This is a genomic window from Pseudomonas sp. P9_35 (assembly GCF_034008205.1).
Taxonomy (GTDB): Bacteria; Pseudomonadota; Gammaproteobacteria; order Pseudomonadales; family Pseudomonadaceae; genus Aquipseudomonas; species Aquipseudomonas kilonensis.
In genome coordinates, this window is the sequence record NZ_CP125373.1 from 1,093,227 (window position 1) to 1,150,897 (window position 57,671).

The following is a 57,671-nucleotide window of genomic DNA, read 5'->3' on the forward strand; positions in this document are numbered from 1 at the left end:
ATGGCAGCGACACGCCCGGCTACCACGCCGACGTCGCCATTCGCGCCGGTCGCATCGAACGCGTCGGCGACTTGCGCGATGCCCGCGCGGTTGAAGACATCGATGCCGCCGGCCGCGTGCTCGCGCCTGGCTTCGTCGATGTGCACACCCATGACGACACGGTGGTCATCCGCCAACCGCAGATGCTGCCCAAGCTCAGCCAGGGGGTGACCACCGTCATCGTCGGCAACTGCGGCATCAGCGCTTCGCCGGTGAGCCTGCGGGGCGATCCACCGGATCCGATGAACCTGCTCGGCACGGCCCAGGCGTTCGCCTACCCGCGCTTTACGGATTATCGCGCAGCCGTAGAGGCCGCCACACCGGCGGTCAACGTAGCGGCGCTGGTCGGGCACACGGCGTTGCGCAGCAATCACATGGACGATTTGTTGCGCACCGCCTCAGCGGGAGAAATCGCCGCCATGCGTCGGCAATTGCGCGAGAGCCTGGAGGCCGGTGCCCTGGGGTTGTCCACCGGCCTGGCCTACGCCAACGCGTTTTCGGCGTCCACCGACGAAGTCATGCAACTGAGCGAAGAATTGGCCGCGTTCGGTGCGGTCTACACCACCCACCTGCGCAGCGAATTCGAACCGGTACTCGAAGCCATGGACGAGGCCTTCCAGATTGGTCGACACGCTCAAAGCCCGGTGATCATTTCCCACCTCAAATGCGCGGGCGCCGGTAATTGGGGACGAAGCCCGCAGGTGCTCGCGGCGTTGGAAAGCGCGGCGCAGACCCACCCGGTCGGCTGTGATTGCTACCCCTATGCGGCCAGCTCCTCGACCCTGGATCTCAAGCAGGTGACCGATGCCCATCGCATCACCATCACCTGGTCGACACCGCATCCGCATATGGGCGGTCGCGACTTGGTCGACATCGCTGGCGAATGGGAGCTGTCGCTGCTGGAGGCGGCGCGGCGCCTGCAACCGGCCGGCGCGGTGTACTACGGCATGGATGAAGGCGACGTACGACGGATTCTCGCCCATCCGTTGTCCATGGTCGGCTCCGACGGTTTGCCCGAAGACCCGTTTCCCCATCCGCGCTTGTGGGGCGCTTTCCCACGGGTGCTGGGACATTTCAGTCGTGACGTCGGGCTTTTTCCGTTGCACACCGCCGTGCACAAAATGACCGGCCTTTCAGCGGCGCGTTTCGGCCTCAAGCATCGGGGCGAAATTCGTGAAGGCCATTGGGCGGACCTGGTGTTGTTCAATCCCCAAACCATTCGCGACGTGGCCGATTTCAACGAACCTCAACGAGCTGCCGAAGGGATTGATGGCGTGTGGGTCAATGGTGTCTTGAGCTATCGCGAAGGGCAGGCAAACGGGCGTCGGGAAGGTCGATTCCTGGCGCGCGAGGGCGATCTGCGCAGGGGATTTAGTCTATCGAATGGCGTGTAAGTGGCTGATATTGTGTTAATTGGCGTCACAACAACGGCACTGCGACACTAAAGAACCACGGTTCAAGGCCGAAGCAATGGGGTCAACCCATCTACACTGGGTCTTTTCAGCCAGGGAGCAACCCATGAGCTTCGGTAAAACCACCCCAATCCTGCGGATCTTCGATGAAGCCAAGGCGTTGGCGTTCTATGTCGACTTCCTGGGCTTTACCGTCGATTGGCAACATCGCTTCGGTGACGACTTCCCGCTGTACCTGCAAGTCTCCCGCGGCGACTGCGTGCTGCACCTGTCCGAGCACCACGGCGACTGCACACCGGGCTCGGCGTTGCGGATCGAGACCGATGAGCTGGAAGCCTTCCAGCAGCAATTGCTCGCCAAGCAATACCGCTACGCCCGTCCACAGATCCAGGCCATGCCCTGGGGTAGCCAGGACATGGCGGTGGTCGATCCGTTTGGCAATCGGTTGGTCTTTACCCGCGCTGAGCTTTACTGACGATACTCATTGATCGACGCTACGTGGACATTATATAAACGTGGCGTCCTCAGTTGGCGGCCTGTTGGGATACTAACGTTTGGTGGAATGATTGCGCTGCAGTTGAAACAGGCGATAAATGGCTCCGGTTGCGTCACGTTCTGTAATTTTTCGGTGAACAGCGTCGTATCCGCAAGCACTCTTTCACGCTTTCCCGGATAGAGCGCAACAATGGTGTTAAACGCTCCAACTTCTCCATGAGCCCCTGGTCCTCCGGTTAGTATTGGAATGATTCCATTGGAAGCCTCGATATGTCTCTCGATAAATTCTCGGGTTGGCTGTTGAAGTTCGTACAGCTCGTCAATTGTTCTGCTTAGCGTTGGGTCGAGCCTCAGCGCATCGGTATCTACTTTAAACTGATAGTGTGGGTCTTTTTTCCTGTCTCGGTAATTCTCGGCCAAGTTTTCCATGTAATCAGCCGTATTACTGATTTTGTAGCTTCCGAAATTCAGGTAGAAATCCTCGCTGGTAGCGGAGCCATCATAATACGGGTCTACCCCGCGATATCCCGTTGCGCCGGATTTTGGCTTGGGAAGATTGTAATGCTCCATGATGGCCATATCGTTGCCGCCCGCGTGATCTTTAATAACGCCATAGGAGTGAACAACAATAACGTTGTTGCGTTTTGTCTTGCTAAAGCCGGGGCTGGCATCGGGGTCTTCTTCAGGGCCTTGTTTGCCCTTCTTCGCTGGAGATGGTGGCGTCAGCATTTTTTTCGAGCGTTCCTCCCCATCCTGTTTCGTCCATTCGACAGGGTCGATTTCCTTCCCCTGAGCATCAGTGAGTACCAACCCCTGGTGATCGACATACCTCATCGGGTTGTTCCCGACCATGCAATACAAGTTCAACCCATCAACCGCCCCCGCCGGGTCGGAACTGATCCAGCGTTGCAACCACGGTGCGTAATACCGATGCCCGTAGTAATACAACCCGCTGGCATCGCGTTCTTTGTCGGAGTAGCGAATGGTCCGGTAGTCGGCTTCCACGGCCGAACGGGATGCCACCCACGCGGTTCCTCCGTAGGGCAGGTAACTTTCCTGGCTGATCAGGTCGGCCTGATCGTCGAGCTCCAGTGAGCTGGAGCCCAAATGGTCATTGAGGCTGTAGCGCAGTTGATCGGCCGCGATCTTGGACGGTCGACCTTTGGTCCAATGCAGATAACGCACGCTGCAGCGTCCGGCTTGCAGGGTGATGACCTCCAGGTGCTCGTTATGACGGGTGCGGATTTCGAGGCCTGGCAAGTAGCGGACTTCCTCAGTGTGGTTCATTGCCGTGGCATGGGTTGTCTTGACCTTGCGCACGCGTTGGCCGCTGCTGTCGTAGGTGTAACGTTCGATGTCGTCAGAACCGTTTTCGCGCTGGACCAGCACCACACTGTCGAGCTGGTTGCGGCTATTCCATTCCAGTGCCTGGCCCGGGCATAGGGCCTGAAGGTTGCCGTTGGCATCGCAGCTCATCGTTATTCTGGTCGTGGTGTCGTCGCCCTGGCTCCAAGACACGAGGCGATTGCTGGCGGTGGCGACATTCAAGGTGCGGGTGTAGTTATTCCCTTCGCGTACATGACGCAGTTCGGTCAGGTTGCCGCCGTCGTCGTACGTGTATTGCTCGGCAAAATTGAACAGTTGCGTGGGGTCGAATGAAGTCGTACCGGCGGTGGGAAGACCGGGGGGCGCCGCCAGCCCGGCGGCCTCACGCCCCGTGGCGCTGGTCAACTGGTAGAGGCTGTCGTAGGTGAAGGTGCTGACAGGTTTAACCCGTTGATTGCTGTTGAATCGCTCAGGTTGGACGTTGTCGCTAATTTGAGTCACGTTCCCCATGGCGTCGTAGGTGTAGTGGAGGTCTTGCAAGGTTTTGCCAGGCACCGATGCGCTGAGCGAGGTCAGCCGCCCGCTGGCCGGATCGAACACCGCGCGGCTCGTCACGCCATTGCCGGCGGTTTGCGACTCGACCTGGCCGAATGCGTTGTAGACGAGGTCTTTGACGATGGTTTTTTTGGCCCCGGTGCCTTTGATTTTCAGGCTCGCGGATTTGAGTTGGCCCGCGACATCGAAGGCGTGGTGCTGTTCGTGTCGGGCGGCGTCGGTCTGCTGGATAATTTGCCCTAGAGCGTCGTAGGACCAACTCGTTTTGTAGCCTTCTCCCTCTTCAAGCAGACCATTGCGATCTTTCACGTCGGTTGGCCAGTCAGGTTGTGCCGCCTCGATCAGAAAGTGCCTTGTCTGGCTGCGCGGTTTACCGCATAACGCATATTCGTCAACGATCAGCGTGCCCGCGCTGTCATCGTGGCGGATGAGCGCGCCGCAACGATTGAGCCTCGTCGATTCCTGCGAACTGTCGCCGTAGCCCAGGCACTCTACTTTGCGCAGTGCTTGGCCTGCGGCTTGTTCCTCGACGGTGGTCAGTCTCAGTTGGTTGTCGTAGGTCGATTGCCAGTGACTTCCTCGTTGATCCCAACTGTGCAGGATCTGTCCGGCGTCGCCGGGCAGGTTCAGGCGCCATCCGGCGTCGACGCTTTTTACTCGCAATGGTTTGCCGGACAGGCTGTAGACGCTCGCAAGATTGGCGTCAGTTGCGTTGGCAAACCGAGGGTCGCGCTGGGCGATCAACCGTCCGGCAACGTTGTACTCTTGCCGGTTTGCGCGCGTCTGGGCTTTTTCGCCTTCCTTGCCTCGGCAGTAAGCCACCTGGCGCACCGGCAGGCCTCGGCCGTCGATAACGTTGAGGGTGGGAGTCTTGCGATGAAGGCGTGCGCTCATGCCTCACCTCCCGCTGTCGAGGCATGTTCGGCCATGACTTCTTCCAGCGTGTCGTTTTCGTCCTCCTCCACGGTATACCAAGGATGACGGGTCTGCCGACGCATCCAGGAAAGACCATTCTGTTTGGCGAGACGACTGTGGCTCGAGCGACCCAGCGCATCGTAAAACTGCTGGTCGCAATGGCCGAACTGCCGAAAGGACTTGTCGTTGATGTAGCGGTGTTGATCGGCAAAATAGGGGCGGTAGATCCGGATCGCCAATCCCTTGCTGTTGTATTCCACCCGTTCGCTGACACGCCAGCGCGTTGCGGTGATCTGTTCCTGCGGCTTGTCGCCCTCGAGTGTCAGTTCACCCTTGGCATCCACGATGTAAGCCATGCCTGATTCGACCTGCTGCTTACTTTGCAACTGGCGACCAAAGCCATCGAAGCACGTCATGGCGATGCGGATTTGTTTCTGCTCGTCATCGGGGTAACGATCGGCGACCAGTGTGGCGATGTGAATCGGCTCACGTTTAGACGTACGAATTTCGCGCTTCAGTTTTCTATCGTCGACAGGAACTACCTCGAGTTTCGACAGCCGGGCGCGAGCCGAAGCGCGAATATGCCCGGTTGGCAGTACGTCACCGTTGCTCACACAGCGCTCTAGCCAGTCGGTGTCCTGCAAGGCTGCCGCCGATACGTTTCCCATCCAACTGAATGGCGCGTAATAGGTCGCGGTGGCGGCGTCCTGCAAAGCATCCTTGCTCTGTGCGATCGCTTCTGCCGGACTTTTAGGCGATGGGTTGAACGCTGCGATCGGTTTGAAACCGACAGGGTTGTTGTTCTCGTCGCCGTAAAAGGTGCTGGCCAGTACCTGGCCGAAGGCATCGGCAAGACCTTCCTGCACGTTACCGTTGGGGTCTTTGACCCATTGGGGCAGGAAGCTACGGTAATTGTATTGCGCCTTGGTCATAGCGCCATCGGGCAGTTCGAACCCGGTAACGAAGCACGTGTATGGGTCGTAGCTGATCTTGGTCACGCCGTGGCTGTCGCTCGGCTGCACGGTCTTGGTTTTGTAGAAACCTTCCAAACCGGCGTAGGTCGCGAAGCCACTCTTGACTGACCAGAGCTTGCCGGCTGGCGTGCCTGTGGCCAGGAACTCAGCCATGGAGTGATAGCCAAGCTCCGTGAGCATTTTGTCGTCGGGTTGAGATGTGGACGGCAATAGATGGAAGGCTTGCAGGGCGGTTTCGTCCAGCTCGGCGGTTTCCAGATGGTCGACCAGGGCTTCGAAGCTGGCGTTGCCGTCCGGCAGCGTTTCGTTGGCAGAAGCTTTTTTGTAGCGTGTTATAGAAAGGTCGGTGAGAACGGCTTGGCTCGCCCAACTGGGTTTCCCGACGCGTTCGGTGAGCTTTTCATAATTAATATCCTCCGGTGCCAGCCCTCCGTCTTCAGGCACCTTGGGTCGTTTCAACGCGTTGGTCCGTTGGCGATAAGGTAAACCCAGGCGCCATTCTTGAGGCGTTTGCAGGTTGATGAATTCGGCGCGAGTTTGCGTCAGGTAGTAGAACTGTTGCGCCGGGTCATGAGCATCCCGCCACCATTGTTGTGGGTCTGGATCGCTGAACGGTGCGGTATCTTCTGGCGTTTTGCGTCGGGCGTAATGGATGATCACGCTGTGGATCACGGCACCGTACCGATCGTGCTGCAAGTTGATCGTGTGCTGGCACCGGGGGTCGTCGTCCAGGCCGTCGTATTGGTAGCTGATGGATTCCAGCGGCAGCGGCAACAGGGCGGCATAGCGCCGCGGGCCCTGGGGCGCCTGTTGTAGACGGATCCGATAACGGTGTTCCTGAACCGAATACAGCGTCTTGTCGTTGCCCCCTGCGTATGTCTCGCTGCGCAGTAGATGACCGCTCAGGACGCGGCACATTTCAAGCCTGGTCGCTTCGTCTGTCGCCCCAATCAGTTCGTCCTCGCTATTGTCATCTTTGTATCGGCACAGTAAGGCTTTACCCAACGCCTTGGCTTGCGAATCGGTGCCGTGATAGTCGCTTCGGTCCATGTCCACTGCCTGGCCGGTATGAAACCAGGTTTTTTTCAAACAAGGCTCTGTGAAGCCTGGCGAATCGGCATCGTTGGGGTAGGTTTCATTGTCGGTTTGTATCAGCAAACCGAAGCCACGGAATTCCCGTTCGACGCCGTCGTAATAACCTTGACGATAGGAAAAACACTGGGTCAGGCGATTACCGGTGATCTCATCCCGCTGGACCTGGCGCGACACCAAGTGCAGGGGCAACGGTACATGGCAGGCAAGGGACTCCTTGGCTATGACCCTTGAGGCTTTCTCGTCCAGCCATTCCTGGGCCGAGCTGCGATAAGCAATGCGGCTGGCGGCGCCCATGTTGTTGTTGGTGCCGGTGAGCAGATACGGCTTTTCCTCGACAAAGTCGTAGCGCCAATGTTGCGCCGGGGTTAGATGCGGCACGCTCAACACCAGGCTGGAGCAACCCAGCCCTAGCAGGTCGACGATGCTCACCTGGCATAAGTTGTCGTAGCGCAGGCCAGTTGGCCAGAGCAGCGTAATCGCGGGAGCGAAGCCATTGCCGCAGCGGTTCATGAAGATCAGCGCTCGATCCGCTTGCAGATAGATCAGGTCGGTGGCACCGGAACCATCCAGGTCTGCGAGACGGATGCGCGAGGCATCGAAGGTGGGGTAGGCGAGGCCCGGAAAATCCATCACGATGCCTTTGCCGAATCGCCCGTGGCCAAGGTTTGGCCAGCACTTCACTTCGTCGTGGCGAATGCGCACCAGATGCTGCTGGCCGCTACCGAGCAGATCGCTGAAAGCCACCAGTTCGCAAGGCGACCTGTTGAATACCGGCAGGGCATCGTCATTGTCGTGGCGAGGAACTTCTCGGGCGGCAGCGAACCCCCGCTCGCGCTGGTTGGCATACAAGCGAACGCTGCGGGGACCGATCAGGGCAAGGTCGGTGAGGCCTTCGCCCATCAAGTCGGCCAGATGCCCTTTTGAGTTGAAGAACTCTGTCGGAAACGCCTGGAATGTCGCGAAGTTCGACCATTTCCTATCTGCGCCCAGGGAAAAAAAGCCGCTAAGCCCCGGTTGGGCGATGATCCAGTCCAGTCGACCGTCACCTGTGAGATCACTGAGCGTTTGGTGCAGTGTCTTCGCGGTGTCGGCGACGGGAATCTCAGGCAGCGCTTTCCACTGGTCGTAAGCCACTTCATCCGTCTTGGCTTTAGCTCGCATGGGCTCACGGTAACACCAGCCTGCATCGCTTCGATGGAGCAGGCCGGGCAAACCTTCGCCGTACAAATCCACCCATTGGAAACCTTGTTCGTCGCTGAACCCTGCCATGTTCTCAACGTGTTTCCAGGCGGGCTTATCGAACAGGCCTTTGAATCCGCTGTAGTGGAACTCCATGGGAGGACGGCTTTGGGGAGCTGTTCCGTCGCCGAACGCTTGGTCATGCGCTGCGCTCAAGAAGCTATAGCCCAGGAGCGTCTGGCGGTAATCAAGCAGCAGACGTCGCACGAGAACAGGATCGGCGCCCAGCGCTTCGGGAAAGTGATGGAACATCAACACCTGGCGACATAGGCGATCGGTACGCAGTTCGAAACCGTAGGCAAAGGTGGAAAACCCATCGCTACGTTTTTGCGGTTGCAGTCCTTCATGGCGTGGTTTTTTCTCGTATTCGGTGCTTCGCTCACCGTAGTCGAACACCAACTCGAAGTGCCATTGGCCCTGTGTGGGCGGATCTGTTTTCCAAGCGTAAAGGCGGGTGTCGGCCTTCACATTGCCGTAACGCACATGGCTCAAATAGCGTTGGGCTCCGCCATTTCCCGCGTACACATATTGAATGTGCTCACCATGTGCATTCAGGCTTTCCTCCTGCAGCCACTCACCTACCCGGCTTGCGTCCTGGGGATCGGTTCGTCGCGACTCGGGATTTTTCCCGTAGACATGCAGGCTGCCATCGGCCCCGTGCACGAGCCAGAAACCCGGTGTATCTCCATCCGACGACCAATGTTCAATCCGGTCGAAGCTGCTTTCGATTCTTGGCAGGTGACGCGTCACCGTGTAGGTCGTGCCCAGGTCCAGGCCGTTGTAGCGATTGACTCGGGTTGGACGGGGGCCGTGCTCGGGCAACCAGACCACACCGCTGGGGCCGACGATTTCATCGTCGTCGTTATAGGCAGGCACGCCCTTGCTGGTGCGTCGCGCCACGCAAGACAGCGACAGCCCCCAGCCGATACCGAACACGCCGTTGCCGGCTGAACTGCTATAGCTCAGGGACAAGGCCGGAGCAAAGCCGCGTCCGGGGGAAATCGGCAATGCAACTTCATAGGAAGCTGTGCCGTGGGCACCGACGTTTCCCCACCCCTTACCAATGCTCTGGATGGCACCGCCGCCTTTGGGCAGGGCCGGCGCGGTAACCGGCAATGCGGGTTGCTCGTTCATTGCGCACCCCCGGCCCTGGCGGTATAGCTCACGTGTACGATGATGTCGGTCAGCGACTCGAGCATGTCCCTTTGTGCCTCGGGGTTCGGGAATGTCAGTTGCCATTTGGAAACCGCACCGGTGTATTCAAATGGCAGGTAGCGCTCATCGTTGAAGGTCAGGGTGAACAGACCGTTGTCGTCGACGCCGGTGGACAGGGCGATCTGTTGGTTGGCGCGCAGGTTCTCCATGACCCGCCCCTTGGCGTCGGCGGACATGTACACCTTGCTAGAGGTCTGGGTCAGCGTGGCCCGGATGTTTTCGTAAGGACCAACAATGGCCGGCAAGGACACGCTGATGGTTTTGATCCGCCGCAAGTAGTGCTTCTGACCCGTGTAATCATTCTCGAACAGGTCGTGGGGCAGCTCGAAGTCGCATTGACCTTTCTTCAGTGCGGCATGCATGTCCAGCCATGGCTCGTTGATCGTCGAGGTTGCGGTCTGGTCCTTCAATTGACGCAATGAAATCGTCTTGCGGATCTCCAGTTCTCGCTCGCTACGGCGTAGATATCCGGCCCGCATGTTCAACAGGCTGAGTTTCAATTGCTCGCCTGCTCCAAGTCCTCGATAGGTGGTATTCCAAGCGCCGGGCTGAATGAATCGTTTGTCGAAATCGGCGATTTCGTATTGCCAGCAAGCTTCGGCGGCCAGGCACAGGCTGAGTGTCGTGTCGTAGGCCTGGTGATAGAGCACTGCAAACTGACTATTTAGCCATTGGTACAGCTGTGCTTTGGTAAAGCGCTTGCTGAGAAAGTCGTAATGGGTCTTGGTTTGGCTCAGGGTTGATTCGGCCAGGCGCAGTTGCAGGCGAGTGGCGATTTCCTGCTCGGTGGATTGCGCCAGTTGTGCGTCAATCTGGGTCAGCTCGAGCTGTGATTGATCATAGGCGTGTTGCCAATCTTCCCGACGGCGATCGAATATGGCCTGACGGTCGAGGTCGGCCGCTATCGTGCGGGTTATGATCGCGCTGCTATGGGCGGCCGCAGAGGCCGCGAGCGCCGGCCCCTCCCAACGGCTGCCGCCAAAGCTGAAGCCCGCGACGTTTGGAACCAGCATCAGCCCAGCAGCTGCGACTTGGAAGGCCATTGCAGCGGCCTCCATCGTGCCGCTGGATACGTTGAACCAACTGACGCTTATTTCCTTGTTGCTTAGGCCATCGTCCAACAGTTTTTTGTAATGGGTTGAGCGGTTTTGAGCAATTGCTTGGCTTGCGAGCAGCGCCTGGCGGTTCTGACGATCGATATTCAAGGCCTGGCGTTGCAGGTCGACCGAGATTTTCGCCAGGTTCCAGGCTTGCTGCTGCTGTAGCTCTTGTAACTGTGCCTGCTCCTTGCGCTCGACCAGCGACAGCAGCGTGGCGCCAAATTGGCTGAGGCTTTCCACTGCGCTCGAGGCCTGGCTGTGCATGACCGAGAACCGATAGTGCGGGATAGATGTGGTTGGCAATCCTCGAACCGTATTGTTCGAAGTATTCAATACAGCGGGGCTGAGCAATACGCGAGGGTCCAGCGGCACGGCAAATACCGGCAGATGCAGCGGCTTGCCGGCGATGTCGAGGTTGTGCCGCAAGTTGTACAGGCGGCTTTCAGCAATGTCCCAGCGCTGGAGCAACTGCGGGTTGAACGGCAGGCGCAAGTGCGGGCTGTCGATGGCTGGCCAGGACGCGTGCAGACTGCCCCCGCGAATGGGCAATGAGGGCAGGGAGCGGGCGAGTGATCGTTCAAATGTGCGTAAGTCGTCACTGGTCGTTTCGCCCAACGTTTTCAGGTTGATGTTTACCCAATGATCGACTGATTGAACGGTCGGGCGTGGCCCCAACAGATCCAGTACCCGCACGTACCACAGCTTTGCCTCGCTGAGGCCGTCGGGGGTCAGCTCGCGGTAGGCGGCGTCACCTCGATTGATCAGGATGTCGAGGTACAGGAAGTACAGCGCCTTGCGAAAGTGCGCCGGATGACTGAGCGCGATCTGATGAGGGTCGTGGGGCGCCTGGTCGGCGTACGAAGGCGTGCTGCTATCGAGTAAGGGAAGGGCCCTCCAGCAGTTTTCTTTGCCGCGACCTGGATCGAAGAGGCGGCGCAACCAGCGTTCGGCCTCTTCATAACGCTGTTCGGCGTTCAAGCGATGGGCGACCAACCAAGGTAAGTAGAGGAACAGCTCGGTGAAGTAACGGCCGTAGGGACCATGGAAATCCATATTGTTGTTGGGGGCGTCGGGTATGACGGGCTCAGACAAGTGTTGTGTCGTCCAGTCGAACAGCTCATCCAGACCGTTTTCTGTACGGCGGATCAGTTCTGCGGCGAAGGCGGTGTTCAACCTGATCGGCTGGCGGAGTTGGTCCCCGGCATCGCTGGTCTTGATGGCGCTATGGGTGAAATCGATAAATTGGGTGGTGCCCAGTCCGGCCGTCGATGAGGGGGTAATGCCTGGGGCCTGGAGGCGCGTAGGGATGACGTTCAGCTTGATGCCTTTAAGGGCGCAATAGAGCTTCGTTTCCGGTTCATTGGGGTAGACAAAGGCGACCCCACAAAAAAATGTATCGCCGTCACGGCTGAGATCCTTGCTGTGCCAAGTGAACTCGAAGAGCTCCGTCAGCGTAGACGCGGGGGTGGACTGCGCTACCACCGTCAGGTTTTCAAATGACGGCGCTTGAGTTGCCAGGGTGGTTGGCTGACGGAAAATTACATATTGAAGGTTAAACCGTTCATCAAGATTGACGACTGCCTGACCAAGGTCGAGAGCCGTGGCGTTGCTGGCTTGCATCGTTACTTTCCGTACATTTCCGGAAATTGAGCTGTTATTTTCCCGTCTACTTTCCTTGATCAGATGACGCACTGCCTCTGTAGAAATAACTTTTCCCTGAAGATTTGTATCTGCATGCAGCGTGACACCGCGCGAATGTTCAGAGTCTTTGAGTACATCAACCATGCGGTCGATCGATAGTTGGTAAGGGGCAGGAGATAACGAGGTGTGGTTGGTGATCGTAAGTTGTGAACCCGCATCCAGTGCCACGTAGGATGCGTCTGGCAGGCTGCGGGCAGGAAGTACCAAGTCAAGTTGAAGTCTCGGGGATCGATCGGGCCTGGTTGTAAGTCTCAACCTGATTTTTCCAGGGGGTGTGTATAAACCCAGCCCGTCGAAATAGACGCTTGCAGTCATGCTTAGCGTCAGCGTGGGGCCGGTTCGGTCATTGTTCGGTCTGATGTTTATCCGATCCTGCAGGCTTTCGAAATCGGACATGAGAATGCTCATGCCCGTCGGGAGAGGAGCGTCAGCAATTTCGATTTTTGAAAGTATTTTTGTTTGAATGCGTTGGTTGACAGCGCCTATGAGCCCTTTCTCGGTGATGGTTGGGCTATGAGTGGCGAGATGACTGTCGATACAAATCGTTCTAATGAGCGCGAAGTCGTTACCGATCCCTTGGGACGAGTCGGTTTTGGGTTTTCGTGCACACAGGGCGATAAACAATGAACCGTGGGCACCGTCGTTGTGTTGCTCAGCTACAGTACCTACCGATGCTTTAATGGCATCAAGATCCCTGCCACGAAGCATTTCGTCGTTGCAATAACCCTGCAGGGCAATTCGCGGCGTGCTCCATTTCCCATCCTGCTTTTTGAAGCAGAAGCTCAAGCGTAAAAGCGGATGACGCGTACTCGGTTGCTCGGCGGCGTTGCTCGATGGGGCACTGGAGGCTGACGGATCCTGATGGATGCATTCTGCCCAGACAACGAACAGACGATTGTTGAACCAGACAGGACGAATCGAGTGTTCGACGGCGCCTTCTGGAATGGGCACATCGGCTTTTTCCCAGTCGGACCAGGCGTACGGATCAGGTTGGTCCAGTTTGGCGGCGATGGCAGGGGGCCGTGGTGGCGGACCGTCAAGCGGACGTTGCCCCATGTCCAACGAGCGCCAGAAGTAGGTGTTTTCGGTACGTGACTTGGCAATGAAATAGTAGGTGCTGTGGGCGAAGTCTTCTCCATCGATGTAGCCGTTGAGAATATTCAGGTTGGCCATTTCTTCGAATCGAGTCAGGTAGGCCATGACCGCCGATTGAACAGCGTCGGCCTGGATCCGGTTCTGGTTGAGGTCGTTTTCCAACTGCTGGAAATTGTCGCTCTTGTTGTTCCTCAGGACGGGGTCCAGATAACTTGCGGGAAAATAAAGCAGCTTTTGATTAGCCGCCCAGATAGCGTATTGATGCATCTCGTTGCGCCACGTTTGCAGGTGCTCCGGCGTGATGCTTGCCCGATCGTAGCCGGGCTCCATATTCATCAGGATACGGTTGATGTATTGCTGAAGACTGGCGATGGCGCACGCCACAGGCGTGGTGGGCACATCCTGGCTGACCAGCACGTCCAGCAGCCAATATTCGTAGAGGTCCTGGGCCGTCTTGAGCCGAGCCGTCCCGGTCAGGTCATTGTCGGGCACGACCTTGTCCAGGTAGAACGCCAACTGCGCATCGCGCAGGCTTTCATCCAGCTGCTTTTTCATGGCAACAGTCATATTCAATCCTTGAATAAAAAAATGTTCGCCTCAATGGCACGCAGCGATCAGTCCTTCACCGACGATTTTCCAGGCCTGCGTCAGGCTGTCGTTATTGAGTGTGGCGGCCATGAGCAGTTGGCTTGCCGACAGGCCCGTGCTCAAGCAACACGCCTGGCAACGCATGACCCAATCCACGGCTTGCATCGTGGTGGCGCGTTTGGGCGTCAGCAGCGCTGTCAGGCAGCCCACTTGCTCGGGGCTCCAGCCCAGCAGGTGGGCCAGCAGGCCGTTGACTGTCCCTGCTGAATGTTGCGGTAGGTCTTGGTTGGCGAGCTGCAAGTAATGCAACAGGTTTTCTTCTGACTGCGCCTGATGGCGCGCGCAATGATTGAACCGTTCGAGCAAATACAGCGTTTGAGGTGTAAGCGTTCCTGAACTGTTCGAGGCTAACCACGTGGGATGGTCCATCAACACCTGTAGCGTGCTGCTGCTCAGATGCAATTTCTGGCAGGCTTGCGCGGTGCGAAGCACGTGTGCCAGCAATGGCGGAGTTTTGTCGACAGTGGCGATGATGGCCTCGACCATGTCTTTGGCATTCGTGCCGGCCATTTTCATCACGCTGGGAAGGTATTCGGCGGACACGTCAGCCGAATCGTGCAGCAGTGTTCCTACCAGGCGTTGATAGTCGCTGGTGGACCGGGCGTGCTCTCGCAGTACGGCCAACCGCTCTTCCAGTTTCTGATTCAACGGCAAATCGGGTCCGATAGATTCGAACAGGCGACACCACTGCAGCACATCGAGATGGTTTTGCTTGAGCCAGTCCACCGCCCAATCCATTGCCATCAATACGTCGAGAATGTCGGGGTGCGCGGTGTCCAGTGCTCCCGTCACCAATGCCCGGCAGAACGTATCCCCACCCAGTAGCCGAGCCAGCTCCGTGCACTCAAGAGGCGACAGGCCAAACATCCGGGCGATACGGGCCTGGCGGTAGAGCGAAGAGATCGTCGGCAAATCGTTTTTCAGCGGCAGGTACTTTTTAGTCTGTTTCACAAGCAGCAACAGCGCGTCCTCTGTGAGGGCAAGCCCCAGGCCAGCACCGAGGTAACTGAGTGTCTTGAAGTCTGCGGTATCAAGGCCTGTCGCCTGCTTCCCCCACGCAGGGCTTTGAAGAAGACCGCTGCGATTGAATACCTGGTCGTACAACGAAACACGCTCTGCGCTAGCACAGGTCGGCATGTCGCTCATGAGCGAGGCAAACTCTTCTGGTGTGATGCCACGGCGCCGCTTCATGTACTGATAGACCCCAAGCGCGCGCAAGGTATTGGCGCTGAGCGTCATCAGGGTGTTGCCTTCCGAATGCATGCTATTGATGAGCAACGTATCCAGTTCGGCAAAGGGAATGCCGGTCCATTGCTGCAATCGGACCATTCGCTGCATGCGGTCGAAGCGCTCGTAGGACTTGTGACTGAACCCTTGCCGGGCCGTTTGGGTTTCAAGCACCAGGGCGGGGGAAGAAGTGTCGGGACCATTGATGTAAGCAGGACTCTGGCGGTTACGAGTCGAGGGCGGGATATGGGTCGAGGAGCGAGGCCTGTATCTGCCATGCCCCAGTAGTTGCTCAACCTGTTCCGTCGACAGCCCGGTGCGCTCCTTGAAAAATGTGAAATCACCCAGGCGCCCGACATCTTGAGTGCCGTAGGCTTTTTTCAAGGCCTCGAAATCGGAACCCGAAGCGAGCGGTGCGAGCAAGAGTGCCTGCTGAGCCGGACTGAGCCCTGAAAGCAGTTTTTGCGCTTCGACAGGCGATTGCGAAACGTGTCCATACGTTGAGCCGTCCTGGCAAAACGGCAGTTTCAGGCTGATCCGGTAATTGACTTCACCCAGGGCGGGTTTACCTGCGCCCAAGCCAAGCAGGCATTGATGGTGGTGAAGATCATAGGGCAGTGAAAAGGGATAGTGTGCGTCGGCCAAGGCCTGATGGACGGTTGTGCCGTCATCGAGACTGGCCTCGATATGGCTGCACAACGTGTCGTTGACGATGTTGAGCATCGGGCGCGCAACCAAGGCACTGTGTGGGTCGAGCATCAGCGTGTCGAGGTCCGGTCGACGTTTCTCCAGGAGGATCTTGCGGGGGTGGGTGGAGCTGTTTTCCAACTGCCTGGCAAACAGGTACAGCGCACGCAGGTAGGCCACGGGCGAGTCGATCGCGGCGATGTCACCGTCCTTGCAAAACTGATCCCGGTTTTCCTGGAACAATGCTTGATAGCTGATCGGCCCGGATGTCGAGTCTGAGTCCAGGCTGCGTCGCACACGGGGCTTGGTGTCGCTGGAGCTGAGTTGATGCTCCAGGTACAAGCGGCTGATCTGCCGGGCGTGGCTCGACGCATTGTCGTAGGCCTGCCCGGCATCTGCATCGCAGTGCCTGGCGAGCGCCTGGGCGAACTGCGTCTTGCCCAGGTGCAGGATGTCGAATACCGATGTCAGCCCCATTCGTTGCAGGGCGGTCTTGAAATCGGTTTTGGCAATGCCCTCGTCCATTGGCGGGGCAACGAGCTTGTGCAACAGAGAGCCGTTGTCTGCATCCATGTAGGTGCCTCTCCTGTTCGAACGGAATGTTCTTGTCAGGAGAAAACCGTACAGCAGTACGCAAAAAAAGACGGTAGGACGTGGGCGGGAGATGTGTACGAAAGAGCGATTCGTGGGGCTGCGCTGATGCAAACCCTGTGGGAGCGAGCTTGCTCGCGATGGCGTCGGATCAGTCAGCATTGAAGTTGACTGAACCACCGTCTTCGCGAGCAAGCTCGCTCCCACAGTGCGTAGGGCGTTAGACGCGGAAGTGGCTGACCATCATCTGCAACTGATTCCCCAACCGCGCCAGTTCGACGCTGGAGGCGGCGGTTTCTTCGCTGGCGGCGGCGGTCTGTTCGGACACGTCGCGCACGTTGATGATGCTGCGGCTGATCTCCTCGGCCACGGCGCTTTGCTGCTCGGCGGCAGCGGCGATCTGCTGGTTCATCGACTGGATGTTCGACACCGTGCGGGTGATGTTCCCCAGTGACGCGCCGGCCTTGCGGGTCAGGGCCACACTGCTGTCGGTGAGGCTGCGGCTGTTGTTCATCACGGCCGCTACTTGTTGCGTGCCGTTCTGCAGGCCGGCCACCAGGCCTTCGATTTCTTCGGTGGATTTCTGCGTGCGCTGGGCCAGGCCACGGACCTCGTCGGCCACCACGGCGAAACCACGCCCGGCTTCACCGGCGCGTGCCGCTTCGATCGCCGCGTTGAGCGCCAGCAGGTTGGTCTGCTCGGCCACGGCCTTGATCACGTCCATGACGCTGCCGATCTTGTCGCTTTCCTGTTGCAGCACGGTCATGGCGTCGGTGGAGCGCGCCACTTCGCTGGCCAGGCGCTCGATCTGGGCGATGGCTTCGCTGACTACCTTGTCACCGGCGCGGGCTTCGCCGTCGGCGGCGGCCGCGGCCTGGGAGGCCTCTTCGGCGTTGCGGGCCACTTCCTGCACCGTGGCGGTCATTTCGTGCATGGCGGTCGCGACCTGATCGGTCTCGACTTTCTGGCTGTTGACCCCGGCGCTGGTCTGCTCGGTCACGGCGGACAGTTCTTCGGCGGCGCTGGCGATCTGGGTCACGCCATCGCGGATGCCGCTGATCAGGTCGCGCAGGGTCACGCCCATGCGCGCGATGCCTTGTTGCAGCACGCCGAGTTCATCGCGGCGAGTGACGTTGACCGTGTGCGACAGGTCGCCACCGGCAATGCGCTCGACCACGGCCAGGGTATCGCGCAGCGGGCCGGTGATCTGGCGCGTGATGATGACGGCGGCAATGACGCCGACCAGCAACGCCAGCAGGGTGCTGATCAGTTGCAGGGTGCGAGCCTCGGCACTTTCGGCGTCGCGGCGGTCGAGTTGGATCTGGTACAGCTGTTCGCTCAGCGTCACGATTGACGCGCCCTGGTCGGTCATTTCCTTGCGTGCCTGTACCGCGTCGGCGGTGGCCAGCTTGAAGGCCTGCACGGCGCTGCGGTATTGGGCCAGGGCGTTTTCCAGTTGGCGCAGTTCATCCTGGCGGGTGCTGGAGAAATGCTCGTTCAGCGGCTTGAGCGAGGCGATGGCGGCGTCCAGCTGGGTGACGGCCTTGCGTTCGGTGTCGGCGTTGCTGTTGGTGGTGTAGCCGCGCACTTCATAGCGGGCCAGCATGAAGTCCTGCTTGGCCTGGGTGATGGCCTGGAACTGGGCGAAACGCTCGTCGCCGGCGCCCATTTTCCGCACGTCCGAATCCAGGGTCTCGATCAGCTTGTAGGCGATCTCGGCGTTAGCGCCCATGGCATCGCGGGCGGTGTTGCCCGTGCGGTAGGCGCTGCGCATTTTGTTCAGGGACACCTGGTAGGCGCTGATGACTGCGCTCTGCTCCTTGAGCAACTTGACGTTTTCCGGGCTCTTGAAGCTGCTGAGCAGGGCGTTCTGTTGTGTCACGAAACTATCGAGCGTGGTCTGCACGTTTTGGGCGGCGGTCTCGTCACCGTTGGTCAGCATGTATTGCAGGCGCGTGACCCGAAGCTTGGTCAGGCTGGCGTTGAGCTGGGTGATGTCGCTCATCCAGTTGCTGCGGTCGATCAGCCCGCCCAGGCTGGTCCAACTGGTCAGGGCCAGCAGGCAGGTCAGTACCAGCACCAGGCCGAAGCCCAGGCCCAATTTCATGTTGACGCTAATGTTGCCAAACCAGCTGTTCATCAAATTCCTCCAGGAACGTTGTGCTGCTTGATCGTCGGTACGCTGGAAGATTGTTGTTGTTAAGAGCCAGCAAGAGCATGTAACAGGGCTGTATCGGCCGGGGGGGCAAGATCTGTAAGTTTTTTTCCGGTATCTGTGGGAGCAAGCTTTGCTCCCATCCCAAGCTTTTTTTCACATCTGTTTCACCGCCTGCCTACGTCGGCCTCTCTACTGTCGCGCCATTGAATGACTGGGTGATGCCGTCGGGGCGGCTTGATGTGGAACTGAAACTGAGCCTTTTCGGCCTGAGGCGCTCGATCAATACGCGGCGCTTTGCCCGCTACCAAAACGCTGTGGTCGTGCTGGCCTCGGCGCTGCTGGTCATTCCGTTGACCCTCTGGCTGCTCAGCCCGGCGACGATACCGGACCTGGCCCACGGCAACGTCGCCGGCGCCCGGGCCTTGGCCGATGGCTGGGCCAAGGGTGAGATGATCGTGCTGGTGCGTCATGTCGAGCGCTGCGACCACGCCAAGGCTGCGTGCCTGAATGATCGCGAAGGCATCACTGACCGGGCCCGTGCCGTTGCGGTGGGCCTGGGGGCGCGGTTCGAGCAACTGGGCCTGGATAACACCGACCTCTACAACAGCCCCCTGGTCCGTGCGGCCCAGACGGCGGGCTACATGTTCAACAAGGTGAGTGCTGGCGACGACTGGCTGATCAATTGCCGCCACGACCTTCTGCGCAATGCCCTGGCCCACAAAGTCGCCGGGCGCAACCTGATCCTGGTCACCCACAGCGAATGCATGCAGGCATTGGAAACCGAGCTCCACCGGCCCACCTCGACGTTTGGCTACGGTGCTTCGCTGTTCGTCTCCGCCGCCCAGCCACAAGCACCGCAGTTGCTCGGTTTTATCGAAGCCTCTGACTGGCGCTCGGTGGCTTTCAGTAACCTTTCCCACGATTAGGACCGCCCATGCTGACGTCTGCTCGCGCCCGTTTCTACGGGCTCAATCTTGGAATTCCCCTGGTCTGCGCCGTGGTGGTGTTCTTGCTGTTCGACTTGACCCGCATCGACATCGCTTTCAGCAATTTATTCTACGACCCGTTGCACCAGGTCTTTCCGTTGGAGCACGTGCGGCTGTTCGAGAAAATCACCCATAAGTGGGCCAGGATCATTCCGAACTGGACCGGCGAGGCGGCGATCATCGGGGCGCTGCTGTCGTTTGTCTGGCCGATCTTCAAGCCACATAAGCGCCCGAGATTGCTTCGCCTGTTGGAGAAAGCCCGCTTGGCCACGCCGTTGCGTTTTGCCCACAAGCATCGGCGCGACTTTCTCTACGTGGTCTTCGCCTTTTCCCTCAGCACCGGGGTGATCCATTACCTCAAGGGTCACACCAGCGTGTACTGTCCGGTGGAAACCACCCAATACGCCGGCAAGATCGAGCACAAGGAATGGTTCCAGAATTTCGACCTGCTGAAAGTCGCCGGTGACGGTCGCTGCTGGCCCGGCGGTCATGCGTCCGGCGGCTTTACGATGCTGGCGCTGTATTTCGTTGCCCGCCGTTACCGCTGGCGTCATTCGAAAGCCTTGATGCACGGGGCGTTGGTGCTGGGCTTTGTCTACGGCACGACGCGGGTCCTGCAGGGCTGGCATTACATGTCCCACACGTTCTGGGCGGGGATTTTTGTCTGGTTGAGTTGTTGGCTGATGGCGTTGCTGTTTTATGGACGCGAGGCCTTGGAGCAGCCTGTGTTGAAACCACAGCGAGCGGCGCAGGCGGCTGTCGTGCCGGCGTCGGGTAACGCACATTCGTCAGCCTGAAAGCCAGGCAAAAAAAAGCCCGCTGGGAGAGCGGGCTAAAACCTTAGTTTCTTGAATGAGCGAGGCGACTGTACCCAATCACGCGGGGGCGTGGGGTGAAGAAAAGTTCATGAGGCCGCCTCCTTGCACGACCTCATTCCCGCGGGTTCTTCTCACCTGAGATCAAACCGATCCAGATTCATCACCTTGACCCACGCCGCGATGAAGTCCTTGACGAACTGCTCTTGCGCATCCGGGCTGGCATAGACTTCGGCCAAGGCCCGTAGCTGGGCGTTGGAGCCGAAGACCAGGTCGACACGGGTGCCGGTCCATTTGACCTGGCCGGTCTTGCGGTCGCGAGCCTCGAAGGTTTCCTGGGTGTCGGAAAGGGCTTTCCACTCCACGCCCATGTCGAGCAGGTTGACGAAAAAGTCGTTGGTCAACGTCCCGGGTCGTTGGGTAAAGACACCGTGCGCCGTGTGGCCGACGTTGGTGTCCAGCACCCGCAGACCGCCGATCAATGCCGTCATTTGCGGGGCGCTGAGGGTCAGCAGTTGGGCCTTGTCGATCAGCAACGCCTCGGCAGACACGCGGTACCGGCCCTTGAGGTAGTTACGAAAGCCATCGGCGATAGGTTCGAGAAAACCGAACGACTCGACGTCCGTCTGCTCCTGACTCGCGTCCATGCGTCCCGGCGCGAACGGTACCGTCACGCTGAGCCCGGCATTTTTCGCGGCTTGTTCAATACCGGCGCTGCCGGCCAGCACGATCAGGTCTGCCAGGGAGATTTTCTTGCCGCCGGACTGGGCTGCGTTGAACTCATTCCGGACCCCTTCGAGGGTCGCCAGCACCTTGGCCAGTTGTTCGGGCTGGTTGGCCGGCCAATCTTTCTGCGGGGCCAGGCGCAGGCGGCCACCGTTGGCGCCGCCGCGTTTGTCGGAGCCACGGAAGGTGGAAGCCGCGGCCCATGCCGTAGACACAAGCTGTGAAACCGACAGGCCCGAGGCCAGTAGCTTGCCTTTGAGGGCGGCGATGTCGCTGTCGTTGACCAGCGGATGGTCGACCGCCGGGATGGGGTCTTGCCACAGCAGTTCTTCGTTGGGCAGTTCCGGGCCGAGGTAGCGTGAGAGCGGGCCCATGTCGCGGTGGATCAGCTTGAACCAGGCGCGGGCAAAGGCGTCGGACAACTGGTCGGGGTTGGCCAGGAAGCGCCGGGAGATTTTTTCGTAGATCGGGTCGAAGCGCAGCGCCAGGTCGGTGGTCAGCATCGTGGGGTTACGCCGTTTGGACGGGTCGTGGGCATCGGGGATGATGCCCGCGCCTGCACCGTTTTTCGGCGTCCATTGGTGCGCGCCGGCCGGGCTCTTGGTCAGTTCCCACTCGAAGCCGAACAGGTTCTCCAGGTAGTTATTGCTCCAGCGGGTGGGGGTGGTGGTCCAGGTGACTTCCAGGCCACTGGTGATGGTGTCGGGCCCCTTGCCGGTGCCGAAGGTGCTCTTCCAGCCCAGGCCTTGCAGCTCCAGGCCAGCGGCCTCGGGCTCGGCGCCGACATTGTCCGCAGGGCCTGCGCCGTGGGTCTTGCCGAAGGCGTGGCCGCCGGCAATCAATGCCACGGTTTCTTCGTCGTTCATCGCCATGCGGGCGAAGGTTTCGCGGATGTCCACCCCGGCGGCGACCGGGTCCGGCTGGCCCTCGGGACCTTCCGGGTTGACGTAGATCAGCCCCATTTGCACGGCGGCCAGCGGGTTCTCCAGGTTGCGCCCCTCGTCAGTGCGGCTTTCTTCGTTGCCAGGCTCGGCCACCAATTGGCCTTCGCCGGGGTCTTGCATGGCGGCTTTGTCGGGCTTGGCGTAGCGAACATCGCCCCCCAGCCATTTGTTTTCGGAACCCCAGTAGACGTCTTCATCCGGCTCCCAGACATCGGCGCGGCCTCCGGAAAAACCGAAGGTCTTGAAGCCCATGGACTCCAGCGCGACGTTGCCGGTGAGGACGATCAGGTCAGCCCAGGAGATATTGCGACCATACTTCTGCTTGATCGGCCACAGCAGCCGACGTGCCTTATCGAGGCTGACGTTGTCTGGCCAACTGTTGAGCGGTGCAAACCGCTGCTGGCCGGAACCCGCCCCACCGCGCCCGTCACCGGTGCGGTAGGTGCCTGCACTGTGCCAGGCCATGCGGACAAAGAGCGGTCCATAGTGGCCGAAGTCTGCCGGCCACCAGTCTTGCGAGTCGGTCATCAGTGCATTCAGGTCCTGTTTCAAGGCCTGGAAGTCCAGGCGCTTGAACGCTTGGGCATAGTTGAAATCCTCGCCCATGGGATCGGACAGCGAGGAGTGCTGGTGCAGGATCTTCAGATTCAGCTGGTTCGGCCACCAGTCGCGGTTCGTCGTACCACCGCCAGCGGCGTGATTGAACGGGCATTTCGATTCGTTTGCCATGAGAAGCTACCTTTGGTCGTATTCATCCAGCTATCCAGCCCGGCCGGGCTCTGGATAGCGACAGGCGAAATAAATGACACAGGGCGCAGGGCTCACAGTTCGCTCAACTGATCGTGTGCGGCCACACGGCAACACACGAGAGGTCTAGTTACCAATGGTGGCCCACGGCAAGCCCAGTACGTTTCTGAACGCTTCGTATCTCTTTGTCAGGTTTCACGGGCCGGATTACACCAGCCTGAATTCAGGCTAGTCCTCCTTTGCCAGATAGCTAATAGGCGCAGTGTTAACGGTCGATAGGGATAATCTTTTATCGAAGCCAAGCGGCGAGGCAGATGATATGAATGGCGCCTGCCGTGACGGACCCAATAATGAACAAATGCCCGCGCAGCACGGCCTTCCACGAAGCGGGTCATGCCCTGGCCTTTTGGTGGAACGGCCAACCGATTAAACGCATCACCGTGCGTACCAAGGCTGAAGCCTGCACGGGACCTCTGTTCGACCTGCGCGGCAACCCGCAATACGCAGAAGGGTTGGTGGAAGCTGACTACCTGGTCGCGCGCCCGGCCTTCGACGCCCCGGGGATCGCTGAATTCCTGCCCTCGATGGTCGATGCCATTGAGCGTGACCTGCTCCATTGCTTCGCGGGGCCGGTGGCCGAAGCGGTCTACCGGCATCGCCGGTCCGATCGGTTGATCAGGGGCAGCGGCCGCGGTGACCTGGACCGGGGGCACGAATTGATCAGCCTGCTGCCACCGCGCAAACTGCTCGACGCCCAATCCCGGGCGATCGCGCGTTGCAGTTGCCTGGTGCACCGTTATTGGCCGGCTGTGTGTGCGGTGGCGGACCTTCTTCAGGCGCGAGGCATGGTCGAAGGCAACGTCGTGACGACGCTGCTGGGCGAGATCACTGGGCAGTCGCCCACCTTGCTTGGCAACGGGGTTAAAGGCCTTGATTCGCGAGCGGGAAGCGGCAAAGGCGCGCTCACTTAGGAAAACGATGAACCTGTGGCGAGGGAGCAAGCTCCCTCGCCACGGATTTACGACTGCCTGAGTGAACTGCGTTACTGGCCGGCTCGGGCGTTACAGAAGTGTTTTTTCGCTGTGATTGTCGACGCCGTCTGTGAGACGCGTCTCTTTTTTACGTAGAAAATCTCCTCTCCCTTGAACCGAAAGCGATATGCAGGGTCTGGTGTGCGCGCAGTGCTATGCACGCCTGCTGTCATTTCTGTATCGAGGGATCGAACATGTCCGTATTTGCCTTAGGGACGAGGCTAGTTGTTGCGTCGCTGTGTTTTCTGGCGATGAACATTGCTGTCGCTGCGCCAACCCCCGGCGACACGGACCTGATCCGTGAACGTCAGGATCGCCTGCTCCAAGAGCAGCGCCGACGCCTTGAAGAGCTCAAGGACCTGCCCGGCAAGGAAGCTAAGCCGGCCCAGCCGACGGCACCTGTCGATACCCGTTGCTTCCCGATCAAGACCATCGAGCTCAAGGGCGCCGATGCTTTGTCCGATGCGGAGCGCGAACGCCTGCTCAAGCCTTACATCGGCCAATGCCTGGGCGTGCCGCAGCTCAACGAGCTGCTCAAAGTCATTACTGACCATTATCTCGACAAAGGCCTGGTCACCAGTCGCGCCTACTTGCCGCAACAGGACCTGTCCAGCGGTCACCTGCAAGTGCTGGTGGTCGAGGGGCGGCTGGAAGGTTTGAAGGGTGCCGAGAACAGTAAGCTGTCGGATCGCGAGTTGGCGATGGCGTTTCCCGGCAAGACCGGCGAACTGCTCAACCTGCGCGAAATGGAGCAGATGGTCGATCAGCTGAACCGTTTGCCGTCCAACCGTGCACAAATGGAACTGACGCCGGGGCAGAACATCGGTGGCAGCGAAGTGCGGGTCAATAACACCCCGCAAAAACCTTGGCGCGCCGGCCTGTCACGCCATAACGACGGCCAAAAAAGCACGGGCGAGCAGCAATGGGGCGCCTCCCTGGACTGGGACAGCCCCCTGGGCCTGGCTGACCAACTGGCCTTGCGCGGCGGCCACGATGCCGTCAGCGATCACCAGAAAACCTCGCGCAACGGCATGCTCTATTACAACCTGCCGTTTGGCTGGTGGAACCTGAGCTACACCTACAGCCAAAGCGAGTACCGCGCCGTGGGCCAGGCCAACGGCTTCAATTTCAAGCAGAGCGGCGACAGCCAGAACCATCAGGTGCGCCTGGAACGTGTGGTCCATCGCGACGCGGTGAGCAAGACCTCACTCAGCACTGGCCTTGCGTACCTGCGCACCAACAACTTCATCGAAGACAGCAAGCTCGCCGAGAGCAGCAATCGCATCAGCGAGGCGCAGTTCGGCATCAACCATGGCCGACGGGTCGGCAATGCCTTCGTCAACCTCGATCTGGGCCTGCAACAAGGTATCGGCGCCCTCGATGCCCAGGGCGATCATGAGCCGGGCCCTGGAGTGCCGGATGCGCGCTATCGCAAATACACCGCCACCCTCAGCTACCTGCAACCCTTTGAACTGGGTGGCGAATCCTTCAGCTTCAGCAGCCTGATGACCGGCCAGCGCAGCGAAGACGTGCTGTTCAGCCCGCAGCGCATGAGCCTGGGCGGCCTGTCGTCGATTCGTGGCTACAAGGACCAGACATTGTCCGGCGACAGCGGCGGCTACTGGCGCAACGACTTGCGTTGGAGCCGTCCGGTGACCGTGGAATGGCTGCGCCCGGTGTTCGCCGAGTACGGCACCAGCCTCGGTTACGACCAGGGCGTGATTAGCGGTAATCGCTACAACGGCGATCAGCACGGGCGCATGTCGAGCAACTCGCTGGAGTTGTTCGCCCGCGGTGAGCACCTGAGCGCCAGCGTCACTTTCGCCCATTCCCTGGAACGTCCGGATGCCCTGACCGAGCGCGAAGCGCCGATCTACTTCCGCGTGGATGTATCTATCTAATTTTTGCTGCAACGAGACCTGATCATGGACGACCGCCAATACGCCTTCCTGGCCCGCCAGCCTTCTGCTGCCCTGCAAACCCGCGACGCCTTCTGGGGTATGCCCAAGCGCGGCCTGGCGTTCCTGCTGGCCAACGTCATGTTCTGGCAGCCGATGTGGGCCCAGGCGGGCGGTATCGTGGTCAGCGCCCCGGGCACCAGCCTCGGCCAGGCCGGCAATGGCGTGCCGGTGGTCAACATCGCCAAGCCCAACGGCAGCGGCCTGTCCCACAACCAGTTCAAGGACTACAACGTCGGCAGCAACGGCGTGATCCTCAACAACGCCACCAATCCCGCCCAGTCCACGCAACTGGGTGGGATCATCCTCGGCAACCCGAACCTCCAGGGTACGGCCGCGAAGGTCATCCTCAACGAAGTCAACGGCGGCAACCCCAGCCAGTTGCGCGGCTACACCGAAGTGGCGGGGCAGTCGGCCCATGTCATCGTCGCCAACCCCTATGGCATCACCTGCAATGGCTGCGGGTTTATCAATACCCCAAAGGCGACCCTGACCACGGGCAAGCCGATCATCGAAAACGGCCAGGTGGGTCGCTATCAGGTGGACCAGGGCAGCGTCGCCATTGAAGGCGCGGGCCTCAACGTGAACAACGTCGACCGCTTCGAAATCATCACCCGCAGCGCCAAGATCAATGCCGAGATCCAGGCGAAGAACCTGACCATCGTGGCTGGGCGCAATGACGTCAATGCCAATACCCTCAACGCCACTGCCCGGGCCGATGACGGCAGTGCGAAACCGGAGCTGGCTATCGACTCGTCGGCGTTGGGTGGGATGTACGCCGGTGCGATCAAGCTGGTGGGGACTGAGGCCGGGGTTGGGGTGAAGCTGGATGGCAAGATGGTTGCCAGTGGTGGCGACATCCAACTCGACGCCAACGGGCATTTGAGTTTGGCGCAAACCACGGCGGCAGGCGCCGTCGAGATCAAGGCTCAAAGTCTGGACGCCCAAGGGACGATCTATGCCGGCAGCCATGTTCAGGCGACGACCAAGGGCGCTCTCAGCAACCAGCGCGCCATCGCGGCGCGCGAGAAGGTCACGCTGACCACCGACGGCCAGCTCAACAACCTCGGCATCATCGAAGCGGGCGTCAACGTCGATAACACCCGCAACCAGATTGGCGATGTCGTGCTGACCGCGGCGAATATCGACAACCGCGGGCAGAGCGTCATCGCCAGTCGCGACTTGAAAGCCACGACCACGCAGACCCTCGACAATCGCGGCGGCACTTTTTCCGCCGGCAAGACCCTGACGCTCGACAGCAAGGACATCGATAACCGCGCCGGCACGCTGGTCAGCCAAGGCAAAATTCAAGCATCGGCCACTGGGGCGTTGGATAACCGTGATAAAGGGATCATCGCCAGCAACGGCGAGCAGACCCTGGTCGCCGGGACGCTGAAGAACAGCGCAGGCGTCATCAGCAGTAACAGCCTCCTGAAGCTCGAAGCGAAAACCCTGGATAATAGCGGTGGCAAGATTGCCTCCGACGCGGCACTGACCCTTAGGGGCGGCAATGTTGAAAATAGCGCAGGACAAATCACCAGCCAGGGTGATCTCGTTGCCACGCTGAAAAGCTTCAACCAGCAGGATGGCAAGTTGGTCAGCCAGGGGAAACTGACCCTGACCGCAGACCGTATCAACAACAGCGACGATGGTTATATCGCCTCGGTCAAGGCGATGAGCCTGACCGCTTACCAGCAACTGCTCAATAACGGCGAGGCAATCATCAGCACTGAGCAGGGGCTGACGATCAGCGGCGGCGGTCTCGATAACACCAAAGGCAGCCTGCTCAGCCAAGGTGACCTGAAGGTCGATATCACTGGGGATTTCCTCAACCAGGATGGCAGCGCCATCACCCAGGCCGGGAACGTGGATATCGAGGCGAGCAGTCTCGATAACCGTGGCGGTGTCCTTGCCAGTGTCGGCGGTTGGCTGAAAGCCACGCTGGACACGGTGTTGGATAACGGCGAGTCGCTCACCTCGGCCGACGCAGTTGGGTTGATCCAGGCACAGTCCGTCGATCTCGATGCGAAACAAGCGGTGCTCAACAATGGCGGGCAGGTTTCGGCTTTGTCCGGTGACGTTGATATCACCACCGCCACGCTTGAAAACCGCAACGGTGCAGTGCTAGCCAAACAGGCCTTGACTGTCCGTGCTCAGAATCTGGACAACAGCGATGGACGCGCAGCGGCAAACGCCATTGATTTCGGTCTGACCGGGGCTCTGAACAACCAGCGCGGTCTGGTGGAAGGCTCCAATGGCCTGCTGATCCGTGCTGCGTCAGTTGATAACCAGGGCGGCAAGTTGCGCTCGGTGGGCAAGCTGGGGACCGCGACGCTAACGGTTGATCAACTGCTGGACAACCAGGGCGGCGTCATTGAAGCGGCCACCCAGGACCTGTCCTTGCAGATGGCAGGCTTCAAAAATGCTGGCGGCAATGTTCGTCATGTGGGCACCGGCACGTTAGGCGTGGACCTCGCCAGGTTCAGCAACATCGGCGGCAGCCTGATGACCTCAGGCACCCTGACCGTCGACGCGGCGCGTTGGGACAACAGCTCGGATATCCAAGCCAATGTCCTGAACCTGAAGGTGGGCCAGCTCAATCAGACCAGTAGCGGCAAGTTGGTCGCGGTACAAAGCCTGTTGGCTACGGGCGGCACCTGGAACAACGCGGGCATCATCAGCAGCGACGTTGATTTGGATCTGAAGCTGACCGGCGCTTATGTCGGTACCGAAAACAGCCGCCTCAGCAGTGTCGATCAATTCGATCTGAGCACCGCCAGCCTCGATCTCTCCAGCGGCTCGCGCCTGGCTGGCGGTGGCATGACCACCATCACCAGTCTCGGTGCGCTGAATAATGCCGGCCGGATCACCGGCGGGGGCAAGTTCTCCCTGGCCGCCACGAGCCTGGTCAATACGGGCACGCTGGGTGGCGCCGAAACCGTCGAACTGCTTGCCAACGAGGCACGTAACGATCGCGGCCTGATCTTCAGCGGCGCGGACATGGCCCTGCGTTTCAATCGCTTCACCAACTATCGTGCGGACGTCTACAGCCTGGGGGCACTGAATGTCGCGGCCCGAGATGGCGTCGCTCGCAGCGTGTTGCTGGAGAACATCTCCGGCACCCTTGAGTCGGCAAAGGACATGTCGCTGCGCAGCGACACCCTGATCAATCGCAAGGACGTCTTCTCCACCACCGATGAGCTGGTGTCGGGCTCCATCAGCGTCAAATGCTATGACTGCGGTGGTGACTACCACAACGTCGACTATATCGCCCGGGAGACCTACCAAAGCGTAGTGCTTGAAGACTCGGTCAGTGCCACCCTGATGAGTGGGGCGAAACTGACCGTTGATGGCTCTGCGGTGACCAACCAATACAGCGTGATGGCCTCGGCCGCCGACCTGCTGATTACCGCCGACAACTTCGCCAACGTTGGTGCTGCTTCCGGCACCAGCGTCAGGACGCGCACCTGGAACACCGGCCGGGTCACCGATGGTACCGACGAACGTTTCCGCCGCAGGATCATCGTCCCCTACAACGCCCAGGCCAACCCGAAACAAGTGCCCGTCGATGCGCTCAACAACTTCCGTCAGGAGAGTGACATCACCACTGTGACGCCAGGGGAGTCGCTGGCACCGGCGGTCGTTCAATCGGGCGGTAACATCAGCATCCAGGCTACGCAGCGCCTGGAGAACAACAGTGTCGTGCAGTTCCGGGCACCGTTGGCGGGCGCAACCAAGTCAGCGGCCACCGATGTGACCAACGCCGCACAGCCGGCGGTTGTGGTACTCAACCCGCAGTTGCCGCCGGATCTGGCCCAACAACAAGTCAACCCGACCACCATGCCCGGGTTCACCTTGCCGACTGGCGAGAATGGTTTGTTCCGTGTCGTCGACAGCGCGGCCGCAGCGCAAGACAGCCACGACCAGAGTCGGGCCGCTGTCCAGGGCTCAGACGCCAGCCGGGTCATCAGCGGCCCCAAATATCTGATTGAAACCAACCCCGCGTTGACCGACCTCAGGAAGTTCATGAGCTCGGACTACTTGCTGGGTAACCTGGGTTATGACCCCGATACCAGCTGGAAGCGCCTGGGCGATGGTTTGTACGAACAACGCCTGATCCAACAGGCGGTGCTGGCTCGCACTGGGCAGCGTTTCATTGCCGGACAGACCAGCGACGAAGGCATGTTCAAGTACCTGATGAACAATGCCATCGCCAGCAAGGAACAACTGAACCTGGCCCTTGGCGTGACCCTGACTTCGCAACAAGTCGCCGCGCTGACCCACGACATCGTCTGGATGGAAGACCAGGTCGTCAATGGCCAACATGTCCTGGTGCCGGTGCTTTACCTGGCACAGGCCAACAACCGGCTGATGGCCGATGGCGCGTTGATCCAGGGCAAGAACCTCACCCTGATTGCGGGCACCGACCTGAAGAACGCCGGGACGCTGCGTGCCAGTGAGAACCTCTCGGCGGCAGCCGGGAACAACCTGATCAACACGCGCCTGGCCGAGGCTGGCGAGCGGCTCAAGTTGGTCGCGGGCAAAGACCTGGTCAACATGCAAGGCGGCATCCTCAAAGGCAAGGACGTCGAGCTCTCGACCTTGACCGGCGACATCCGCAACGACCGGACCATCACCACCATCGAGAACAGCGGCAAGGGCTTCAGTTCGAAAACCTCCGTTGTCGACAACGCCGCGCGCATCGAGGCCGGTAACAACCTCACCATGCGTGCAGCGGGCGATTTGCTCAACGTGGGCGGCGCGATCACTGCGGGCAACAACGCGGACTTGAGTGCGGGCAAAGACGTCGTCATCTCCGCGGCTCGCGAAGAAAGCGGCTCGATGCGTCAGGACAAACGCCACTTCTGGGAGCAGAGCCAGACCGTTCAGCACGCCAGTGAAGTCAAGGCGGGCGGTAACCTGAACGTCACCGCCGGCAACAACCTGACCGTAGTCGCCAGCCATCTCCAAGCCAAAGGCGATATCAACCTGAGCGGTAAGGATGTCGCCCTGATCTCGGCGGCGAACGAGAACTCCAGCGAGTACCGCTACAAGCGCAGCGGCAAGAAGATCAACAAGGAAGAAGACCATGTCTCGCAGCAGGCGACCACCCTCGATGCCGGGGGGGATGTAAGGGTTGCTGCGCGCAATGATCTGTTGATGGTCGCGAGCAAGATTGCGGCGGGTAACGAGGCGTATCTGGTGGCGGGTAAGCAGCTGAGTCTGCTGGCTGAGCAGAACCGTGATTACTCGCTGTATGACATGAAGAAGAAGGGGAGCTGGGGCAGTAAAGCCGCACGACGGGATGAGGTGACGCAACTCACCCATATCGGAAGCGAGATCAGCACCGGGGGCGACCTGATGTTGGTCAGCGGTGGCGATCAGACCTACCAAGTGGCGAAGCTGCAAAGCGGCAACGACCTGATCATCGACAGCGGCGGGCGCATCACCTTCGAAGGGGTCAAGGACTTCCACGACGAGAGCCATACCAAGAGCAAAAGCGACCTGGCCTGGTACAAGATGAAAGGCGAGGGACGGACCGACGAAACCTTGCGCCAGAGCGCTCTGGTTGCCCAAGGAAAGTTGGTGATCAAGGCCGTCGATGGGCTGCGCATCGATGTCAAACAAGTGGATCAGCAGAGTGTCAGCCAAACCATCGATGCAATGGTGAAGGCTGAACCAGACCTGGCCTGGATGAAAGAGGCCCAGGCCCGGGGCGACATTGACTGGCGCCAGGTGAAGGAAATCCACGACAGCTTCAAGTATGACAACTCCGGTCTGGGGGCCGGGGCCAAGATTGCCATCGCGATTTTGATGTCGTTCATCATGGGGCCGGCAGGTTTCGGACTGTCGGGCACCAATCTTGCGGTCGCCACCAGCCTGAGCACCACGGCGGTCACCAGCACCATTGAGAACAAAGGCAACCTGGGACTCGCGCTGAAGGAAACAGTCAGCGCCGATAGCTTGAAGAGTGCGGCGATTGCCGGTTTTACTGCCTATGCATCCGCATACGCGGACCAAGAATGGTTTAGTAGTACCGACAGCTCCAGCACGACCACTCAAGGCGTCGAGCCGTCGACGGGTTCGGCGGGGTCGGCAGGTTCGGCATCGAGCGCGAGTAACTCCTCCAAGGATATCTTCCGTTGGAACACCGCGACTGACACTGCAATCCGCACAACCGGGCAAGCAGTGATCTCCAGCGGTATCTCCACCGCGATCGGTGGTGGCAGCTTTGGCAGCAATTTCAATGCTGCCCTGTTGGGAGAGGCCGGCAATGTGGCGATGGCGACCGGCTTCAACTGGGTGGGCGATACCATCAAGTTCCCCGATGGCGGCCCACAGAAAATTGTTGCCCACGCGATCATGGGTGGCCTGCTGGCTGAGCTGACGGGCAGCGACTTCAAGACCGGTGCGGTTGCCGCCGGTTTGAATGAAGCGCTGATTCCCGGCATGGCCAAGGTGGCGGGTGAAAACAAAGATCTGCAACTGATGCTGTCGCAACTGACGGGGCTTCTGGCAGCGGCTGCGGTCGATGGCGACCTGAATACAGGTTCGACGATCGCCAAGAAAGCGACGGAATTCAACTATCTGTTCCATGCCGAACTGGTCGAAAGAGAACAGAAGCTCAATACGTGCGCCTCCCCGGCGGCTTGCCAAGCCGTTAGGGACCATTACAACAACCTTGATACGACTCGGAACAACGAGTTCGGACAGTACTGCCGGAATAACCCGGCGAGCTGTTTGCAAGTGACGAAGCAGTTGGTGGATGAGATTCCGGCTAATGAGAAGATGCTGCATGACGGCAGGAGCGCGGGGTTCGATCGTTCGGCAGCGCTTTGGGTAATTACCCGAGGTAACGAGCGGGCCATCAATACCGGCATCATCGAGAATACGCGCACCGAAAAAGGCGAGGGTGCTGCATTACTGGCGGAGCTTGCGTCGGATGGATTGAATCAGGACCGGGGGCTGTTCTCGTCGACGGCTGGGGGTAAGGGTGGTACAACCGGGGTTAAGGTTGGGGTTGTGGGAGGGGGTGCAAAAGAAATTGGAACGATTACTACCAGAACAACAAAGAACACCACTCGACTGGGTGGTGAGGCTGGTGAGCCGGGAGTAAAAATAACCTATAAAGATGGTACGGAATTCGATATGACTAGTACTCGAGTTAAAGAAACAGAAGCCAACCCTTATGTACCTGGAGCAACACGTCCGATTAGATATGAAGACGCTCTAGATAATAAAGGCATCAAACGAGCTCCTACTCAGCAGGAGCTGGACTGGTTTAACAGCATTAAGTGGTAGGCGGGCTATGATTGATTCGAAAATCGGAGAGAGAGTGATGGTGTCTATTCATTCGGAGTATGGGCCGTTCATTAGAGTTTCAACATATGATGATGCAGGCGCACTAGAGGATTTGTTGGACGAAAAATATTTCGTGCTATATTGGAAGTCGACACCCCCTGAACTGGTCGGTGATGGAGGGAATGAATATTATTTTGGGAATGCTGCGGATCCTGTGAAACTACAGTTTATTTTGGACTCAATTATTTTGTGATTGAACTGTTGGCTCAAAAGGGACAGAGAAGGTTCCAGGTTTTGGCGAAGTAGATGACTTCTTTGCATCACAATCGGCTAATCTCAATACAAAGCTGGGAACAAAGATTGGTAAAGGTCGCTTGCCGTATGAAAAGAGTAAGACTGAAAAGGGGACAGATTTATTTTGTGAGGCGCAGAGGGTCAGGCTCATTGCTTTTTTTGGTTTATAAATAGATCTGTCCCCTTTCCTTTTATTTTCTGACGGGTAACCTCGGCACTACGATTCGAGTCGCTGCAGCGGCCAATGGTGTACTCCAGGCAGGCCACGGTGCAGGCCAAGTCTACGACGGTGATACATGGAATGGCATCGGCAATATCGTGGTCGGCGCCATGAATGCTGCGAGCCTTGGGATTCCAAAGATCGGTTCCTCTGGACGTGTCAATGGTAGTGCAGGTGCAAAAGGCGCTGCGTCCAAGAATGCGAATGCAACAAGCATGCTTACGGATCTGGAAGCCGCTGCGCTGGTCGAGAGAAATGTAATAGAAGGAACGGCTAAGGGAGCTGCACCAAAAGTGGCGGCAGAGGGAAAGGTAGGAGGACAGACCTTTCAAGACGTCAATCAAACCTCTCGTCCGCTCAACGAGGCAGATCCAAAAATACCTTCGTTGATCACGAATAGAATTGCAGATAAAGCCGCTTCGAATCCTGGCAAGCTTTATCCAAACGGAAATATGAAAGATGCCCACGCTGAGATCGGTGTGATTCAGCAAGCATATAGCGCTGGTAAAACCACCGGAGCGGACATGTCCATGACAGTCGCAGGAAAGGATGTATGCGGATTCTGCAAAGGCGACATAGCCGCTGCCGCGGAAAAGGCTGAGTTGAAATCTTGAATCGTAAGAGCTATAGATGATAAAACAGGACTGCCGAAAAATTATTACTGGGAGTCAGGTATGAAGTCCATTAAGGAGAAAAAATAGATGGTAATCGGAGGGTATACGCTTAGTCCTGAGTGCGGTAGATTGCAAATCCCTCTTGTTCATCAGCCGACCATGGAAGATGTTAAATCCATTATATATGAATGTGGTAGATTCGATGGTGTCACTTCGTTGTCTATTACCCCTGTACCTGACGTTGGGCCTTACGAAATCAATCTTTATGCTGATTCTGGAAATTATCTTTTGATGTTGAATCAGTACTTGGATGATGGGGAACACGTTGTGCGTACCCTTAATAATACGTCAGCTGGAACAAAGCTGATTGACGTATTGGGTGATTGCTATCAAGCGAATTTAATTACAAGAGATATAGGGTTCGTTGTTTCTTGTTTTCAGGAGTTTTTAAGTTTTGGTGATGTAAGTTCATTGGTGTTAAGTGTTTAGGGCGAAAAAGTGCTCAAAAAAAGGGGCAGATTTATTTTGTGAGGGCAGAGGGATAGGCTCATTACTTTTCTTGGGTTATAAATAAATCTGTCCCCTTTCCTTTAAATATTTGAATCCTCAGGGCGTTAAAGTTATATTCGACTCGTCTAGAAATAGGTGGGTTCCGGAATGAGCTACGATGTAAACATTGAAATCTCTTGGCATGCACCTGTAGTGCCTGCCAAATCTTTAGCCGGAATTCCTCTGTTAATATCAGTGGCTGAATTCGAAAGGGTGCTTGGTCGTTATTTGGTCGATGAAGGTAAAGCTCTTTATCAGTTTGAAGGTTCGCCAGTTCTTTCCATGGTAAAGGGTCTCGACTCGGATGGTAATGGGGGATATGGTTTCTCTGTTTTTGATAGGGATTTGACAAATTGGCGTTTGTTTTTTAATAGTCCAGAACATGCGGGTGCTGATCCTCGGGCGCTATATGTTGTTGTCCGCTCTTGGAAGATTTATGCGGTTAAGGTTTTGATGTTTGAAAAGTACAGGGGCGGCGGCAGGCCAGTAAATTCATACAAGGGTAAGTTGGCTTGTGGTGTAGGTTTGGGTGACCTGTTAAGTGATCTTCAGCGTTGCGCTGAGCTAGAGTTTGATGCCGAAGAGGAGTGGTATGTTGCTATGGGTGATTATAGTGGTCTGGAGGTTTCCGGGTATGGTGTGAGTTTGGAAGATAATTCGAACCAAGTTGTAATGGCTTTGGCTGTTCTGGTGGATGAGTAGTCGCAGGTGTTCGAGCTTATTTAACTTGTGTCGAGGGATATTGCTGTGCTCATTCAAAAGGTGGGTCGATTTAAATTGCACTTACGTAACGGTTAGTCAACGGATATACCTATAAAAAATGAAAAAAGACTGGCCGAGTGTTCCCTCGAGGATATTGCGTCAGACTATACCGTTTCACCCGAACAAAAAGGGGCGGATTTATTTTGTGAAGCGCAGAGGGACAGATTTTTTGGTTTTGCTCGGGTTATAAATAAATCTGTCCCCTTTCTTGGTCCCCTTTCTTTAAGGTATTTACCGGGAAGAAACCGCATCAGACGACTCCTGGAATAGAGGAGTGTGACACAGGAGAGGTACAACCCCGCGACTGGGAAACTGGAAAAATCTGTGATCGAGTACGACCAGTATGGCCGGCAGGTTAAAAGAACGGATTACACTAATCACGGATATGGGAACCAAGAAAAGCCTGCGGAATATCATTCCGACCCCCACACGCATACCTATGAATATGGTCCAGGCTATGGTTCCAATGGGAAAGAGACGAGGATCAATAATGATTAGTCTTCCAGAGTTGAATGAATTGCTTGTTGCTCACAACTGCTTGCATGCAATTAGTATTCAGTTGAATGTTGACGGGATGGCTTATGATTTATCTCTATCGATTTCGGCCTCTGAAAAGGTAGGGGCTGATGTCGTGAATATCAGATTCATTGATATTTGCCAATTTACGTCCCATGATTTTGGCGGCGGATTAACTCAGTTGATGCACATGAACGTTAATAAGCTGGATTCCGGCTTTGATAGGATGCGTTATCAATTGAGTGATCTTGAGGATAAAAAATTGTCGTTCTACTTCTCATCATTCTCGCTTGATTAGCTGGTGCAAAAGCAACTGGGTAATGAGACTGAAAAGGGGACAGATTTATTTTGTGAGGCGCAGAGGGTCAGGCTCATTGCTTTTCTTGGTTTATAAATAGATCTGTCCCTTTTCTCTCCTTCTTTTCTCTGAGTCGAGATAAAAGCGTGCCTTGGAGGGCCATTGATGCGACACGATGTTGTTTTACGCTTTGTAGTGATGACTTTATTCTGCTTCACGCTGACCGGGTGCATTCATTACGAACATAAAAGCGCAGAAGGAAAACCCTGGGACGAGGTCGCGACAATTCGGCAGTTCGACAAGCATCTGTCGATAGACGAGATCGATGACGATACGTCGCTATATTGGCTAGCCCGCCAAACCGAGTATCGAGTCGGAGCAGGACGGCATAAACTTTCCGTGCAGTACGCTATTGGAACCGGATACTCACGTCCAATTGAAATGACCGTGGATTTGGTCGGTGGCCGTACCTATGGGCTTTATGGCGTTTCTTCGATGAAATGGTGGTATTACGAAGTTCGTGATGTCGAGACAGGGCGTTCCGCGAAAGTTATAGAGCCGGCGGTCACAACGACGCCTTCTGAATCAGCCGGGCAGGCGGTCCAATAATATTATCGTGTAAAGGGCGTTTGCTCTCTGTCGGTTGGCGTAGCCGTTGGCGATGAATAGCGAGGGTTGCTTCGCAGCCCAGCGGGAGCAAGCTCCCTCGCCACAGAAGCCGGATTGTTGATCGCTCGCCCATGGCGCAGTTTTATTTTGCTATCCCCTTCTTTTGTGGTTACAGCGGACACCACGGGTCTCCCCCATTCGCGCTTTCCAGGATCTTCGGAAAATTTCGTCCAAATCCCCAGCCTGAGGCCACGGCAGTCATGGTGGTTTTGCAAGCGGGGTTCTTTTCCGAGACGATCACGTTCATATAGAACTGGCTGCCGTAGATCGTTGGTGCCCATAGCACCATGTCGCTTCTGTCGGCATTGCTGTCGACTTTCAATTGGATGGTATTGACGAGTCTCCCACCCGTCGTGAGCTCGGTCACTTGTGGGTGAAAGCAGTGGTTCAGGTAGCCTTGCACCCGCTCTTCGACCACCGCCCGCTCTTGCGACAGGCAGTACTCGGGGCTGGTTACGCCAGTGTTCAGCAGTTCGTCCTTGGTATACGGATGCAGTGAGCAGCCGCTCAATAGCAGAAAAACGATCCCTGTAAATTTCTTGTACAAAACTCATGCTCCATCAGAGGTTGTGGGCTGCCAAAACTGATTGCCGCAAGGGCGGCGGGCGGGACTATACGCAATTTGTGCCTTTATGGAATCGTTAAACAGACTTGTCGTAGGAATCGACGGAACGAATATTCCCCATTGACTTGCAGGACATTTCCTAGAAAATTCCAGCCTCTTGCGCCTGCTGATTTCGGTGCCTAGTCTTTGTCCACCGCTGCCAATTCAGCGGTCGGGTTTAGTCGCTCGGTATTTCGTTAGGCGCAAGGTCTCCTTGAAGTCAGGCTGCGTTTTCTCGCCGATTTTATGGTGGCTGTGCGCAGGGCACTTTCGGGTGCGCCGGTTTCCTAACGTCCCGGTCGACTAACCTGCGCACAGCCGCCACCCCACTTCGTTTAGTCGCGAATAGTGGCGGATCCGACTGACGTTAGGAGGTCCATATGGACAAACTCATCCCCGACCCACCCGTTCCACCGCTGCATCTGGACATCGCTGCCGACGCCAACGCCGAACGTGTCATCGATTCCTATCTGAACCCCAAACCCGCCCAGCCTGACAAGAAGCCGCCTCCGGACCAGTTGTTCACTGTCGTGGAGGGCGTCGATGCTGAAAGCCTGTTGGCCAATCTCAGCGAAACCTTGGCCTCCGCCAATGCCATGGCCAGCGATCTGGCGTTCGACCTGGAGGATTCTCGACGGAATTTTGCATTAGGGCTGCAACAGTTGATCGAGCTGAGTCAGCTATTGGCAAACCGTGCACTGGATGTCATCGACCCTAGATAAGCGCTTGAAACTGACAGGGATAGGCCACGTTTGTCCGAGAGAAGGTGACAGTGCTTCTTCGAGCCGTGGTCTGTTCCTGAGGGATCTGATACGTCGTTTTTGTTGTGTTTTTCGACACGTCCTGTGGGACGCATCTCTTTTTTGCATGGAAAATCCCCGCTCTCTTGAACCGAAAGCGATATGCAGAGTCTTGTGTGCGCGTGGTTTGCGCATCAGCAACGTGAGTGTTTTAGGAGGGAAGCCGGTTTTTGGCTGTTCGTCCGCTCACGAGCTTGCTGTCATTTGCATATCGAGGGATCGAACATGTTCTTACCCGCCCATTGGGTGAGGTTATGCCTGGCGCTGCTGTGCCGTTCTCCGCTAACACTCGCTTACGCCTTCCTGGCCCGCCAGCCTTCTGCTGCCCTGCAAACCCGCGACGCCTTCTGGGGCATGCCCAAGCGCGGCCTGGCGTTCCTGCTGGCCAACGTCATGTTCTGGCAGCCGATGTGGGCCCAGGCGGGCGGCATCGTGGTCAGCGCGCCGGGCACCAGCCTCGGCCAGGCCGGTAACGGCGTGCCGGTGGTCAACATCGCCAAGCCCAACGGCAGCGGCCTGTCCCACAACCAGTTCAAGGACTACAACGTCGGCAGCAACGGCGTAATCCTCAACAACGCCACCAACCCCGCCCAGTCCACGCAACTGGGTGGGATCATCCTCGGCAACCCGAACCTCCAGGGCACGGCCGCGAAGGTCATCCTCAACGAAGTCAACGGCGGCAACCCGAGCCAGTTGCGCGGCTACACCGAAGTGGCGGGGCAGTCGGCCCACGTCATCGTCGCCAACCCCTATGGCATCACCTGCAATGGCTGCGGGTTTATCAACACCCCGAAGGCGACCCTGACCACGGGCAAGCCGATCATCGAAAACGGCCAGGTGGGCCGCTATCAGGTGGACCAGGGCAGCGTCGCCATTGAAGGCGCGGGCCTCAACGTGAACAACGTCGACCGCTTCGAAATCATCACCCGCAGCGCCAAGATCAATGCCGAGATCCAGGCCAAGAACCTGACCATCGTGGCTGGGCGCAATGACGTCAACGCCAATACCCTGAACGCCACTGCCCGTGCCGATGACGGCAGTGCGAAACCAGAACTGGCTATCGACTCGTCGGCGTTGGGTGGTATGTACGCCGGCGCGATCAAGCTGGTGGGCACCGAGGCCGGGGTTGGTGTGAAGCTGGACGGCAAGATGGTTGCCAGTGGGGGGGATATTCAGCTGGATGCCAATGGTCATTTGAGCATGGCGCAGACGGCTGCTGCCGGTGCCATCGTCATCGACGCCAAAAGCCTGGAAACCCGTGGCCAGGTGTACGCCGGTAGCCGCCTGGACGTGAAGACCCAGGGCGACCTGACCAGCCAGAGCAACCTGGTAGCCCGCAACAACGTTCATCTGGACAGCGGTGGCACACTGAGCAACAACGGCATTATCGAAGCCGGGGTCAACGCCGATAACAGCCGCAATACCACGGGTGATGTCACCCTCACCGCCAAGCAGTTGAACAACGCCGGCAAAACCGTCATCGCCAGCCACGACCTGAATGTCACGACTACCGCAGCGCTGAACAACCAGGGCGGCACGCTCAGTGGGCAGGGCAAGACCACCGTCACCGGCAACGTTGTGGATAACCGCAATAAAGGTCGGATCCTGGGTAACACCGAACTGCACCTGAGCGCCGATCAAGTCCTCAACAGCCAGGGCGGCCTGATCAATAGCCAGGGCCTGCTGACGGCCAACCTGGGCCATCTGGAAAACAATGCAGGTGAACTGTCGAGCCTGAACAGCGCGACCCTGGTCCTCGACAGCCTGGACAACCTGACCGGCCTGGTCATGGCCGGCAAAAATCTCGACATCACTAACACCGGCGCGATCAATAACCGGGGCGGCGAACTGTCCAGCCAAGGTGTCATGACCGTGCACACCGCCAGCCTGGACAACAGCAACAAAGGCACCGTCGCCGCCAATGGCAAGTTGCTGGTCAGCGCCACCGGCGCGGTCAACAACGCCGAAAAAGGCCTGCTCGCTAGCCGTGCTGCCGAGGTCGAGCTCGATGCTGCCAGTCTGAATAACGCCAAGGGCACGCTGCAAGGCGAGGGCCTGGTCACCGTGGATGTATCCGGCGACATCGATAACCAGGGCGGCAGCATCATCGCCAAGGACGCCAAGCTGAATGTCTTCGCCACCAACCTGGACAACCGTGGCGGCGTGCTGTCCAGCGTCAAGGCCGCGCTGGAGGCACGAACCACCGGCGTGCTGAAAAACGGCTATGACGTGAACCGTCAGGGCGGCACGATCCAGGCTCAAGGACTCAGCATCCGAGCCTTGGCTGGGCTGTTCAACGACGGCGGACGCATCGCTGCGCAAGCCGGCGATGTCGTGGTCACCAACGCGGTGGCGGATATCAACAATCGCAACGGCGGGATATACGCCACGGGCAAGGTCTGGGTCACTGGCCGGGGCATGGACAACAGCGGCGGCGGGCAGGTCAGCGCCAGTCGCATCGACTTTGACCTTTCGGGTGCGCTGAACAACAACGCCGGCGTCATCGAAAGCCAGGACAGCCTGGACATTCTGGCCGCCAGCCTGAGCAACCAGAAAGGCCAACTGCGCACCCTGGGCCAGAACAGCACCACGGTGTTCAAGATCGGTGGCCTGTTCGATAACAACGACGGCACCCTGGAAACCGCCAGTAATGACGTGGGCTTCAACACCGGCAGCGTCCAGAACGTGGGTGGCAAGCTGCTGCACACTGGCCTGGGATTGTTCGGCATCAGCCAAGCCAACCTGGGCCAGGCGGGCGGTCAGCTGGTGACCTACGGCAACCTGACGGTGACGGCTGATCGCTGGACCAACAACACGGCGATCCAGGCCGGGCACCTGGTCGTGAATGTCGACCAGTTGACCCAGACCGCCACCGGCCAACTGCTCAGTACCGACAGCATGGTGGGCCGCGGCAGCAACTGGCGCGTCGACGGCCTGATCGGCAGCGATGGGGCGATCGACCTGCAACTGACCGGCGCCTATACAGGCAACGGCCGCTTGAGCAGTCTCGGCACCTTGGGCCTCAAGGCCGCGCTGATCAGTCTGGAGCAAAACGGCAGTATCGCTGGCGGTGGTAACACAACCGTCGTGGTCGATGGCGTCCTCAACAGCTACGGTCGGCTGACCTCGGCGGCGGACCTGAGCGTCACGGCCGCCACGATCAACAACTACGGCACGTTGGGCAGTGCCGGCGCGCTCGGCGTATCGACCGGCGACCTGCTCAACGAGCACGGATTGATCTTCAGCGGCGGCAATACCAGCCTGCGCGTCAATAGCCTGACCAACCGCTATGCCGATATCTACAGCCTGGGTGATCTGAGCATCGATCGCGACGGCCTCGGCACGCGTGCCAGCCGCATTCTCAACAGCTCCGGCTCGCTGCAGAGCGACGGCAACATGCGCCTCGCGGCCAGCACGATCGACAACGTCCGCGAGATCTTGACCACCCACGATGCAGGCATCTACACCGCCTCGATCAGGGAAGTGGCCTGCATCCCAGGTGATTGCGACGGTCCCAAGCAAAACCACGTCTGGCAGATCATCCAGCGCGACAAGTTCGAAGTCACCGCGGCCAGCGCCGCCTCCAGCATCACCACCGGCGGCAACCTGAATATCCAGGGCGACACCCTGACCAACCGGAGCAGCAGCATCGGCGTCGGCGGTGCATTGACCGCCAACCTCGTCAGCCTGAATAACATCGGCATCGAGACTGGCGAGACCGAAACCTCGCGCACCTTCAGATCCCAACGCACGCGCCACCCGAGTGGCTGGCGCACCGCCGCGAATGACTTCACCAACAAATACTGGTTGCAGAGTCCGGACTACAACGCCAACGACCTGGGTGGCCTTGAAGCAGCGATGAGCCGCTTCATCGGCATGACCGAGACTGAGTTTCTGCAGTTTCGCACCCAGACCAGTACTACCGATAACCAGACCTATGCCGCGATTATCCAGGCCGGTGGTGCCGTCGACATTCCTACCCAGGGCGACCTCAACAGCGGCGTCGTGCGAGGCGGCTACAACTACGTTGGCGCCGGCCCGCGTACCGACACCCAGGCCGACAACGCCTTCTCGACCCGCATCAGCGTCAATCGGCAGCTACCCCCGAGCCTGACCCAGCAACAAGTCGATCCGCTGACCTTGCCGGGTTTTGACTTGCCCACCGGGCAAAACGGCCTGTTCCGCATGAGCGGCGACGGCTCGGCCACGCCAACCCAGAGCACGGGCCTGACGCAAGTGCGTGGCCTGCCGGACCGTTCGTTCCAGGCCAACCCGCAAAAGTACCTGATCGAGACCAATCCGGCGCTGACCGACATGCGTCGGTTCATGAGCTCGGACTACCTGCTGACAAACCTGGGTTACGACCCCGACGTGGCCGCCAAGCGTTTGGGCGATGGCTTCTACGAACAACGCCTGATCCAACAGGCGGTGATCGCCCGCACCGGCCAACGCTTCCTCGACGGCCAGAACTCCGACGACGGCATGTTCAAGTACCTGATGAACAATGCCATCGCCAGCAAGGACAGTCTCAACCTGTCCCTGGGCGTCAGCTTGACCGCCGAACAGGTTGCGGCCCTGACCCATGACATCGTCTGGATGGAAAACCGGACGGTGAATAATCAACAGGTGCTGGTGCCGGTGCTTTACCTGGCTCAAGCCAACAATCGTCTGGCGCCGAATGGTGCGCTGATTCAGGGCTCAGACGTCAGCCTGATTGCTGGTAAGAATCTGAACAATGCGGGCACCTTGCGTGCGTCCAGCAACCTGAGGGCGACGGCGGGCGACAGCCTGGTCAACAGTGGGTTGATGGAAGCGGGTGGTCGGCTGGATGCGTTGGCGAGTAATAACCTGACTAACAGGGCGGGTGGGGTTATTGCTGGGCGGGATGTCAGTGTTGTTGCTCTGACTGGCGACGTGACTAACGAGCGTACCGTTACCACCCACGAAAGCGACAGCGGCTACCGCAGCGAACGCACCGACTTCATCGACAGCGCCGCACGTATCGAAGCCGGCAACAACCTGATCATCAGCGCAGGGCGTGACATCAACAGCGTCGGCGGCGTGCTGAAAAGTGGCGCCGACACCACCCTAAACGCCACGCGCGATGTCAATCTCATCGCCGCCGAACGCATCACCAGCGGCACTCGCGGCCGGCATCGCGACCAAGACATCAAGCAATACGGCTCCAGCCTCGACAGCGGCCGCGACCTGACCGTCAACGCTGGTCGCAACCTCACCGTTGTCGGCACTCAGATCGATGCCAAGCGCGACGTTGCCATGGCTGCTCAAGGAAACTTGACCTTCGCCTCGGCGGCGGATGAGCAGCATTCCTACAGCAAGAGCAAGAAGGTCACCCGCCAAGAGGACCACGTCAGTCAGGTGGCCTCGACGGTTAATGCGGGGCGCAACGTTGTAATGAGCGCGGGGCAGGATTTGGCGATGATCGCCAGCAAGGTCAACGCTGCAAACCAGGCCTACTTCGTGGCGGGTGGCAAGCTTGAGCTGCTGGCTGCGCAGAACCGCGACTATTCGCTGTATGACATGAAGAAGAAAGGTGGTTGGGGGAGTAAGAAGACTCAGCGGGATGAAGTGACCGATGTGAAAAACATCGGCAGTGAAATCACTACCGGGGGCGACCTGCGATTGGTCAGCGGCGGCGACCAGCTGTATCAGGTGGCGAAACTGCAGAGCGGCAAGGACATCACGCTGGACAGTAGCGGTTCCATTACCTTCGAAGGCGTGAAGGATCTACATCAGGAGAGCCACGAGAAGACTGACAACAATGCGTTCTGGGTCTCGTCCAAGGGTAAGGGCAAGACCGACGAAACCTTGCGCCAAAGCCAGTTTATTGCTGAGGGCAATGTTGCGATCAAAGCCGTCAACGGTTTGAAGATCGATATCAACCAGGTCAATCAGCAAACCGTCAGCCAATCCATCGATGCGATGGTCAAGGCTGATCCGCAATTGGCATGGCTCAAGGACGCGGAAAAACGCGGTGATGTGGACTGGCGTCAAGTCAAAGAGATCCACGACAGCTTCAAGTACAGCAACTCCGGCTTGGGGCCGGCTTCGCAGATCATCATTGCGATTTTGATGGCAGCGGTCGTTGGACCGTTAGCGGCAGGCGCAATGGGAACCGCGACTGGAGGGATGGTCGCCGCCGGAACAATTACGGCGGAGACGGCTGCTGGTATTTCAGCCGCGGCCGGCGCCGTGGCAGCGGGAGCTGCAACAAACGCGACCGTCAGCGTTGTCAATAATCGCGGCAATCTTGGCGCCGTGTTCAAGGACGTGACTTCTTCAGATGCCATGAAGGGGTATGCCATCGCTGGCGTTACAGCAGGGCTGACGGCTGCATATTTTGATGGGTGGACTGGCACTGAAACGAATACCGCAGTCGACAATGTAAGCACGTCGAGCTCACTGAGCACTTGGAAAGGCGTCGGTCAATTTGCCGCCAACCAAACGTTGCAGAACGGAACCTCCATGTTACTGAGCAAGGCGCTTGGACAGGGAGGGAGTGCTAGCGATGCGTTGAAAAGCGCGCTGTTCAACACCTTGGCGGCAGCAAGCTTCAACGCGGTGGGCGACTACACGAAGAATGTGTACGCCCCGGGCTCGCCACGGAAAATTGTGATTCAAGCAATGGTGGGCGGGCTTCTCGCCGAAGCTACTGGCAGTGATTTCAAAATCGGAGCCTTGGCAGCGGGGGCTAACGAGGCGCTAGTTGGGCATCTCTACGATCTGGTTAAAGGTGATCAAAACCTGCTGAGCATGAGCTCCCAGATGGTTGGGTTGCTTGCGGCAGCTTCGCAGGCGGATGGAGATGCCAGCAAGCTAGAGAAAGGTGCCTGGGTGGCGAGGAACGCCACGCAGTACAACCATTCGTTGCATGAAATGCAAACCGTTGCATTGGATGAGCAACGTCGACGCAACCCCGATAACAAGGCCCGCCTCGATGCAGCTGCATGTGCATTGACCCACTGCAGTAAGTCCGTTCCGTCGAGTGATAAACACTACGATGAGCTCGTGAAACGAGAAACGCTAGGGCAAGGGTTTACTGAGGAACTCGCGCTACTTAAAAGCACAGGACAGTTTGATTATGGCTTTGGAGATCGGATAGACGACACCCTCAGTGCTCATGATGAGTTAATTAACGACCTAGGGTGGACGGGGAGTGCGGCCGTGGAGGCGGGAGCGGGCACGCTCTCTTATATGGGTATGGTCGGCTCCGCCCCTGCCTGCGTAAGCGTTGTAGGTTGCGCGGCACCATTCGCCTTGGGATCGGTGGGAACTCTCGCGTTTGCAAGCGCAGCTGAATCTTTCGACCAGACCAATGCTCCTTATATCTCAGCAGAGGGTGAGCGAGTTCTCGCTTCATTTGATCCTGCTCAGTACCCCGGAGAAGCGAGCCCGACCGGGGATCTCGGCTATAAGGCTGCTCAGTCGCTGGCAGAACTGCTAGCCGCGCACGTTGGGGGTAAGGCACTATCCGGAGAACTCTCCTCTGCTTTGAAAGGTGGCGCTACTCCCAATCTGGGTGGTACAGCAGATGAGCTTCTAAGCGGGGCAAAAGCTACTGAGCCCTTGAAAGCGTTGCCGGCACCCCGGCAAATTGAGGCGTCGTGGGGCTCTAACACCTATAAGCAAGGCGGGCTGATGACGGGTATGGCAAATAACACCTATAAGCCCGGCGGACTGATGACAGGCATTGAGCATGTCTTCTATCGCCATGGCCCTGACTCTGGGTTCTCCAATACAAGTAAATTTGCTGCTGGGACATCTGTAAAAGATGTTTCGAGCTATGTTGATCGCGCTTTGCAATATGGGAAGGTAACTCCCAATGGTCCGGGTGGGTATGTGGTTGAGTACAACGTTGGAAAGACTATTGGCGTGGATGTTTCTGGAAAGCCAACCAGTGTTCTTAAGGTAAATATTAGGGATGGAATCATAAATACGGCATTCCCCAAATGAGATTGTGCTATGAGTAATGATTTGCTTAGCGCCTTTTTGGAGCAGGAGTTTAATGATTCTGTTCGAGAGGTGCTTGAGGCCGCAGTGAAGGACTCTTTAAGGCCAGGGGCGCAGGTCGCCATAAGAAGTTTTGAATTCAACTGTTTTGATGTTGTGTTGGACTTTGAGTGTGGCACGGTTACTTTAGGGGATGTCTTGTCTTCAGACGCGGATAGTGAGCAGAAAATGTCGCTGCTGTTTTTCCTGAGGGCATGCGGTTTGAGCTAATGGTACAAAAGGCACAGGCGATTGGGCAAAATTGAGTGGCCAACTCGCTGAAAAAAAGGGGACGAAAAAAAGGGGACGGATTTATTTAAGGCGCGGAGAGCGATGCCCATGCTTTAGTGTTAAATAAATCTGTCCCCTTTTTCGAAGTCTATTAAGGAGAAAAAATAGATGATCATCGGAGGCTATACCCTTAGTCCTGAGCATGGCAGATCGCAAATCCCTCTTATTGATCAGCCGACCTTGGAAGATGTAAGGTCCATTATATGTGAATATAGTAAAGTCGGCGGCGTCGCTTCGTTGTCTATTTTTCCGGCACCTGAAACCGGGCCTTACGAAATCAATCTTTATGCTGATTCTGGAAATTATATTCTGATGCTGAACCAATACCTTGATGATGGTGAGCATGTTGTGCGTACTCTTAATAATATGTCGGCTGGAGCAAAAATGGTTGATGTTCTGGGTGATTACTATCCGGAAAGTTTTATCACAAGAAATATAGATATTGTTATTTCTTGTTTTCAAGAATTTTTGAGGTCCGGTGATGTAAGCTTTGCAGTGTTGAATTCTTAAAGTAAAAAATATGTAGGGTGCAAAAGGATCAATGCGAAAGGGGACAGATTTATTTTATGAGGTGAGCAGGCTTGTTGGTTTGTACGTTGATAAATAAATCTGTCCCTTTTTTCGTCCCTTTTTTCAATTGCTACTCTCATTGTGCTACGTTCCCAAGTGCTCTAGGAATACCGATCCCGGAAAGTTCTGGCGTTATGAAAGTTTATATACCTCATCTGGAACAGCTTGGGACGCCGTGGAGACCATTGAAATGAACAAGCAGTCAGATTTTTTACTTGATAAGGTGTTGAGGCATGATCTTGTTTTGGTTCATGTGACTGGCGCTCCACGCCCGCAGGTCTTGCGGGCGAAAATTGGGCGGATATATTCTACAGGGGAAGGAGTTGTTCGCGGTTTTCTTAATTCGGAAGTTGAGTTCATTCGATCTGGTGGTGCGTGGGGGGATGTAGCCCTTAAAGTTGGTGAGCAGGCTATTTTGTTTGTTAAATCGATTTCTGGGAAGTTGTATGAAGATCCTTGGCAAGGGCATATGGTTGTGGAGGATATTGAGGGGGATTTATATGCGATCTATCCTCGCAAGGAATTGTGGTTGAGTGACGATGTCCCAACTTTAATTAGGGGGGGCTCCCGGCAAGACCCGAAACGCTTATATGCAACCGCAATTCGTTTTGATGTGATGGAAGAGTATTTGCTAGGTTTGGTAGAGAAGTATGGTGAGGGTAGGTCGTAGTATGTTATTAAAAGGTGGTAAAAAATGGCGGCAGATTTGTTGTTTTGCTATTTATACGTACATTTGGCGTTGTTTTGTTTGCCAGTCGCGAAGTGTGAGGCGTTGAGACCTGATGCTCTGCAAAAGTATTAGGTTCGGTCATCAAAAATTATGTCTTCTGAGTCGGCTGGGTCAGTAACCCCCTGAACCAATAAGCTGAGTTTATTTATCTTGCTGATGCATAAGATTTTTTTCTATTTTTTTTTTTAAGCGTCAATGATGCGCTTGGAGCATTCATGAAGAAAACAACGCTGCTAATTTTTGGCTTGATTCTGACGTTATCCGGCTGCAAATCCAACGTCCGGGACTCTTCTCCTAACCTGCTTCGCGACGGTATCCAATTCCAGCAGAAAAAGGTTGTCGTCGATGCGCAGCACGCCAAGGTGATCATGAAAGCGACGGGCAATGTCGTCCCTGTGGAATTTGCAATCAGGCGAGCGACGGACCCAGACCGGCGTATGGATGTGCAGGGGACAGTGGTGGATTCCGGTCGCGGCAAAGTGTTCGGCTGGATTGCCAAGCTCAACGAAACGGCCCACAGCGCGACCTTGAAGCATTTCCCTCAGTTGGAAGTGCAAGCTGATCCCGATCAGCCATTCGAGGTATCGGGTTACGCCACTGGCGAAAGTATCAACCGCGGTTATCGTTGCGGTCCGATCAGCACCATTTTCACGCCGGAGAAAGGCAAGGTTTATCTGGCGGAACTCCAGTTTGTGGGTGGAGGCTGTGAACTGCATACCTATGACATTACGCAGCCTCAGGAGCGTATTCCTGTCGTAGGTAGCGCGCAAAACGGTGGCTTCGCCAACGCAGTCCCGGGTTGCAAGTCGGCAACGACCTCGGTGAATAATCAGCCGGTCACAACACAGTTTTGCATCAAATCCATCATGCTCCAGCCTTCGCAGTATCGCGTTAGCGTCAACGATCAGACTGTTTTCAGCGGTACCGATTACGAGCGCGTTGCTTTTGTAAAAACCGTTAAGGAAGGGGCCGTAACCGGTGGTTGCAATGAAATGATCGAGGCGCAGTCGGGCACTACTCAAAAGCCTGTCGCCTTTAAAGACCTGCCAGCTGATTTAGTAGCGGGCTGCCACATTACTGCGGACGCTGAGGGCAGAGCCCAACCGTTTAGTAAAGATGAAGCCTGTGACAAGGTGTTCTACAAGGCCATGATGCCGGTTTTAGGCAAGGTAGTACCCGTCGAGGTGGCACGGCAATGTGTCGTCAGAATAGGGGGGCAGACAGTATTTGAGGACCGTTTCAGTTTCTGACTTAAGATTTGAGATGCGTTTATATGAGGATGTGGTCCTCCATAATATTTTCATTTGTTTTCGTTGCTAATTCTGTATCTATATACCTAAGTAGTAATTCATGTGGGAAAAAGGGGGCGGATTTATTTGCTTGCTCAGTTATTAAATAAATCCGTCCCCTTTTTCAGTGGGAACTCTCGCGTTTGCCAGCGCAGCTGAATCTTTCGACCAGACCAACGCTCCTTATATCTCAGCAGAGGGAGAGCGAGTTCTCGCTTCATTTGATCCTGCTCAGTATCCCGGAGAAGCGAGCCCGACCGGGGATCTCGGCTATTAGGCTGCTCAGTCGCTGGCAGAACTGCTAGCTGCGCACGTTGGGGGTAAGGCACTATCCGGAGAACTCTCCTCTGCTTTGAAAGGTGGCGCTACTCCTAATCTGAGTGGTACAGCAGATGAGCTTCTAAGCGATGCAAAAGGGGCAGTTCAGGGGGGGGTCTAAAGGATCAGACGTAACCCCAGAAATTATTCAAAAAGCACTCCAAGGAGACAAAACTATTAGTGCGCAAGATGGTGTGTCTCTACCTGCAATTCAGCGATATGTCGATACACTCCTAAACGGGGACATAGCTCCAGCGATTAAGATGGATGGTAATGTGATTGTAGACGGGAATCATCGATATATTGCGGCAAAAGTACTGTGTAGAGAGTCTGATGTAGTACCTGGGGTGTTGACGCCCTATAAAGCTGAAAAGAAAAGACCGACCGCTAGTCTAGAAATCTCTCCGTTAGATTGGGGTAATAAATGATTGCTATAAGGTTTGAATCAGGTGAGGTTTTAGAGTTTCCATTTGATAATTTTGTTGGGGCAGATTTTAAAGAGGCAAATTTACATCGGGCGATTTTTGAGAGGGATGATGTTAGTTATGCTGATTTTACTGGTGCAAATCTGAGGAACGCTGTTTTTTACTTCGTTATATTGAATGGTGCGAAGATGAGGCGCGCAGCGCTAATGAATGCCATTTTAATAGGCTCAGTAATGAGGGGGGGTGATTTATCAGAGTCTATCCTTGCCTACGCGGACTTCTCAAGGACAGATCTTTCAATGGCAAATTTTACGGGGGCGGATGTCGAGGGGGTGAATTTTCAAGGGGCTGAATTGTATGGGGCAAATTTTGAGGTTGTGCAAATAGATAAATGTAATTTGGCTGGCGCGATGTATGATGAGTGGACGCTTTGGCCTGAAGGATTTAATCCTGTTTTGTATGGGGCTATTAAAAGTAAGAAATAGCAAAAAGCAGCAAAAAGGGGGGCGGATTTAAATGGCGCTTACTTAGCGGCTAACCAGCTGATACACCTATAAAAAATTAAAACGTCTGGCCGAGTGCTCCCTCGAGGATGTTGTGTCAGGCCAAACCGTTTTCACCCATAGCTTCTAGTTTCGCTAGGGGCTTTTTCATGCTTAGACGAGTCATTCAAGATGTTGATGAAGCTGGCGCCGAAGAAACGGCGCAATCCGCGTAATTTCTATTTGGGTATCGCTGCGGTAGTACTGATTGCCGGGATTGGACGCTATTTCGCGCTCAAAGCCGAGCAGGAGAAGATGGCCCAACAGGCGCTGCTGGTCGAGCACCTCGCCCAGCTGGACGCGACGCTGCCAAAGCAACTGGATGCAATTACCACCCTTGAGTACGTCGGTTTTACGTACGGTGACACGATCTTCTACCGCTACAGGATCGACTTAGCGGCGAGCAGCCTCTCCGAGGAACGCAAGGCCAGCATGGAGGCGAGAATACGCCGTGATTTGGAGGAACTGGGCTGCAAGGAACCGCAGTTGCTGACGATGATGCGCAGGTTCAAGTTTCACCAGGAGCATCACTACCTGGCCAGAAACAGCACACTCTTTTCCATTGAGCTTCGCCCTGAACAGTTGAGCTGCCCAAAATGATGCCGGAGCAAAAAGGGGACAGATTTATTTTGTGAAACACAGAGGGGCAGATTTGTTGGTTTTGCTCGGCTTATAAATAAATCTGTCCCCATTTCTGGTCCATTTTTGTAAGAATTAGAAGGACCGGTCTTCAGGACGAGGTCGAGAGTTGAGGGAAAAACACCGATGGTCACTGAGAAATCCGAGCGCCCTTTGATGGAGTCTGGTCATGGCGTGCAGTACGTCACAGCAAAGCTTCGCAGGCAACGCCAGGACTGCAAACTCTCCGGATCACCGTCTCTGGGCTTGGGGCTTAGCCAGATGGGCGTCCATAACCGGTTCCGGTTGTTGGCGCTAGTAAGCGTACTCATCGCGGGCTGCTCCAGCTCCAAAACCCATTCGCCCCCACCGGTCGAGCGCGACCGGTGCCTGGATGCGGGCCCGGTTAAAAGTGTGGAGTACGATAACTGTGTGGCTGATCGGGGGGCCAGCCAAAGTGTGGCTCTCAGCGCCCTTCTCGATGATACCGGCGATTATCCTCAACCAATGGAAATAGTCGACGTTGTCGACGATATTTACCAACCGTCCGATTTTCCAGATACACCCGTTCCCATGCTCTACAAGGGTGCTGGTTCGATATCGACGACTGAAAAGCGGGCACTACCTTTTAAGGTCAAGGTCACTTGGAAGTACTCCTCCAAGGGGCTCATACCGGCTCTCCGAGACCGTGTCCGGATGAATGAAATGGAGAGGCTGATACTTCCGGCGATGCAGGATAAAGGGCTAGCGAAGTGGGTGTGCACGGTGACGGGTGGAAAACAGCGGGAGTGGATCTTCTATACACGCAACGACGAAGCTTTTATCGCTCAAACAAGAGCAATCCTAGCGCAGACCGGGCCATACCCTATTGAGTTGAGCGCACGCAAAGAACCAGCGTTGAGCACTGAAATGCAAAGTGGTGAAAGTCTGCCTGAAAATATCCGTATCACGCCCAAGACATGTGTGGAGTGAAGAAGGCGGGGGCAGACAACCCTTTATCAGGTAGTTAGCAGTTGTTTTTTGCTAAAGCTAGGTCTGTCCAGTTTATTGTTTATTTATTGGAGCACACGCGGATCATCACGACGAGCAACCGCGTTTCACGTATGGACACAGATACAGCATGACTAAAAATACCGTATGGATCGGTCTGATGATTGCTCTTGGCGGTTGCCAGAGTATGAAAGACCTTGGGAAGAGCACCGTCGAGTACCTTGAGGAGTTCCGCACCACTCCGACGGACCGTTACCTTGCGGAGTTGCGCAATCCCTTCGTGCCGCTTGGCACCTTTGACGACGCCTTGGATGGCAACCAAGGCAAGGCATGTCGCCAAACCACCCACTACCGAACTGTTCAACCGTCCGACTTGCAGCTCGTCATATCCGCGAGCGAAGGTGGAATTCCGACTTGCCAGCATGTGCTCGGTACCTTCTATGAGCGCGGCACAGGCGTGAGCCAGAACACTGCCCGGGCCAGGTCACTCTACCTGCAAGCGGCGTCGGCCGATCCATATGCCTATGTGGAGCTCGCGCGCATGGCGCGGGATGGGATTGACGAGCCAGTTGACCCGGTGAAGGCCCGCGATTATTACACCCGTGCAGGTATAGGTGGTGTGGTGGGGTTGGGTGGGTTGTTGGAGCAGGGCAAGGGCGGTGCGCAGGATGTGTCGGGTGCTTTGAAGCTGTACGTCGATGCTACCCAAAAATACGGCGACCCCGCCTGGAAGGCAACGCGGCCGCTATTGGCCCTTGGGCTGGAGCTCGATGCTGAGCAGGTGCAGAAATACAATCGAGTATGGATTGGGGGGCTTCTGCGCCAGATGCGTTTCGAGTTATGGCGCTCGTATGAGCTCGGTGGGCTCAATCACTCTGGTCAAACGCTGACAGTTAGAGTGCTTTTCAGGTTCTCGACCGGCAGTCCGAAGCCCGAGGTTTACCTGGCCGAGAGTTCCGGCGATCCAGTGATAGACACTGCTGTGGTGTCTGCGGTGTACCGCCTGACTATGAAAGATCCCTACATGCTTCCAGCGGGTCAGGAAACGTTCGACTTCGTGGCGCCGGTCGCCCTGTCCCCGAGTGCCAAGCGGGGCTGACAGCTCGGTCAGTCACTTCAAGACGGCTTCGGTGCAATAAGCGCAGGGGCTTAAGGTAGTCAGTAAGCGTGTGCGCTAACGGGAGCAGATGAACGAAACGGGCGACCCCAAAGGTCGCCCGTCTTCATTTACTCCGCCGCCTGCGCCCGCAATGAGCAAAAAGGGCAGAGGGGCAGGCTCATTGCTTTTCTTGGTTTATAAATAGATCTGTCTCCTATTTTTCAATAGGTTTGAGGTATTTAAGATGCAAGAATGGTCGTCGCTGTGCAATTTAAAGGTTGGGGAGGGTGTCGATACACGAGAGCAATGCGTTTTCGTCGTGGAAGATGGGGCATATAAAATTTCGGACGATCAGTATTTTTTAGCTGATATTTTTTTAAATGAGGGAAAAGAGGAGCTTCGTTTGCTATCCCTCTACTGGGCCAGCAGTGAGCCTGCATTTCGGAGAGCCTACTACCGGGATGTTGAAAGTGATGACATGGCTGTACGCCCGCCGCCGTCTGAATTGCTTCCAATGGGGGCTGGTGGAACCTATAGTCAGATAAAAACTTCTCTTAGCTCTCCTGCTTCTGAAAGGTTTATGGAGTACGCCTCTTATCGTGTGATGTCTGATGGCGTGTTTGTTCATAAATGCTTGGAAAACTCCTCGGCTGTTTATTATTTTCGCTTGCCTGATATTGTTGAAGATGAGTTGCCTTACGCGATACTGTTGAAGCTTTCTAGTGGGTGAATTATTGCCCAAGCCGAGTATCGACTCGGAGCAGGAAGGCATAAACTTTCCGTTAAGTGCCTATTGAAAAAAAAGGGGACAAAAAAAGGGGGGGATTTATTTTTTGCTAAGTTCTTAAATAAAACTATCCCCTTTTTGCAAATTGCAGCTCAAGTATTAAAATTCTATCTCGACAAGAAAATAGAGCTAAATCTGACAAGTAGGTGAACTTAGGTGGATGATTCCATTCGTAATATAGATGAGCTGCCTTCAATTGAGCGTGTTAAATATGTGGCTCAGGGGTTGGCTCTGTTAGATGCCATAATTATGCCTGAGTGGGAGTATAGATATTTCTCATTCAACTGTAATTGGGATGGGGCGGGGAAAGAAATGATGGGCTCAATGAGAGACGGTTCGGGGGGCGAGTATTTTTTGCACTTTACTAGTGCAGGTGTTGCAGGGAAAGTCATATTTGGCTCACCTCTATCTGATGTGCCTGGCTGTTTGAATACCATGCCCGAGGCGTTTCAGCAATTTAAAGTTGAGCCAGCGTTCTCTGCGGATAATGCAAGTCTGTTTTTTTGGCGAGGTGTCAAGCAACCTTCGTGGTGTGCGTCGCCGGATGGGCTGAAAGAGTATCCGCTGCTAAATTTTCTTGTGGAAGGAATTGAGGCTTATAAAGCCTTAGCTAAGGACTATTATGAAAAAAACATTGATGCAGTTGTGCTTGAGGAAGTATTCGCATCGCTAAACGTGACCGCGGACCAGCTAATGATACTTAATCCTAATATAGAGCTCGGTGACTTGGCCGATGATTTTCAAGAGATTTTAGGTCATGCGCTTTAATTTTTAATTTGGTAGGCCGGTGCAAAAGCGACAGCTGAAGCTCCCAAGCCGACGTAACCGGGTCGTCCGCCAAGTGAGCCAGTAGAGACTGGACGTGCGCTTTGCGCACGAGCCACAGTTCTGTGACACGTTTGGACACATTGGCGGTACCAACGTTTCTCTGGGGCAGTTCACTGCCAGGGCGGTGCGTGTTGTGTTGCTACCGCTTGATCCATATGGGTGTCAGGCACGACTCGGTCGTAGCCATTGATGAGAAAACGGGTACGACGGGTTCAACCGAGCAGGTTGAGACAAAGGGAAACCCTACAGTTAAAAGCTGCAGGGCGAGTTGGCTTTTAGCCTTGACTTGAGACCGGCTAATGGGTGCCCCCATTTTTGCGCAGTGATCATCCATCAGTGGCCATGGAGCGACTTCCAGGACATGAACTCCGATGGTCGTAACCCGTAGCGTGCGAGCACCCCTTCGTGCAGGCGACGGAGTTCTTCGATGATCAGTGCTTGCACCTCCGGCTGCTCTCTTTCCGAAACATATTCCGCTACCGAGCGTTGAATACAGAACAACGGGTCAAGCTCTGGGTGAGTGATGATTTCCCGAATGGTCTTCTTGATGAAGTCTCGCCATGCCAGGCGTAAAGGGTCCGGCTCCGCAAGGTCTTGCTTGATTGCCAGATATTCCTGTGTTGAGCGTTCGTAGGCCCAGATATACAGGTCGCGAAGCAGCTCTACACGGGTCATTTCGTACACACCCAATGTGGCTCGGCTGTAGGCCTGCTCCGGTACATCCAGAAAGGTCAGCGGACAAAGATTGGCACGGAACAAGGGGAGATTCGCTGCCAGTCGGGATGTGCGTTTATTGATGTCGGCAAAGGGCTGCAAGTAGGGCAGGTGCACCATCATGAAGAAAGACTGCTCGAACGGATCAGCGATCTGATTGGCTTTGCCAAGCAGGACGTCCAGTGCATCTTCAATTTGCTGTGGCGTTGAGAGCGGGCGATAGGTGCTTTTCCCGATGTCGACGGCGTGCTGGCGAATTCGGCCCTCGTCTGCTGGGTTGGGCAGTAGGTTTTCGGCCAGGGAGCTATGCAGGTTCATCAATGTGTAACGGTTGAACTCGGCACTCTCGATGTTCTCGACCAAAAGCTCGATAGCTGTCTTATGGTTTAGGATCATCTGCGTTTCTATAGCGGCCTTGCCCTGTGCTGCCTTACCTTGCTCGATGAGTTGTCGCGTGTCGAGCCGTGAGTAGGTGTTCCCTTCCAGATGGCTTGATGCCCACGACAGATCAATCAACAAGCGATTCAGGACCGCCCGGCTGTAAGTGCCTGCTGGCTCCGTCGCATCTGCGGTTTTGCCCATCCTGTGCAATTGGCGCCGCAACGACTCAGGTAAGTACCCTGTCTCGTTAGGACGATAGGCGTCCAGAAAGTCACGTTGGTAGCCCACCGGCTTGCGCGCTTCTGTGGGCTGGTTGATATAGGCGAGTATGTCCCGGCTGTCTGCAGATAATGGAATGAAGGCAGGGAAGGCATCGGTGTCAGTATTCAGGGCGTGGGTTTCGGCCTGGTGTTCTATTGCGAAATAACGTCGTGCCCTGCCTTCTCCCTGTGCAGTGATTTGGCTGCTTTCGACCAGGTTTGCAAGGATGCGCTGCGCCGTTCGCCGGGCAATTTCAGGGTGCCAGGCCAAGAGCTCTGAGAGGCTCGCCCCACTCTTGGATGCCAGGATACTGTTCAGTATATTGGTGGTCGAAGGCATGGTTATGTTGGCGCTGTTAGAGAAGATTTGGCGCGATTATGGCGCAGTTCTCAGAATCGCGCCATTTTGGATTGAAAATGTGGCGCAGTTCTTGACGAACTGCGCCACAGCTCATCGGAGTAGATAGATGTAGTTGCTCCCGACGGTGGGGGCTACGTTATGGCCATAGTCGCCCGTCTTCACTTACTCCGCCGCCTGCGCCCGCAATCGTCTGCCAATCACATCCATCACATCACACCCATCGCGCAGCGCGATCGTCAGCATTTTGCAGAAGTCGGAAAGCACCAGCGTGTCGGAACTGATCTCCGAGCGGAACGCGATATTTTCCAGAAGTTGGGTCACGGTGCGGATGCGGTAGTCAGCGGTTTCGAAGAGGACATCAAGCGGGGCTTCGGTGTCGATCAGCAGGGTAGCGGGGACGCAGTCGACGCCGGTGATGGGCATGTATCGGTTCATCGGTAGGACCTCATTCAGTTGAAAGGAGCTACCTCGTTGTCGAGTCGCCAAACCCGAGTCGCCATCGGGGCGACGAGGAACTATAGGCCGCCCCGCTCAAGCGCCACAAGACACCGCTTTCCGAGCTTCATGTAGGAGCTTTGGCCTTTCTGCGGCGGTATTTCCCTACATCGCTTTGTGGCTATCAACAGGGCGAGCCAGTCGTCCATTCCGCACATCGTCATGGCTAGAGAGAGGACTGTGGCGAGGGAGCTTGCTCCCGCTGGGCTGCGCAGCGGCCCCGAGATTTTGCGGTCGCTGCGCAACCGAGCGGGAGCAAGCTCCCTCGCCACAGGGTGAAAGCATATGGCGCTACCCAATCCTGCAACCCTCTTCAGTAAGACTCCTTTTTATGCTTCCCTAACGGCCATATCCCCCTTCAATCCCTTTCGCAGACTCCTAGACCGTGCACACCCCCAACCGCAACGCTCTAATCGCCCAACTCGCCACCAACCCCGATGACACCACCACGCGCGCATCGCTCTATCGCGATCTGCTCGACAGCGGGGACGCATCACTGGAAGGTTTACGCGTCGCGGCGGGCCTGGGCGATCCGGCGGCTAAGATGGTGGTGGCTCAACTGAACACCACCGCCCATACAAATCGCCCCGGGCCATGGCTGTCGCAACTGCATGGCCTGCCGGTCGACCATCTGGAGTTGAACAACGCCGAACCGG

The 57,671-nt window shown here is 56.8% G+C and carries 35 protein-coding genes and 1 pseudogene (2 of these 36 cut by a window edge); 26 read left to right on the forward strand and 10 right to left on the reverse strand.

The features are described from left to right. Nucleotides 1–1,433, forward strand: the 3' portion of a protein-coding gene (locus QMK47_RS04725) for a D-aminoacylase (RefSeq protein WP_320389865.1). It extends 40 nt beyond the left edge of the window; only the last 1,433 of its 1,473 coding nucleotides appear in the window; its start codon lies beyond the left edge, outside the window; its stop codon occupies nt 1,431–1,433. 124 nt (nt 1,434–1,557) lie between these two features. Further along, nucleotides 1,558–1,926, forward strand: a complete 369-nt coding sequence (locus QMK47_RS04730; protein WP_320389866.1) for a glyoxalase superfamily protein — start codon at nt 1,558–1,560, stop codon at nt 1,924–1,926. Here QMK47_RS04730 and QMK47_RS04735 read toward each other — a convergent pair. The 6 genes and pseudogenes from QMK47_RS04735 to QMK47_RS28665 form a co-directional block, all read right to left on the reverse strand. Then, nucleotides 1,920–4,721, reverse strand: coding sequence for an RHS repeat-associated core domain-containing protein (locus QMK47_RS04735; protein WP_320389867.1), 2,802 nt, complete (start codon nt 4,719–4,721; stop codon nt 1,920–1,922). The two genes, QMK47_RS04730 and QMK47_RS04735, sit on opposite strands and share 7 nt — an antisense overlap. Continuing rightward, complete coding sequence (locus QMK47_RS04740; protein ID WP_320390508.1) at nt 4,718–9,184, reverse strand: SpvB/TcaC N-terminal domain-containing protein; 4,467 nt, start codon at nt 9,182–9,184, stop codon at nt 4,718–4,720. The genes QMK47_RS04735 and QMK47_RS04740 overlap by 4 nt, the downstream gene beginning before the upstream one ends. Then, nucleotides 9,181–13,728 carry a neuraminidase-like domain-containing protein gene (locus tag QMK47_RS04745; RefSeq protein ID WP_320389868.1) on the reverse strand — a complete coding sequence of 1,516 codons (4,548 nt, stop codon included), beginning with the start codon at nt 13,726–13,728 and terminating at the stop codon, nt 9,181–9,183. Before QMK47_RS04745 ends, QMK47_RS04740 begins: the two co-directional genes overlap by 4 nt. A gap of 30 nt (nt 13,729–13,758) precedes the next feature. Next, nucleotides 13,759–16,509: a Tc toxin subunit A gene (locus tag QMK47_RS04750; protein WP_320412949.1), complete on the reverse strand. Its 2,751-nt coding sequence runs from the start codon at nt 16,507–16,509 to the stop codon at nt 13,759–13,761. Between the two features lie 25 nt (nt 16,510–16,534). Beyond that, nucleotides 16,535–17,398, reverse strand: a complete 864-nt coding sequence (locus QMK47_RS28660; protein ID WP_408980855.1) for a methyl-accepting chemotaxis protein — start codon at nt 17,396–17,398, stop codon at nt 16,535–16,537. A gap of 42 nt (nt 17,399–17,440) precedes the next feature. Beyond that, a pseudogene (locus QMK47_RS28665) lies at nt 17,441–18,454 on the reverse strand (methyl-accepting chemotaxis protein); the annotation flags it as partial. A 236-nt stretch (nt 18,455–18,690) separates the two neighbouring features. On the opposite strand from QMK47_RS28665, the gene QMK47_RS04760 reads away from it, so the two are divergent. Continuing rightward, nucleotides 18,691–19,398 carry a histidine phosphatase family protein gene (locus QMK47_RS04760; RefSeq protein WP_320389871.1) on the forward strand — a complete coding sequence of 236 codons (708 nt, stop codon included), beginning with the start codon at nt 18,691–18,693 and terminating at the stop codon, nt 19,396–19,398. 8 nt (nt 19,399–19,406) lie between these two features. Then, on the forward strand, nt 19,407–20,255 hold the full coding sequence (locus QMK47_RS04765; RefSeq protein ID WP_214512168.1) for a phosphatase PAP2 family protein: 849 nt from the start codon (nt 19,407–19,409) through the stop codon (nt 20,253–20,255). Between the two features lie 152 nt (nt 20,256–20,407). On the opposite strand, the gene katG is transcribed toward QMK47_RS04765, so the two are convergent. Beyond that, nucleotides 20,408–22,672: a catalase/peroxidase HPI gene (katG, locus tag QMK47_RS04770; protein WP_253471481.1), complete on the reverse strand. Its 2,265-nt coding sequence runs from the start codon at nt 22,670–22,672 to the stop codon at nt 20,408–20,410. Between the two features lie 368 nt (nt 22,673–23,040). Here katG and QMK47_RS04775 point away from each other — a divergent pair, with 368 nt between their 5' ends. The 9 genes from QMK47_RS04775 (at nt 23,041) to QMK47_RS04815 (ending at nt 36,843) form a co-directional block, all read left to right on the forward strand. Continuing rightward, complete coding sequence (locus QMK47_RS04775) at nt 23,041–23,661, forward strand: hypothetical protein (protein WP_320389872.1); 621 nt, start codon at nt 23,041–23,043, stop codon at nt 23,659–23,661. A gap of 254 nt (nt 23,662–23,915) precedes the next feature. Next, a complete protein-coding gene (locus QMK47_RS04780; RefSeq protein WP_301300322.1) occupies nt 23,916–25,622 on the forward strand; it encodes a ShlB/FhaC/HecB family hemolysin secretion/activation protein in 1,707 nt (568 codons plus the stop codon). Nucleotides 25,623–25,646: 24 nt separating this feature from the next. Beyond that, nucleotides 25,647–32,981 (forward strand): DUF637 domain-containing protein, encoded by a 7,335-nt coding sequence (locus QMK47_RS04785; protein WP_320389873.1) that lies wholly within the window; start codon nt 25,647–25,649, stop codon nt 32,979–32,981. A 7-nt stretch (nt 32,982–32,988) separates the two neighbouring features. Then, nucleotides 32,989–33,234, forward strand: a complete 246-nt coding sequence (locus tag QMK47_RS04790) for a hypothetical protein (RefSeq protein ID WP_214512173.1) — start codon at nt 32,989–32,991, stop codon at nt 33,232–33,234. A gap of 371 nt (nt 33,235–33,605) precedes the next feature. Continuing rightward, a complete protein-coding gene (locus tag QMK47_RS04795) occupies nt 33,606–34,109 on the forward strand; it encodes a hypothetical protein (protein ID WP_320389874.1) in 504 nt (167 codons plus the stop codon). Between the two features lie 87 nt (nt 34,110–34,196). Beyond that, a complete protein-coding gene (locus QMK47_RS04800; protein WP_320412950.1) occupies nt 34,197–34,598 on the forward strand; it encodes a DUF6911 family protein in 402 nt (133 codons plus the stop codon). 168 nt (nt 34,599–34,766) lie between these two features. Then, the gene (locus QMK47_RS04805; RefSeq protein ID WP_320389876.1) at nt 34,767–35,360 is read left to right on the forward strand and encodes a hypothetical protein; all 594 of its coding nucleotides are present in this window, start codon (nt 34,767–34,769) and stop codon (nt 35,358–35,360) included. A 550-nt stretch (nt 35,361–35,910) separates the two neighbouring features. Further along, nucleotides 35,911–36,234 (forward strand): hypothetical protein, encoded by a 324-nt coding sequence (locus QMK47_RS04810; protein ID WP_235582563.1) that lies wholly within the window; start codon nt 35,911–35,913, stop codon nt 36,232–36,234. A 165-nt stretch (nt 36,235–36,399) separates the two neighbouring features. Beyond that, nucleotides 36,400–36,843 carry a hypothetical protein gene (locus QMK47_RS04815; protein ID WP_060613273.1) on the forward strand — a complete coding sequence of 148 codons (444 nt, stop codon included), beginning with the start codon at nt 36,400–36,402 and terminating at the stop codon, nt 36,841–36,843. A 169-nt stretch (nt 36,844–37,012) separates the two neighbouring features. On the opposite strand, the gene QMK47_RS04820 is transcribed toward QMK47_RS04815, so the two are convergent. Next, on the reverse strand, nt 37,013–37,450 hold the full coding sequence (locus QMK47_RS04820) for a hypothetical protein (RefSeq protein WP_320389877.1): 438 nt from the start codon (nt 37,448–37,450) through the stop codon (nt 37,013–37,015). A 437-nt stretch (nt 37,451–37,887) separates the two neighbouring features. Between QMK47_RS04820 and QMK47_RS04825 the strand changes: the two genes are divergently transcribed. The 12 genes from QMK47_RS04825 to QMK47_RS04880 all read left to right on the forward strand — a co-directional run bounded on the left by QMK47_RS04825 (nt 37,888) and on the right by QMK47_RS04880 (nt 54,744). Further along, complete coding sequence (locus tag QMK47_RS04825; protein WP_265072670.1) at nt 37,888–38,229, forward strand: DUF6124 family protein; 342 nt, start codon at nt 37,888–37,890, stop codon at nt 38,227–38,229. Nucleotides 38,230–38,661: 432 nt separating this feature from the next. Then, entirely contained in the window at nt 38,662–46,281 is a 7,620-nt protein-coding gene (locus QMK47_RS04830) for a DUF637 domain-containing protein (RefSeq protein WP_320390509.1), read from the forward strand. Nucleotides 46,282–46,290: 9 nt separating this feature from the next. Further along, complete coding sequence (locus tag QMK47_RS04835; RefSeq protein WP_320389878.1) at nt 46,291–46,548, forward strand: hypothetical protein; 258 nt, start codon at nt 46,291–46,293, stop codon at nt 46,546–46,548. A gap of 168 nt (nt 46,549–46,716) precedes the next feature. Next, entirely contained in the window at nt 46,717–47,118 is a 402-nt protein-coding gene (locus QMK47_RS04840; RefSeq protein ID WP_320389879.1) for a DUF6911 family protein, read from the forward strand. Nucleotides 47,119–47,368: 250 nt separating this feature from the next. Beyond that, nucleotides 47,369–47,848: a hypothetical protein gene (locus tag QMK47_RS04845; protein ID WP_320389880.1), complete on the forward strand. Its 480-nt coding sequence runs from the start codon at nt 47,369–47,371 to the stop codon at nt 47,846–47,848. Between the two features lie 275 nt (nt 47,849–48,123). Further along, entirely contained in the window at nt 48,124–49,158 is a 1,035-nt protein-coding gene (locus QMK47_RS04850; RefSeq protein ID WP_320389881.1) for a hypothetical protein, read from the forward strand. A gap of 781 nt (nt 49,159–49,939) precedes the next feature. Beyond that, nucleotides 49,940–50,425, forward strand: coding sequence for a pentapeptide repeat-containing protein (locus QMK47_RS04855; RefSeq protein WP_320389882.1), 486 nt, complete (start codon nt 49,940–49,942; stop codon nt 50,423–50,425). Between the two features lie 189 nt (nt 50,426–50,614). Continuing rightward, nucleotides 50,615–51,082, forward strand: coding sequence for a hypothetical protein (locus QMK47_RS04860; protein WP_320389883.1), 468 nt, complete (start codon nt 50,615–50,617; stop codon nt 51,080–51,082). 165 nt (nt 51,083–51,247) lie between these two features. Continuing rightward, a complete protein-coding gene (locus QMK47_RS04865) occupies nt 51,248–52,072 on the forward strand; it encodes a DUF695 domain-containing protein (protein WP_320389884.1) in 825 nt (274 codons plus the stop codon). 148 nt (nt 52,073–52,220) lie between these two features. After that, the gene (locus QMK47_RS04870) at nt 52,221–53,189 is read left to right on the forward strand and encodes a hypothetical protein (protein WP_320389885.1); all 969 of its coding nucleotides are present in this window, start codon (nt 52,221–52,223) and stop codon (nt 53,187–53,189) included. Between the two features lie 244 nt (nt 53,190–53,433). Beyond that, nucleotides 53,434–53,919, forward strand: coding sequence for a hypothetical protein (locus QMK47_RS04875; protein ID WP_258690339.1), 486 nt, complete (start codon nt 53,434–53,436; stop codon nt 53,917–53,919). A 213-nt stretch (nt 53,920–54,132) separates the two neighbouring features. Further along, nucleotides 54,133–54,744, forward strand: a complete 612-nt coding sequence (locus tag QMK47_RS04880; protein ID WP_320389886.1) for a hypothetical protein — start codon at nt 54,133–54,135, stop codon at nt 54,742–54,744. Between the two features lie 393 nt (nt 54,745–55,137). Here the strand turns inward: QMK47_RS04880 and QMK47_RS04885 are convergent, their stop codons facing one another. Next, on the reverse strand, nt 55,138–56,499 hold the full coding sequence (locus tag QMK47_RS04885) for a Fic family protein (protein ID WP_320389887.1): 1,362 nt from the start codon (nt 56,497–56,499) through the stop codon (nt 55,138–55,140). Nucleotides 56,500–56,682: 183 nt separating this feature from the next. Further along, nucleotides 56,683–56,955 carry a hypothetical protein gene (locus QMK47_RS04890; protein ID WP_024617777.1) on the reverse strand — a complete coding sequence of 91 codons (273 nt, stop codon included), beginning with the start codon at nt 56,953–56,955 and terminating at the stop codon, nt 56,683–56,685. A 445-nt stretch (nt 56,956–57,400) separates the two neighbouring features. On the opposite strand from QMK47_RS04890, the gene QMK47_RS04895 reads away from it, so the two are divergent. Continuing rightward, a protein-coding gene (locus QMK47_RS04895; protein ID WP_320389888.1) for a leucine-rich repeat domain-containing protein crosses the window boundary here: on the forward strand, nt 57,401–57,671 show its 5' end (the start). 1,211 nt of this gene lie beyond the right edge of the window; only the first 271 of its 1,482 coding nucleotides appear in the window; it begins with the start codon at nt 57,401–57,403; the stop codon falls past the right edge of the window.

Coding starts and splice junctions, on each gene's coding strand:
- QMK47_RS04790 (WP_214512173.1), top strand. CDS start 32,989: ATGATTGATTCGAAAATCGGAGAGAGAGTGATGGTGTCTATTCATTCG.
- QMK47_RS04775 (WP_320389872.1), top strand. CDS start 23,041: ATGAACAAATGCCCGCGCAGCACGGCCTTCCACGAAGCGGGTCATGCC.
- QMK47_RS04850 (WP_320389881.1), top strand. CDS start 48,124: ATGAAGAAAACAACGCTGCTAATTTTTGGCTTGATTCTGACGTTATCC.
- QMK47_RS04785 (WP_320389873.1), top strand. CDS start 25,647: ATGGACGACCGCCAATACGCCTTCCTGGCCCGCCAGCCTTCTGCTGCC.
- QMK47_RS04875 (WP_258690339.1), top strand. CDS start 53,434: ATGCAAGAATGGTCGTCGCTGTGCAATTTAAAGGTTGGGGAGGGTGTC.
- QMK47_RS28660 (WP_408980855.1), bottom strand. CDS start 17,398: ATGGGCGTGACCCTGCGCGACCTGATCAGCGGCATCCGCGATGGCGTG.
- QMK47_RS04870 (WP_320389885.1), top strand. CDS start 52,221: ATGACTAAAAATACCGTATGGATCGGTCTGATGATTGCTCTTGGCGGT.
- QMK47_RS04745 (WP_320389868.1), bottom strand. CDS start 13,728: ATGACTGTTGCCATGAAAAAGCAGCTGGATGAAAGCCTGCGCGATGCG.
- katG (WP_253471481.1), bottom strand. CDS start 22,672: ATGGCAAACGAATCGAAATGCCCGTTCAATCACGCCGCTGGCGGTGGT.
- QMK47_RS04805 (WP_320389876.1), top strand. CDS start 34,767: ATGAGCTACGATGTAAACATTGAAATCTCTTGGCATGCACCTGTAGTG.
- QMK47_RS04730 (WP_320389866.1), top strand. CDS start 1,558: ATGAGCTTCGGTAAAACCACCCCAATCCTGCGGATCTTCGATGAAGCC.
- QMK47_RS04765 (WP_214512168.1), top strand. CDS start 19,407: ATGCTGACGTCTGCTCGCGCCCGTTTCTACGGGCTCAATCTTGGAATT.
- QMK47_RS04865 (WP_320389884.1), top strand. CDS start 51,248: ATGGTCACTGAGAAATCCGAGCGCCCTTTGATGGAGTCTGGTCATGGC.
- QMK47_RS04780 (WP_301300322.1), top strand. CDS start 23,916: ATGTCCGTATTTGCCTTAGGGACGAGGCTAGTTGTTGCGTCGCTGTGT.
- QMK47_RS04795 (WP_320389874.1), top strand. CDS start 33,606: ATGAATGCTGCGAGCCTTGGGATTCCAAAGATCGGTTCCTCTGGACGT.
- QMK47_RS04760 (WP_320389871.1), top strand. CDS start 18,691: ATGCCGTCGGGGCGGCTTGATGTGGAACTGAAACTGAGCCTTTTCGGC.
- QMK47_RS04885 (WP_320389887.1), bottom strand. CDS start 56,499: ATGCCTTCGACCACCAATATACTGAACAGTATCCTGGCATCCAAGAGT.
- QMK47_RS04810 (WP_235582563.1), top strand. CDS start 35,911: ATGATTAGTCTTCCAGAGTTGAATGAATTGCTTGTTGCTCACAACTGC.
- QMK47_RS04890 (WP_024617777.1), bottom strand. CDS start 56,955: ATGAACCGATACATGCCCATCACCGGCGTCGACTGCGTCCCCGCTACC.
- QMK47_RS04840 (WP_320389879.1), top strand. CDS start 46,717: ATGATCATCGGAGGCTATACCCTTAGTCCTGAGCATGGCAGATCGCAA.
- QMK47_RS04735 (WP_320389867.1), bottom strand. CDS start 4,721: ATGAGCGCACGCCTTCATCGCAAGACTCCCACCCTCAACGTTATCGAC.
- QMK47_RS04860 (WP_320389883.1), top strand. CDS start 50,615: ATGTTGATGAAGCTGGCGCCGAAGAAACGGCGCAATCCGCGTAATTTC.
- QMK47_RS04855 (WP_320389882.1), top strand. CDS start 49,940: ATGATTGCTATAAGGTTTGAATCAGGTGAGGTTTTAGAGTTTCCATTT.
- QMK47_RS04835 (WP_320389878.1), top strand. CDS start 46,291: ATGAGTAATGATTTGCTTAGCGCCTTTTTGGAGCAGGAGTTTAATGAT.
- QMK47_RS04815 (WP_060613273.1), top strand. CDS start 36,400: ATGCGACACGATGTTGTTTTACGCTTTGTAGTGATGACTTTATTCTGC.
- QMK47_RS04825 (WP_265072670.1), top strand. CDS start 37,888: ATGGACAAACTCATCCCCGACCCACCCGTTCCACCGCTGCATCTGGAC.
- QMK47_RS04830 (WP_320390509.1), top strand. CDS start 38,662: ATGCCCAAGCGCGGCCTGGCGTTCCTGCTGGCCAACGTCATGTTCTGG.
- QMK47_RS04845 (WP_320389880.1), top strand. CDS start 47,369: ATGAACAAGCAGTCAGATTTTTTACTTGATAAGGTGTTGAGGCATGAT.
- QMK47_RS04740 (WP_320390508.1), bottom strand. CDS start 9,184: ATGAACGAGCAACCCGCATTGCCGGTTACCGCGCCGGCCCTGCCCAAA.
- QMK47_RS04800 (WP_320412950.1), top strand. CDS start 34,197: ATGGTAATCGGAGGGTATACGCTTAGTCCTGAGTGCGGTAGATTGCAA.